The organism is Achromobacter sp. CSND-B12 (assembly GCF_052906545.1).
Map to the genome: position 1 here is coordinate 1,069,853 of NZ_JBREGJ010000001.1, position 57,184 is coordinate 1,127,036.

Annotated in this window: 49 protein-coding genes (2 of these 49 cut by a window edge); 15 read left to right on the forward strand and 34 right to left on the reverse strand. The window is 69.4% G+C overall.

The annotated features are described in order from the left end of the window. Positions 1–160: the 5' portion of an OmpA family protein gene (locus ACUTAG_RS04750; protein ID WP_392388255.1), read on the reverse strand. Its footprint begins 788 nt before the window's first position; 160 of the gene's 948 nt are visible here — the first part of the coding sequence; its start codon is at positions 158–160; the stop codon falls past the left edge of the window. A gap of 167 nt (positions 161–327) precedes the next feature. After that, on the reverse strand, positions 328–1,221 hold the full coding sequence (locus tag ACUTAG_RS04755; protein WP_035182867.1) for a LysR family transcriptional regulator: 894 nt from the start codon (positions 1,219–1,221) through the stop codon (positions 328–330). Positions 1,222–1,318: 97 nt separating this feature from the next. Between ACUTAG_RS04755 and ACUTAG_RS04760 the strand changes: the two genes are divergently transcribed. From ACUTAG_RS04760 to ACUTAG_RS04780, 5 genes are read left to right on the forward strand one after another with little or no spacing between them, the layout of a single operon-like run. Continuing rightward, positions 1,319–2,818: an efflux transporter outer membrane subunit gene (locus tag ACUTAG_RS04760; RefSeq protein ID WP_187378309.1), complete on the forward strand. Its 1,500-nt coding sequence runs from the start codon at positions 1,319–1,321 to the stop codon at positions 2,816–2,818. Further along, positions 2,815–3,951, forward strand: coding sequence for an efflux RND transporter periplasmic adaptor subunit (locus tag ACUTAG_RS04765; RefSeq protein WP_262352263.1), 1,137 nt, complete (start codon positions 2,815–2,817; stop codon positions 3,949–3,951). The genes ACUTAG_RS04760 and ACUTAG_RS04765 overlap by 4 nt, the downstream gene beginning before the upstream one ends. Next, a complete protein-coding gene (locus ACUTAG_RS04770) occupies positions 3,951–5,480 on the forward strand; it encodes a DHA2 family efflux MFS transporter permease subunit (RefSeq protein WP_020928792.1) in 1,530 nt (509 codons plus the stop codon). Before ACUTAG_RS04765 ends, ACUTAG_RS04770 begins: the two co-directional genes overlap by 1 nt. Before the next feature lie 35 nt (positions 5,481–5,515). Beyond that, a complete protein-coding gene (locus ACUTAG_RS04775) occupies positions 5,516–6,220 on the forward strand; it encodes a siderophore-interacting protein (RefSeq protein ID WP_024069797.1) in 705 nt (234 codons plus the stop codon). A 35-nt stretch (positions 6,221–6,255) separates the two neighbouring features. Further along, entirely contained in the window at positions 6,256–7,146 is an 891-nt protein-coding gene (locus tag ACUTAG_RS04780; protein WP_006384576.1) for a LysR family transcriptional regulator, read from the forward strand. Positions 7,147–7,186: 40 nt separating this feature from the next. On the opposite strand, the gene ACUTAG_RS04785 is transcribed toward ACUTAG_RS04780, so the two are convergent. Beyond that, positions 7,187–7,960 carry a DODA-type extradiol aromatic ring-opening family dioxygenase gene (locus ACUTAG_RS04785; protein WP_148318488.1) on the reverse strand — a complete coding sequence of 258 codons (774 nt, stop codon included), beginning with the start codon at positions 7,958–7,960 and terminating at the stop codon, positions 7,187–7,189. A gap of 244 nt (positions 7,961–8,204) precedes the next feature. Between ACUTAG_RS04785 and ACUTAG_RS04790 the strand changes: the two genes are divergently transcribed. From ACUTAG_RS04790 to efp, 3 genes are all read left to right on the forward strand, one after another. Continuing rightward, positions 8,205–9,407 carry a DUF2863 family protein gene (locus ACUTAG_RS04790; RefSeq protein WP_026383342.1) on the forward strand — a complete coding sequence of 401 codons (1,203 nt, stop codon included), beginning with the start codon at positions 8,205–8,207 and terminating at the stop codon, positions 9,405–9,407. 9 nt (positions 9,408–9,416) lie between these two features. Continuing rightward, positions 9,417–10,532: an elongation factor P maturation arginine rhamnosyltransferase EarP gene (gene earP / locus ACUTAG_RS04795; RefSeq protein WP_148318486.1), complete on the forward strand. Its 1,116-nt coding sequence runs from the start codon at positions 9,417–9,419 to the stop codon at positions 10,530–10,532. Positions 10,533–10,739: 207 nt separating this feature from the next. Next, complete coding sequence (gene efp / locus ACUTAG_RS04800; RefSeq protein WP_006220534.1) at positions 10,740–11,300, forward strand: elongation factor P; 561 nt, start codon at positions 10,740–10,742, stop codon at positions 11,298–11,300. Positions 11,301–11,388: 88 nt separating this feature from the next. Here the strand turns inward: efp and ACUTAG_RS04805 are convergent, their stop codons facing one another. The 17 genes from ACUTAG_RS04805 to ACUTAG_RS04885 form a co-directional block, all read right to left on the reverse strand. After that, entirely contained in the window at positions 11,389–11,847 is a 459-nt protein-coding gene (locus ACUTAG_RS04805; RefSeq protein ID WP_054439986.1) for a DUF1178 family protein, read from the reverse strand. Between the two features lie 87 nt (positions 11,848–11,934). Continuing rightward, positions 11,935–12,642 carry a DUF2968 domain-containing protein gene (locus tag ACUTAG_RS04810; RefSeq protein ID WP_006387783.1) on the reverse strand — a complete coding sequence of 236 codons (708 nt, stop codon included), beginning with the start codon at positions 12,640–12,642 and terminating at the stop codon, positions 11,935–11,937. 115 nt (positions 12,643–12,757) lie between these two features. Continuing rightward, entirely contained in the window at positions 12,758–14,164 is a 1,407-nt protein-coding gene (locus ACUTAG_RS04815; protein WP_020928798.1) for a sigma 54-interacting transcriptional regulator, read from the reverse strand. Between the two features lie 49 nt (positions 14,165–14,213). Beyond that, positions 14,214–16,313, reverse strand: a complete 2,100-nt coding sequence (locus tag ACUTAG_RS04820) for a pilus assembly protein TadG-related protein (protein WP_035200038.1) — start codon at positions 16,311–16,313, stop codon at positions 14,214–14,216. 32 nt (positions 16,314–16,345) lie between these two features. Next, positions 16,346–16,795 carry a DUF3613 domain-containing protein gene (locus tag ACUTAG_RS04825; protein WP_020928800.1) on the reverse strand — a complete coding sequence of 150 codons (450 nt, stop codon included), beginning with the start codon at positions 16,793–16,795 and terminating at the stop codon, positions 16,346–16,348. A gap of 22 nt (positions 16,796–16,817) precedes the next feature. Beyond that, the gene (locus ACUTAG_RS04830) at positions 16,818–17,696 is read right to left on the reverse strand and encodes a tetratricopeptide repeat protein (protein ID WP_035183272.1); all 879 of its coding nucleotides are present in this window, start codon (positions 17,694–17,696) and stop codon (positions 16,818–16,820) included. An 11-nt stretch (positions 17,697–17,707) separates the two neighbouring features. Next, the gene (locus ACUTAG_RS04835) at positions 17,708–18,709 is read right to left on the reverse strand and encodes a type II secretion system F family protein (protein ID WP_024069805.1); all 1,002 of its coding nucleotides are present in this window, start codon (positions 18,707–18,709) and stop codon (positions 17,708–17,710) included. A gap of 10 nt (positions 18,710–18,719) precedes the next feature. After that, positions 18,720–19,649, reverse strand: a complete 930-nt coding sequence (locus ACUTAG_RS04840; RefSeq protein ID WP_020928803.1) for a type II secretion system F family protein — start codon at positions 19,647–19,649, stop codon at positions 18,720–18,722. Further along, positions 19,649–21,004 (reverse strand): CpaF family protein, encoded by a 1,356-nt coding sequence (locus ACUTAG_RS04845; protein ID WP_006387776.1) that lies wholly within the window; start codon positions 21,002–21,004, stop codon positions 19,649–19,651. Before ACUTAG_RS04845 ends, ACUTAG_RS04840 begins: the two co-directional genes overlap by 1 nt. Positions 21,005–21,024: 20 nt before the next feature. After that, positions 21,025–22,365 (reverse strand): MinD/ParA family protein, encoded by a 1,341-nt coding sequence (locus tag ACUTAG_RS04850; protein ID WP_045953278.1) that lies wholly within the window; start codon positions 22,363–22,365, stop codon positions 21,025–21,027. Beyond that, positions 22,362–23,738 carry a type II and III secretion system protein family protein gene (locus tag ACUTAG_RS04855; protein ID WP_102949860.1) on the reverse strand — a complete coding sequence of 459 codons (1,377 nt, stop codon included), beginning with the start codon at positions 23,736–23,738 and terminating at the stop codon, positions 22,362–22,364. The genes ACUTAG_RS04850 and ACUTAG_RS04855 overlap by 4 nt, the downstream gene beginning before the upstream one ends. Positions 23,739–23,805: 67 nt before the next feature. Next, entirely contained in the window at positions 23,806–24,759 is a 954-nt protein-coding gene (gene cpaB / locus ACUTAG_RS04860; RefSeq protein ID WP_020928806.1) for a Flp pilus assembly protein CpaB, read from the reverse strand. Continuing rightward, positions 24,756–25,247, reverse strand: a complete 492-nt coding sequence (locus ACUTAG_RS04865; protein WP_006387772.1) for a TadE/TadG family type IV pilus assembly protein — start codon at positions 25,245–25,247, stop codon at positions 24,756–24,758. Before ACUTAG_RS04865 ends, cpaB begins: the two co-directional genes overlap by 4 nt. Position 25,248: 1 nt before the next feature. Beyond that, positions 25,249–25,674: a hypothetical protein gene (locus tag ACUTAG_RS04870; protein ID WP_020928807.1), complete on the reverse strand. Its 426-nt coding sequence runs from the start codon at positions 25,672–25,674 to the stop codon at positions 25,249–25,251. Then, the gene (locus tag ACUTAG_RS04875) at positions 25,656–26,162 is read right to left on the reverse strand and encodes an A24 family peptidase (RefSeq protein ID WP_006387770.1); all 507 of its coding nucleotides are present in this window, start codon (positions 26,160–26,162) and stop codon (positions 25,656–25,658) included. Before ACUTAG_RS04875 ends, ACUTAG_RS04870 begins: the two co-directional genes overlap by 19 nt. A gap of 233 nt (positions 26,163–26,395) precedes the next feature. After that, positions 26,396–26,572: a Flp family type IVb pilin gene (locus ACUTAG_RS04880; RefSeq protein ID WP_006387769.1), complete on the reverse strand. Its 177-nt coding sequence runs from the start codon at positions 26,570–26,572 to the stop codon at positions 26,396–26,398. Between the two features lie 145 nt (positions 26,573–26,717). Then, positions 26,718–27,548, reverse strand: a complete 831-nt coding sequence (locus ACUTAG_RS04885) for an MHYT domain-containing protein (protein ID WP_148318656.1) — start codon at positions 27,546–27,548, stop codon at positions 26,718–26,720. Between the two features lie 493 nt (positions 27,549–28,041). On the opposite strand from ACUTAG_RS04885, the gene ACUTAG_RS04890 reads away from it, so the two are divergent. The 3 genes from ACUTAG_RS04890 (at position 28,042) to ACUTAG_RS04900 (ending at position 32,285) form a co-directional block, all read left to right on the forward strand. Beyond that, positions 28,042–29,751 (forward strand): ShlB/FhaC/HecB family hemolysin secretion/activation protein, encoded by a 1,710-nt coding sequence (locus ACUTAG_RS04890; protein ID WP_035183252.1) that lies wholly within the window; start codon positions 28,042–28,044, stop codon positions 29,749–29,751. Positions 29,752–30,109: 358 nt separating this feature from the next. Then, a complete protein-coding gene (locus tag ACUTAG_RS04895; RefSeq protein WP_148318484.1) occupies positions 30,110–31,717 on the forward strand; it encodes a collagen-like triple helix repeat-containing protein in 1,608 nt (535 codons plus the stop codon). A 28-nt stretch (positions 31,718–31,745) separates the two neighbouring features. After that, entirely contained in the window at positions 31,746–32,285 is a 540-nt protein-coding gene (locus ACUTAG_RS04900; protein WP_006387765.1) for a MarR family winged helix-turn-helix transcriptional regulator, read from the forward strand. A gap of 55 nt (positions 32,286–32,340) precedes the next feature. Here the strand turns inward: ACUTAG_RS04900 and ACUTAG_RS04905 are convergent, their stop codons facing one another. From ACUTAG_RS04905 to ACUTAG_RS04935, 7 genes are all read right to left on the reverse strand, one after another. Then, the gene (locus ACUTAG_RS04905; protein WP_054472775.1) at positions 32,341–34,038 is read right to left on the reverse strand and encodes an ABC transporter ATP-binding protein; all 1,698 of its coding nucleotides are present in this window, start codon (positions 34,036–34,038) and stop codon (positions 32,341–32,343) included. Then, the gene (locus ACUTAG_RS04910; RefSeq protein ID WP_024069812.1) at positions 34,035–35,543 is read right to left on the reverse strand and encodes an ABC transporter permease; all 1,509 of its coding nucleotides are present in this window, start codon (positions 35,541–35,543) and stop codon (positions 34,035–34,037) included. Before ACUTAG_RS04910 ends, ACUTAG_RS04905 begins: the two co-directional genes overlap by 4 nt. Positions 35,544–35,548: 5 nt before the next feature. Then, positions 35,549–36,526, reverse strand: a complete 978-nt coding sequence (locus tag ACUTAG_RS04915) for an ABC transporter permease (protein WP_026384641.1) — start codon at positions 36,524–36,526, stop codon at positions 35,549–35,551. Next, a complete protein-coding gene (locus ACUTAG_RS04920) occupies positions 36,523–38,760 on the reverse strand; it encodes an ABC transporter substrate-binding protein (protein WP_108913903.1) in 2,238 nt (745 codons plus the stop codon). Before ACUTAG_RS04920 ends, ACUTAG_RS04915 begins: the two co-directional genes overlap by 4 nt. A gap of 138 nt (positions 38,761–38,898) precedes the next feature. Continuing rightward, a complete protein-coding gene (locus ACUTAG_RS04925) occupies positions 38,899–39,564 on the reverse strand; it encodes a thermonuclease family protein (protein WP_187378308.1) in 666 nt (221 codons plus the stop codon). Positions 39,565–39,662: 98 nt separating this feature from the next. Then, positions 39,663–40,673, reverse strand: a complete 1,011-nt coding sequence (locus tag ACUTAG_RS04930) for a magnesium and cobalt transport protein CorA (RefSeq protein WP_047991409.1) — start codon at positions 40,671–40,673, stop codon at positions 39,663–39,665. A 125-nt stretch (positions 40,674–40,798) separates the two neighbouring features. Continuing rightward, positions 40,799–42,889, reverse strand: coding sequence for an ATP-dependent helicase (locus ACUTAG_RS04935; RefSeq protein ID WP_148318482.1), 2,091 nt, complete (start codon positions 42,887–42,889; stop codon positions 40,799–40,801). Between the two features lie 110 nt (positions 42,890–42,999). Here ACUTAG_RS04935 and ACUTAG_RS04940 point away from each other — a divergent pair, with 110 nt between their 5' ends. After that, a complete protein-coding gene (locus ACUTAG_RS04940) occupies positions 43,000–43,911 on the forward strand; it encodes a DUF72 domain-containing protein (RefSeq protein ID WP_026384645.1) in 912 nt (303 codons plus the stop codon). Between the two features lie 102 nt (positions 43,912–44,013). Here ACUTAG_RS04940 and pdxR read toward each other — a convergent pair whose 3' ends face one another. Continuing rightward, the gene (pdxR, locus tag ACUTAG_RS04945) at positions 44,014–45,543 is read right to left on the reverse strand and encodes a MocR-like pyridoxine biosynthesis transcription factor PdxR (protein WP_446650008.1); all 1,530 of its coding nucleotides are present in this window, start codon (positions 45,541–45,543) and stop codon (positions 44,014–44,016) included. Between the two features lie 95 nt (positions 45,544–45,638). On the opposite strand from pdxR, the gene ACUTAG_RS04950 reads away from it, so the two are divergent. From ACUTAG_RS04950 to ACUTAG_RS04960, 3 genes are all read left to right on the forward strand, one after another. Next, the gene (locus ACUTAG_RS04950; protein ID WP_148318480.1) at positions 45,639–46,901 is read left to right on the forward strand and encodes a 4-aminobutyrate--2-oxoglutarate transaminase; all 1,263 of its coding nucleotides are present in this window, start codon (positions 45,639–45,641) and stop codon (positions 46,899–46,901) included. A gap of 124 nt (positions 46,902–47,025) precedes the next feature. Continuing rightward, entirely contained in the window at positions 47,026–48,495 is a 1,470-nt protein-coding gene (locus tag ACUTAG_RS04955; RefSeq protein WP_054445627.1) for an NAD-dependent succinate-semialdehyde dehydrogenase, read from the forward strand. Positions 48,496–48,694: 199 nt separating this feature from the next. Further along, positions 48,695–49,549 (forward strand): inositol monophosphatase family protein, encoded by an 855-nt coding sequence (locus ACUTAG_RS04960; protein ID WP_148318478.1) that lies wholly within the window; start codon positions 48,695–48,697, stop codon positions 49,547–49,549. Positions 49,550–49,720: 171 nt separating this feature from the next. Here ACUTAG_RS04960 and ACUTAG_RS04965 read toward each other — a convergent pair whose 3' ends face one another. The 6 genes from ACUTAG_RS04965 to ACUTAG_RS04990 all read right to left on the reverse strand — a co-directional run. Then, on the reverse strand, positions 49,721–50,548 hold the full coding sequence (locus tag ACUTAG_RS04965; protein ID WP_020928824.1) for an NAD-dependent protein deacetylase: 828 nt from the start codon (positions 50,546–50,548) through the stop codon (positions 49,721–49,723). A 91-nt stretch (positions 50,549–50,639) separates the two neighbouring features. After that, positions 50,640–51,587 (reverse strand): serine O-acetyltransferase EpsC, encoded by a 948-nt coding sequence (epsC, locus tag ACUTAG_RS04970; protein WP_006387751.1) that lies wholly within the window; start codon positions 51,585–51,587, stop codon positions 50,640–50,642. Positions 51,588–51,770: 183 nt separating this feature from the next. Continuing rightward, entirely contained in the window at positions 51,771–52,823 is a 1,053-nt protein-coding gene (gene galE / locus ACUTAG_RS04975) for a UDP-glucose 4-epimerase GalE (protein WP_006387750.1), read from the reverse strand. A gap of 12 nt (positions 52,824–52,835) precedes the next feature. Beyond that, a complete protein-coding gene (gene pgi / locus ACUTAG_RS04980) occupies positions 52,836–54,509 on the reverse strand; it encodes a glucose-6-phosphate isomerase (RefSeq protein WP_024069818.1) in 1,674 nt (557 codons plus the stop codon). A gap of 13 nt (positions 54,510–54,522) precedes the next feature. Further along, the gene (locus ACUTAG_RS04985) at positions 54,523–55,926 is read right to left on the reverse strand and encodes a phosphomannomutase/phosphoglucomutase (RefSeq protein WP_006387748.1); all 1,404 of its coding nucleotides are present in this window, start codon (positions 55,924–55,926) and stop codon (positions 54,523–54,525) included. Between the two features lie 18 nt (positions 55,927–55,944). Next, positions 55,945–57,184, reverse strand: the 3' portion of a protein-coding gene (locus ACUTAG_RS04990; RefSeq protein WP_054505768.1) for a GNVR domain-containing protein. It continues 1,022 nt past the right edge of the window; only the last 1,240 of its 2,262 coding nucleotides appear in the window; the start codon falls outside the window, past its right edge; the stop codon is at positions 55,945–55,947.

Consider the following 57,184-nt stretch of genomic DNA (forward strand, 5'->3'; position numbering starts at 1 on the left):
GCATCAAGGCTTCGTCGTAGTCCTTGTGTTCGTAGGCGCGGATCTCGGCGCCCTCGAAGCGGGTCAGGGCGGGATGGTCGCGCGAGCCCTCGACGTCCTCGGCCCAGGCCGGCGATGCCGTCAGCGTGGCGGCGACGATGGCCAGACTCGCGACTTTCACGATATGCGCTTTCACGATCTCTACACTCCCGGCCGGCAGGCGCCGGCATGCGTCCAGAACAAGGAAACGCCCGCGATGCGGGCGGCAGCCATTATGCATAGACGGTCCACCGTTTGGAACCGCATCGGGTAACCAAACGTTGGTCGCGGTGACCAACGCCGACAGCGTCACCGGCCGCTGATCGCCAGGCTGATCCGGTGCACCATCTGCCGGATGGCGCGATGGGCCGGGTCTTCGTTGAAGCGCGGATGCCAGGCCTGCGAGATGGTCACGGCGGGGGTGTCGAAGGGCAAGGCGCGCATCTGCAGATCGTCGCGCAGGTGCAGCGTGAGCAGGTCCGGCACGGTGGCGACCAGATCGGATTTGCGGGTGATCGCCAGCGCCTCGGCAAAGGAATGCGTGACGGCGCTGATATGGCGCGCCAGGCCGACCTTGCCCAGTTCGATGTCCACCGGACCGCTCAGCACGCCGCGGCGCGAGACCGTGGCGTGGCGCGCCCTGGCAAAGCGTTCGGGGGTGAGCTTGCGATGCCGCGCCAGGGGATTGGCCGGCCGGAACACTGCCACGAAACGATCGGGAAACAGGCGTTGCCGCACGATCTCGGGCCCCATGTCCTCGATCACGCCGATGTCCAGGTCGATGGCGCCTTCGCGCAGCGACAGCACGTCCTGCTTGCCCTGCGAGATGAAGCGCACCGTGACCCGCGGCGCCTCTTTGGCCAGCGTGTCGAGCAAGGCCGGCCCGAGCGTGCTGACGGCGCCGTCGTCGGCGCGGATGGTGAACACGCGCCGCAGGGTCTTGAGATCGAAGGCGGCATCCTGCGCCAACAGTTCCCGGGCCTGCGCCACCAGGGCGCGCACCGGTTCGCGCAGGGCTTCGGCGCGCGGCGTCGGCACCAGGCCGCGCCCGGCCCGCACGAACAGCGGGTCGCCCATCATGCGGCGGATGCGCTCCAGCGTGCGGCTCATGGCGGGCACGCTCAATTGCAGGCGTTCGGCGGCGCCGGTGACGCTGCCCTCGGCCAGCAGCGCATCGAGCGCGACCAACAGGTTCAGATCCATCAGTTGCACCAAACGCAAGTATTAGTTATCAGCTTGTCCATATACGCAACTGTAGCGCAGCGGCACCATGGCGGCCAGTTCAACACGGAAGCACGCCATGATTCACTCAACACGGTATCGCCCCGACGCCCGGCCCGCGCGCCGCATGCGTTTGCGGCATGCCCCGCTCGCCGCCGCGCTGGCGGCGCTTGTCGCCGTCGCGGGATGCGCAAGCCACGACGGCCTGCGCCCCGCCGGCAAGCCCCTGGACCTGGCCGCGCTGGATGCCGGCCAGGATATCGCCGCCGCCGTCCGCGACACGGCCGACGACGCCGCGCCCTGGTGGCGCGCGTGGGGCGACGATCAACTCGACCGCCTGATGGCGGATGCGCTGCGGCAGGCGCCGGGCGTGCGGGCCGCCCAGGCCCGCCTGGGCCAGGCCGAAGCCGTCTTCGGCAGCGTCGACGCGAAGCGCCAGCCGACACTGGACGGCAGCGCCACCATCACCGCCGACCGCTACCCCGGCCATTACACCTACGGCGCCCCCTACGCCGACAACACCGGCGGCAGCGGCTCGCTGCTGGCTTCGCTGCGCCTGCGCCTGGACATCTGGGGCAAATGGCGCGCGCTGGCCGATGCCGCGCGGCTCGATGCCGAAGGCGCGGCGCTGGCCCATGCGGATGCGCAACTGGCCTTGCAACAAGGCATCGCCGCCGCCTACCTGCGCCTGGACGCCGCCTTCCGGCTGCACGAGCTGGCGCGGCAACAGCGCGAGCGGCAGCGGCAAGCGCTGGAATTGCACCAGACGCGCCGCCAGGCCGGCCTGGGCAGCGACGCCCCCGTCGCCGACGCCCGCGGCCGCCTGGCCCGGATGGACGCCGAGGTCGAACGGCTGGACCGCGAGATTGCGCGCCAGCGCCATGCGCTGGCCGCGCTGGCGGGCCAGGCCCCCGGCTACGGCGATGCGCTGCGCCGCCCCCGGCTGGCGCTGCGCGCCGACCCCGCCCTGCCCGCGGCCCTGCCCGCCCGCCTGCTGGGCCTGCGGCCCGACGTGCTGGCGCAACGCAAGCGCCTCGACGCGGCCGACCGGCGCATCAAGGCCGCCAAGGCCGAGTTCTATCCGGATATCGACCTGAAGGCCTTTGCCGGCCTGCAAAGCCTGGGGCTGTCGCACCTGCTGCAAGGCAACAGCCTGGCAGCCGGCATCGGCCCCGCCCTGACCCTGCCCATCTTCGACGGCGGCCGCCTGCGCGCCGGACTGCGTGACCGCATCGCCGGCTACGACCTGGCCGTGGCCGACTACGACGCCACCGTCGTGCGCGCCCTGCAGGAAGTCGCCGACGGCCTGGCCGGCATGGCCCAGGCGCGCGCCCGGCGCGACGCCGCCCGCGTCTCGCTGCGCGAGGCCGGCACGCTGGCCAGGCTGCAAGCGGTGCGCGCCAGCCGCGGCCTGTCGGCCCGGCAGGACGAAATCGACACCGACCTGGAACGCCTGCGCGCCGACAGCGAGCTGGCCGCGGCCGACCTGGACCTGGGCCTGGCCCGGACGGCGCTGGCCGGCGCGCTCGGCGGCCGCTGGTCGCCCTCCCAATCCTCTGACAACGAAGCCCTGAAATGACTGCCACGCAAACTCCCGACTCGCGGACCTCGACCCGCAAATCCCGCCTGATGCTCGCCGGCGGCGCCACCCTGCTGGCCGGCGCCGGCTGGGCCGCCTGGACCTTCCTGGCGGGCGCCGCGACCCAGACCACCGACAACGCCTACGTGAATGGCCACGTCGTGGCCATCACGCCGCAGGTCGGCGGCGCCGTCTCGGCCATCTGGGCCGACAATGCCGACCGCATCCGCGCCGGCCAGACGCTGGTGGAGGTGGATCCCGCCGACACCCAGATCGCCCTGGCCGGCGCCCGCGCCGACCTGGCCCGCGCCCGCCGCCGCGTGCAGGCGTTGTTCGCCAGCCGCGACCAGGCCGGCGCCGAAGTCGCGCGCCGCCAGGCCGAACTGGACCGCGCCCAGGCCGACGTCTCGGCCCGGCGCGGCATCGCCGCGCAAGGCGCCATCACGTCCGAAGAAGCCCGCCATGCGGCCGACGCGCTGAACGCCGCCCGCGCCGCGCTGGCGGTGGCGCAAGCCGCCGAGCGCGCCGCCCAGGCCCAGGTGGACGGCGTGACCCCGGACACCCATCCCGACGTGACGCTGGCCCAGGCGCGCCTGCGCGCCGCCGCGCTGGACGTGCAGCGCACCACCATCCGCGCGCCGGTCGGCGGCATGGTTGCCCAGCGCAGCGTGCAGCTGGGCAAGCACGTGGCGATCGGCGACAAGCTGATGGCCGTGGTACCGCTGGACCAGATGTGGATCGACGCCAACTTCAAGGAAATCCAGCTGGCCGGCATCTGCCCCGGCCAGCCGGCCGTCGTCACTGTCGATGCCCACGGCGCCAAGGTGCGCTATCGCGGCCGCGTCGGCGACGTGATGGCGGGCAGCGGCTCGGCCTTCGCGCTGCTGCCGTCGCAGAACGCGACCGGCAACTGGATCAAGGTGGTGCAGCGGGTGCCGGTGCGCATCAACCTCGATCCCAAGGAACTGGCGGACCACCCGCTGCGCATCGGCCTGTCGGCCGAGGTGACGGTGGACACGGCGCGCTGCGATCCGGCGCAGGCCGGCGCGGCCCGGGGCGAGACCACCGACATCTACCGGCAGCAGCGCCAGGCCGCCGACACGCTGGCGCAGGCCGGCCAGGGATTGCAGTGATGTCCGCCGCGCCCCGTCCCATCGAGCCGATGACCGGGCTGCCGCGCGTGGTCGCGGCGGTGGCCATCAGCCTGGCGTCCTTCATGGCGGTGGTGGACATCACCATCGCCAACGTCTCGGTGCCCACCATCTCCGGCAACCTGGGCGTCAGCCCGGAAATCGGCGAATGGGCCATCACCTTTTTCGCCATCGCCAACTCCATCTGCATTCCCCTGACCGGCTGGCTGTCGCGCCGGCTCGGGCAGGTGCGCCTGTTCGTGCTGTCGGTGGCGGCCTTCACGCTGGCCTCGGTGCTGTGCGGCGTGGCGCAGAACTTCGAATCGCTGCTGGCCTTCCGCGTGCTGCAAGGCATGGTGTCCGGCCCCATCGTGCCGCTCAGCCAGGCGCTGCTGGTCGCCATCTTCCCGCCCGACAAGCGCACGCTGGCGCTGTCGATGTGGGCCATGACCAACATGGCCGGCCCCGTGGCCGGGCCGGTGCTGGGCGGCTGGCTGACCGACGATTTCAGCTGGCCCTGGATCTTCCTGGTCAACGCGCCCGTCGGCATCGCCGTGGTCGCCGTGACCGCCACCATGTTCCGCGGCCGCGACACGCCCAGCACCCGCCTGCCGGTGGACCTGCGCGGCCTGATCCTGCTGGCCGTTGCCATCGGCTGCCTGCAATTGACGCTGGACCGCGGCCGCACGCTGGACTGGTTCGCCTCGCCGTTCATCGTCACCACCGCGCTGCTGTCGGCGCTGGGCTTCGTGTTCCTGGTCATCTGGGAACTGGGCGAAGCGCATCCGATCGTCGACCTGAGCCTGTTCCGCCACCGCAACTTCGCCATGGGCACGCTGGCCGTGGCGGTGGGCTTCGGCCTGTACTTCGCGGCGCTGGTGCTGATCCCGCTGTGGCTGCAGACCGACATGCGCTACACGGCCACGTGGGCCGGCCTGGCCACGGCGCCGATGGGCGTGTTCGGCATCCTGCTGGCGCCGCTGCTGGGCCGCTGGGTGCAGCGCGGCGACGCCCGCGTGTTCGCCAGCCTGGCCTTCGTGGCGTGGTCGCTGGTGGCCTGGTGGCGCGCGTCGATGACCACGGACGTCGGCGTCGGCCTGATCTCGCTGGCCTGCCTGCTGCAGGGCATCGGCATCGGCCTGTTCCTGACGCCGCTGGTGTCCTTGTCGCTGGCCGGCCTGCCGCCCGAGCGCATCGCCGCTGCGTCCGGGCTGCAGACCGCCATCCGCATGATGGCCGGCAGCCTGGTCGCCTCGCTCGCGTCGACGTACTGGGACGAGCGCTCGCGCTACTACCAGAACGTGCTGGTCGACAGCGCCACGCCCGCCCGGCCCGCCGTGCAGGACACCCTGAACGCGCTGGCGGGCGCGGGCCTGGACGAGCCGCAGTCGTGGGGCGTGATCTGGAACGGCCTGAAGACCCAGGCCGACATGCTGGCGCTGAACGACTTCTTCCTGTGGTCGAGCCTCGCGTTCGCGCTGTCCATCGCGCTCGTCTGGCTGGCCCGCCACCCCCGCGCCGCCAAGGCCTGACGGCCGCCGCGCTTACCGCCCCAAGGAGATCCGACATGCAACCCTTTTCCCTGCCGCGCCGTGACGTGCCCTGCATCGTGCTGCGGGCGCGCGATGTGGCGCGCGACATGCGCCGGCTGACGCTGGGCGGCCCCGAACTGAGCGCCTGGCTGGCGCGCCCGGGCGTCGACCAGCCCGGCGCCTGGGTCAAGGTGTTCCCGCCCGGCGTGCCGGGCCGGGCCTATACCCTGCGCGGCATCGACTTCGAGGCGTCCAGCGTCGAGATCGACTTCGTGGTCCACGGCGACGCCCCCGGCACCGTCTCCGAATGGGCGCGCCGCGCCCGTCCCGGCGATGCCGTCTCGATCGCCGGGCCGCGCGACGGCGGCTTCTCGCTGCTGGCGGACACGCGCTGGGTCTGGCTCGGCGCCGACGCCTCGGCGTGGCCGGCGGCCTCGCGCATCATCGAATCGCTGCCCGGCGGCATCCAGGTCCTGGGCGTGCGCCACCCGGCCGGCGACGACGACTGGCCCGCCATCGCCAGCGCGCGCGCGCCGCAATGGGCGGCGCGCAGCCTGCCGCCCGGCGGCGATGAACCTTCCGCCCCCGCCCCCGACGGGCCCGGCCAGGTCTGGCTGGCCGGCCAGGCCGCCTGGGTCAAGGCCTGGCGCGCGCACTGGCTGCAGCGCCTGCGTTTCGACCCGGCGCGGCTCTCGGCCAAGGGATACTGGAAGGCGGGCGAGCAGGACTACAAGGAATAGGCGCCGGCCTGGGCCTGTGAACAGGAGGAACGACCATGAAGAAGGAACTGGATCGCATGCGGGACATGGCGTTGTTCGTCCAGGTGGCGGCCCTGGGCTCGCTCACGCGCGCCGCCGAAAGCACCGGCGTGCCGGCCTCGACGCTGTCGCGCCGGATCTCCGAATTCGAAAGCCAGATCGGCGTCAAGCTGCTCCATCGCAGCACCCGCCGCCTGGCGCTCACCGACATCGGCCAGCGCTATCTGGAACGCATCACCGACGTCGTCGACCGCGCCCGCGCCATCAGCGGCGAACTCGAAGAAGAAATGGGCCGCCCCACCGGCCACCTGCGCGTCTGCGCGCCGGTCGACTTCAACGCCTATTTTCCGGAAGCCGCGCTGGCCGACTACTGCGCCAGCCATCCCGGCGTGCGCTTCGAGCTGCATTGCTCCGCGCAGCTGCCGGACCTGGCCACCGAGCCTTATGACATCTGCATCGCTACCACCGAACCGCCGCAGGCCAGCCGCATGGTGCGGCGGCGCATCGGCATGGCGGAGTATCAGCTGTATGCCGCGCCCGCCTATCTGCGCGCCTACGGTGTGCCGGCGCATCCGGCGGAGCTGGCGCGGCACCGTTGTGTCGTCATGCCCGACTCCGAATCGGGCCTGGCGTTGACCGACGGCAACGCCAGCGCGCAAGTGGCGCTGGCGCCGCTGCTGGTGCTGAACAATCAGCTGGCGGTGGAAAACCTGCTGCGCGACGGCCTGGGTATCGGGCCGCTGACGCGGGGACGCGCCGACGCGCTGGTGCGCGAGGGCGCCCTGGCGCCGGTGCTGCCCGGCTGGACACTGCCGCCGCGGCCCATCCTGGCGCTGACGGCATCGCGGGCGCTGCCGGCGCGGGTCCGCGGCTTCATCGACCTGCTCGTGGCCCGGGTGGTGACGTAGGCCGGCGTCGGGATGGTGCGCAGCGGCCGGGAAGAGCCGCTCAGTCGAAGGCGTAGGCGTCCATGGCCAATGTGCCATACGAAATCTCGTCCGTGAGCCGCGTGGCCCGCGCTCCGCCGGCCCCCAGCGCCACGTAGAGCGGCATCAGGTGGTCGTCGTGCGGATGGGCCTGCGCCGCGCCCGGCGCCCGCGCCTGCCAGTCGAGCAGCGCCAGCACGTCGTGGGCCGCAAGGCGATCGGCATACCACGCCTGGAAGGCCGGCACGTACGGCGCGGGCGGCGCATCCTGCGGCATGCGCACGTCGCGCAGGTTGTGCGTCAGCGACCCCGAGCCGATGATCAGCACGTCCTCGTCGCGCAGCGGCGCCAGGGCGCGGCCCAGTTCCAACTGGCCGGCGGCGTCGCGGCCCATGTCCAGCGACAGTTGCACCACCGGCACGTCGACTTCGGGATACAGGTAGCGCAGCGGCACCCAGGCGCCATGGTCCAGCGGCCGGCGCGGATCGCGGTCGGCGGCGATGCCGGCCTCGGCCAGCAGGGCCTGCGTGCGGGCCGCGAGCTCGGGCGAGCCGGGCGCGGCGTATTGCAGCGTGTAGAGCTCGGGCGGAAAGCCGCCGAAGTCGTGCCAGGCCACCTGCCGGTCTCGGGTGGACAGGGCCAGGCCGTGGCCCATCCAGTGCGGCGACACCACCAGAATCGCGCCGGGCTTGCGGCCCAGGGAGCGACTCCAGGCGGCCAGCGCCGGGCCCGTCGCGCCGGGCTCGACGGCCAGCATGGGAGAACCGTGGGAAACGAAAAGCGTGGGCCAGCGCATGGCGGCGCCTCCAGGAAATATCGATGCCTTGATTGTCGGGCGATTCCAATCGGCAATAAACCCTTTCAAAAGGGATGGTCTGTTGCCAGATAAGCACCAATGCAGGCACGCCGCGCAACAGCGGCCCGATGGTGACAGACCGCGCCAGCGGCCGGACCCGCGCACGCCGGCAGGCGACGGCGACCGCAAGCGTGACGGGCGTTAAACTACGTCGTTGCACACTTACTGGACGTCCTCCGAAGTTATGGCCCGATCCCGCAGCCAATCCGCTCCCCGCTTGACCCGCGACGCCACCCGCCTCATCACGCTTGCCCAATCGCTGAACCGCTCGGGCAGCCGCGTCGAAGACGTGTACTGGGAGAATCAGCTTGGCGAAGCGATTCCGAAGCTGCTCAAGGCAGGCCAGGATGCCCCGCTGGAAGCCGCGCTGGACCACCTGGCCCAGGGCGACGTGGGCGCCTATGAAGTCCTGATCGAGCAGGCCGAGACGCTGTCCGAGTCGATGAAGATCGACAAGAACGGCGTGCGCTACGACATCCTGCTGATCGTCGCGCCCGTCGTCGCCTGGACGCGCTACGCCATCCCCACCGGCCCGGTCCCGGCCGGCGCCCAGCAGGCGCTGCTGGCGCAGCTGCATGGCCATGTGCTGTCGAGCCAGGCGCGCAGCGCGCTGATGCCGCACCTGGTCAGCGTCGACCAGATGCCGCGCACGTTCTCCGAAACCTGGCAATGGCTGCAACGGCTGGGCTCGCAGGCGCTGGGCGCCGAGACCACCAAGCCGGCGCTGAACACCGAAGTCGAAACCGCCAACATGCTGGCCGACACGCGCTACATCGTGGCGGCCGTGGCGGTGCCCGAGTTCGCGCCCGTGTTCCGCTGGCAGGAACAGATCGGCGAGGCCGACGCCAGCCGCGACGCCTGCCTGGCGCAATGGGCCGCGCAGGCCCAGCCGACGCTGGCCGGCCTGCTGCCGGGCTGCGGTTTCGAGGCCCTGCTGCCGGACGCCTACTACGTCAGCAACCGCGAGGCCGACCGCCGCGTGCGGCCGCTGTCGCTGCGCGCCGCCATCAGCTGGCTCGAAGGCGCGGTCAGCCTCGATGCCTCGCAGCTGCGCGCCGTGATCGCCGGCTGTGGCGAAAGCCGCGTCGACGAATACCGCGTCAGCTTCACCGCGCGCAACAGCAACGACGTCTATTACGGCTGCGTCTGGCCGTTGTACGGCCGCGAGGAAGACCTGCCGGCCGACGAGGGCCAGCCCGACGTGGTCGATGAAATCGCCGCGCTGCTCAAGGAATACGGCGTGAGCGACGTGCGCCGCATTCCCGGCGTGCTGCCGCCCGAATACTGCGAGGATTGCGGCGCGCCCTACTTCCCCAATCCGCTGGGCGAACTGGTGCACGCCGAGCTGCCCGAGGACGCCGAGGCCGCGCCCGCCAAGTTCCACTGAGCCGCGCCGATGCAAGCGGACATCTTCTGCCGCGTGGTCGACAACTACGGCGACATCGGCGTCTGCTGGCGCCTGGCGCGGCGGCTGGCGCACGGCCATGGCTGGGAGGTGCGCCTGTGGGTCGACGACCTGGCCAGCTTCGCGCGCATCCAGCCCGGCATCGACGCCGGCCTGGCGCGCCAGGCCTTCAATGGCGTGGATATCGTGCGCTGGTCGGACGCGCCCGACCCGGCGCTGGGCGCGCGCGACGTGGTGATCGAAGCCTTCGCCTGCGACCCGCCCGAACCCTTCCTGGATAGCATGCGCCAGCGCCATCCGGCCTGGATCAACCTGGAATACCTGAGCGCCGAAGCCTGGGTGGAAAGCTGCCACGGCCTGCCGTCCCAGCGGCCCGACGGGCTGGTCAAGCACTTCTACTTCCCGGGCTTCACGCCGGCCACCGGCGGCCTGCTGCGCGAGCCGGGCCTGTCGGCCGAACGCGACGCGTTCCAGGCCGACACGGCGGCCCAGGACACGTTCCTGCGCGGCCTGGGCGTGGCCGAGGCGCATCTGTCGCTGCGGCACAACGGCGCCCGTACCATGTCCCTGTTTTGTTATCCGGATGCCCCCGTCGACGGCCTGGCGCGAGCCCTGGCTGCGGACCCTCGGCCGGCATTGCTGCTGGCGCCGGAAGGGGTCGCCCCGGGCCTGGAAACGGCCTGCGCCATGCCCGGCGGCCCGGCCGTGGCGCGCCTGCCGTTCGTGGCCCAGCCGGATTTCGACCGCGTGCTGTGGTGCGCCGACCTGAACTTCGTGCGCGGCGAGGATTCCTTCGTGCGCGCCGCCTGGGCCGCCAGGCCGCTGGTCTGGCAGATCTACCCCCAGGACGAGAACATCCATCTGGAAAAGCTGGACGCCTGGCTGGCTCGCTATCCGGCCCCTGAAACCGCCACCGCGCTCATGCGCGCCTGGAACCAGCCCGGCGCGGGCGCGGCAACCGCCGCGGCGCTGGCCGCCGCGCTGGCGCCGCCGGCCTGGCAGGCCTGGGCCCGCGCCGCGCGCGACTGGGACGCGGCGCAGGCCGCCCGTCCCGACCTGGCGGAAAATCTGGCCGGCTTTTGCGCAGAGTTGGCCAAGAAACGCTAGAATAGAGAGTTTTCTGAGACGCCTGGAATTTTCGGCGCCTCAACTATGACGCCTCCCGGGGTGTGCATGAAGCCGAGTGTGCGGGCCCCTTTGCGGGCCTTCGGGCTCAGGACGGACGGGCCTTGCGGCACCGGCGCCTGGCGCCTTCATTTGCGGCGGCTTCCTGCAAGCACGGCGAGTGCACCCTTTCCCCCCGGAGTTTTATCGATGAAAACCGCTCAGGAATTGCGAGTCGGCAACGTGGTCATGGTCGGCAAGGATCCCCTCGTGGTCCAGAAGGCCGAATACAACAAGTCCGGCCGTAACGCCGCCGTCGTCAAGCTGAAGTTCAAGAACCTCTTGACCGCCTCGGCCAGCGAATCGGTCTACAAGGCCGACGAAAAGTTCGAAGTCGTCCAGCTGGATCGCAAGGAGTGCACGTACTCCTACTTCGGCGACCCGATGTACGTCTTCATGGACGAAGAGTACAACCAGTACGAAATCGAAGCCGAAAGCATGGGCGACGCGCTGAACTACCTGGAAGAAGCGATGCCCGTGGAAGTGGTCTTCTACGACGGCCGCGCCATCTCGGTGGAACTGCCCACGACCATCGTGCGCGAAATCACCTACACCGAACCGGCCGTGCGCGGCGACACGTCGGGCAAGGTGACCAAGCCCGCCAAGATCAACACCGGCTACGAACTGAACGTGCCGCTGTTCTGCGCCATCGGCGACAAGATCGAAATCGACACGCGCACCAACGAATACCGCAGCCGCGTCAACAACTGATCCGGCAGCAGGTACGAAAAAGCGCCAGCCCTTCGGGGTCTGGCGCTTTTTTTTTGGCCGTCGCGCGCGAGCGCCCGGGGCGGCTGGCTTACTGCAGGCGCTCGTCGTCCAGGAAGTCGGGCACGGCCATCACGTCGATGCCGTCCTCGGCCAGGGCCTCGCGCTCTTCGCGCGTGGCGGTGCCGCGGATGGGGCGGTCGTCGGCATCGCCGTCATGGATACGGCGCGCTTCCTCGGCGAAACGCGCGCCGACGTTTTCGGTATTGCGCAACAGCGCCCGCACCTGGCGCATGACCACCGCCTGCAGCGCGGCCATCTTCTCGGCCTCGGAGGCGCCGGCCGCCGGCGCCGGCTGCGTGGCCGGCGCATGCAGGTGCGCCACGTTCAGGCGCGGGGCGGACAGGCGCTTGGTGATGCTGGCCGAGCCGCAGACCGGGCACGACACCAGGCCACGCGCCTGCTGCGCGTCATAGTCTTCGTGCGAACCGAACCAGCCCTCGAAGATGTGGCCGTGGTCGCACTGGAGGTCGAAAACTTTGAGAGCCATGATGGAAATATGGGGGCTAGCGACCAGAATACAAGAAAGCCAAAGAAAAAGCGGGCCCTGGGGCCCGCTTCCTGGCGCGCGAGGCGCTTACTTGCCGCGCTTGGGCGTGGCCGGCGCCTGGCCGATCTGCGCCTGTTGCGCCTGCAAGGCGTCGATCTGGCGTTGCAGGTCGCGCAGTTGCTGGCGCACGTCCTTCTGCTGGTCGGCCAGCGCGGTGGCTTCCTGGCGCGACTGCTCCTGGCGCGCGGCGACCTGTTCTTCCTGCTGCATGCGCAGGCTGCGGTCGGCCTGCAGCGTGCTCAGTTCGGCGCTGCGGGCGGCCAGCAGCTTCTCGGCATGGGTGTACTCGGCCTGCAGCTTGATGCGCTTGATGTCCACCTCGGCCAGGTCGGCCGACTGGGCGGCGAAAGCGCGGTAGGTGGCTTCGGCCTGCTTGTCCGACTTGGTCTTGAGCACCCGCCAGAAATCCTTCTGCTGGAACAGGGCCACGTAATAGGTCAGGTCGTCCGGCTTGAACAGCAGGCTGGCGCCGTACGTGCCGTTGTAGCTGGTGCGCAGCTCGGAGACCTGGCGGTTCTGGATCAGCCCCTGCAGCTCGGACACGGTGGAGGCCGGGCGCGCGGCGGGCGCCGGCGCGGGCGGGGTCACCGGCGTGGACGCGGCCTGCTTGTCCTCGACCTGCTGCACCGTGGGACGCGGGGGCTCGGATTGCGCGCTGGCGCAGGCCGCCAGGCCGGACAGGGCCGTACCCAACAGCGCCATGCGCGCAGCGGCACGGATAAAGTGGACGTTCATGCCTTCCCCAAAAAAATCGTTGCGGAACTATAGCAATTTATTTCGTTCGCGGCTGACGCGCTTACATGTGCCACGCCCCCGCTGTCGCGCCCTAAGGGCCATTCCCTATTGCGCCTCATGAGGCCTCCACGATGCCGTCCGCGGTTTCGCCCTGGCCGCCGCCCAGATGCAGTTTGCGCATCTTTTCCCACAGCACCTTGCGGCTGATGCCCAGGGTATTGGCGGTGTCCTGGCGGCGCCAGCCGTTGACGTCCAGCGCCGCCAGGATGCGGGCCCGTTCGGCGCGTTCGGCATCGGTGAAGACGGGCGGTTCGCACTGCGTGCTGGCGCTGGCGGCGGCCAGCGCGCCCGGCCCGCGCAGCGGCTCGGCGAGCTGATCGAAGATGCGTTCGATGCGCGGCCGGTCCCAGGCCTGGAACTGGCGCCGCACGATGGCCACGCGCTCGGCCACGTTGGACAGCTCGCGCACGTTGCCGGCGTAGCGAGTGCGCGCCACGCGCTCGATCAGCCAGTCCGGCGGTTCGCCCTCGGCGCCCAGCCGTTCGAGCAAGGCGCGGAAGATCGCCGCCTTCTCATCGGGGCCGCGCTGCTCCAGGTTGGGAATGCGCAGCTCGATCACCGCCAGCCGGTAATAGAGGTCGGCGCGGAACTCATCCTGTCCCACCAGGACGCGCAGGTCCTTGTTGGTGGCCGCCACCAGGCGGAAATCGACGGGCACTTCCACCGTCGAGCCCAGCCGCGTCACCGCGCTCTGCTCCAGCACGCGCAGCAGCTTGACCTGCTGGTACAGCGGCAGGTCGCCGATTTCGTCCAGGAACAGGGTGCCGCCGTTGGCCTGCTCGAAGTAGCCCTTGTGCGCGCCCACCGCGCCGGTGAATGCGCCCTTGGCATGGCCGAAGAAATGCGCCTCGAACAGGCCTTCGGGGATGGCGCCGCAATTGACCGCCACGAACGGCCCGTCCGACCAGGCGGCGCGATCGTGCAGCAGGCGCGCGACGCGTTCCTTGCCCACGCCGGTCTCGCCGTGGATCAGCACGTTGCTGCGGCAGTCGGCGAACATGTCGGCCTCGGCCAGCAGCGCCCGCATCGGTTCGGACACCGCGATCAGCGGCTGCTCGCGGCGCGGCGCGCTGCGGCTGAACTGGTCCAGCGTGCCGAGCAGCTCGAACAGCAGCTTGCGCAGGTCCGAGGTGGTGAAGGCCAGCGGCAGCGTGTAGGAGTATTCGGGCGGGTAATAACGCGGATCGCGGCCGCGGGCCTCGGCCGCCACCCAGATCACCGGCATCGCCTGGCCCGACAGCCAGTCGTAGCCGCTGAAGCGGTTGTCGCCCATGACCGAGACCGATACCAGCGCCACCGCAGGCCGCGACGGATCGCGCGGCGGCGGGAAGGCGGTGCCGGCGTCGGCCCGCACCAGCGAGACATCCATGCCGGCCAGGCAACGTTCAGCGCGGCTGGCGATGTCGGAGGTGCCTTCCCAGACGTAGACGTCGAACTCTTCGCGCGCGAATTTCTGGGTCATGGCGACCCTCGCGCCGGCCGGGGTTGGGCGGAAATCATGGGCTTCATCATCAGTACACCAGACGGGGCTTGCCGCAGTCCACCGACAGCAGCGATACATCGGTTTGGCCGACGCTCAGGCCAAGCAGGTCCAACAGCTGCTGCAACAGGCTCGACAGCATGCCCAGCAGCGGCTGCAGCAACGTCACCACGATCGACAGCACGCCGCCCACCTGGTTGCTGCCGCTCAGCGCCAGCGTGGAGACGCCGTTGATGCGGCATTGGCGCAGGGCGTCCGGCGTGAAGGTCAGCGCGCAGCTCAGGTCGCCCAGCGGTGCAAACAGCAAGGAATTGAGCAGGTTGCCGACCACCTGCAACGTCCCGCCCAGCAAGCCGGTCAGGCCGCCGGTGGACATGCGCTGGCCCAGCTGGTTGAGCGCGGTCGAGGACCACTGCATATCGTTGACCACCTGCGAGATGGATTTGCCGGCATTGTTGCCACCGCCGCCCACCAGAGTGGTGGCCAGCCCCGTACGCTGCGCCGGCGTGAGCGGCGTGCCAGTACCGATCAGGTCGCCCAGGATGCCGCCGACCACGGCGTCGGCCAGGTTCGAGGCCAGCGCCCCCAGGTTGACTGAAGTGGCCGTGACCGTGGCCGTGGAATTGGGCGACGGAGGCTCCGTCAGCGTGACCGAGACCGGCGCGGTCGAATTGAAGATCGGCAGCGTGACCTTGCTCGTGAGCGGCAGCAGATTCAGCACGTTCAGCACCCGGTAGGGCTGGATCGCCGCGAACGAGCTAGGCTGGCAACTGTTGGTGAGAGACAGGAAATTGTTTTTCAGGTCGTCGGTGTCCGAGGCCATGCCCGGGAAGCGCCCCAGGCAGATATTGGCCACCGAGGACGTTACGTCGATGGTGGCCTGCGACTCGGTCAGCGGCGCCTGGCACAGCTTGGAGACGGTGCCGGTGGACTGCGCCACGTCGATGATGATGGGCAGGTCGATCCTGGTGCCGAGCGTGTTGGCCAGCAAGGGTCCGACCAGCGGAATGTTGCTGGTGTTGGCGCGCAGATAGACCCGGATGCCGGCGCTGGTGGCCTGCGCGCCGACGCCGCCCACGCCGATGGAAGGCGGCTCGACGATGCGCGCTTGCGCCTGCACTCCCAGCAACGGCACGTTCAGGCCCAGGTTCACCAGGTTCTGCCCATTGGCGATCACCAGCGCCGTCTCCAGCACGTTGAGCGCATTGACGTTGGCCTGAAGGGCGGAATTGATGTCGCCGCTCGCGAGGTTCAGATCGAGCACGCCGCCATCGCCGAACAGTTTCACCGGAATGTTGACCGGCATCACCTTCAGCACCTCGTCGATGGCGCTGCCCAGCAGGCCGATGCCGACGTTGGCGGTGTCGCCGGCCTTGTTCATCACCGTCACCGTGGCCCGCAGCAGCTGGCCCAGCGTCAGGTTGTTGAGCGCGGCCAGTTGCGCCGGCGTGCCGACGCCGGTGGCCACCGACACCGGCAGGCCCAGCGCTTCCAGCAGGCCGGACGGCGTGATGTTGACGCTCGCCAGGCCGGCGGCGTCAAGAATGTCCAGCTGCGCCGGCGTGGCGCCGACGGTGGCCAGCAGCTGCGACAGCAGGCCGCCCTTCTGCAGGCGCACCAGGCGCGAGCCGACCGTGAACACGGCCACCGGCCGCGTGCTGACCGCCACCGAGACCACCCGGACCGGCGCGCCGTCGACGACGATGTCCGGCAGCAGGCTGCTCAGAGTCTTGTTGACCGTGATGCGCAGCGCGTTCGGCGTCTGCCCGGCGGCCGGGTCGAACACGTACATGCCGCTGGCGTCGGCGCGCGTGCTGTCCCACACCTTGCATTCGACGGTGACGTCGTCCGCGGAAAACGTGTCGAGGATTGCGGGCACGTTGGCCAGCACCGCCGTCCTGCCGGCCTGCTGGGCCCGCGCGCAATCGGCCGGCGCGCCCAGGCCCAGCACCTGCACCGCCGACAGCGCGGCCAGGTCCGAGGCCTTTTGTATCTCGCGCTTCATGTAATAGGCATAGCCCAGCTGGGCCACGCCCAGCAGCACCAGGCCGACGATGACGGCGAAAACGATGGCCACGGTCATGCTGCCACGCTGTCGCACGGGAAACGCAGGACGTGAATGGGCTGGCATGATCGCGGCTCCGGGATTCGGTGGGACCGGCCTCAGTTGGTGTTTTCCGTTTCCACCCGCTTGGTGAACCACTCGGGAATCGGCCGGGTGAAGCTGTTCACGTAGCGGTTCCAGGCGGCGGTGGAGACCGCGCCCAGCACCGGCAGCGCCGCGCCCGCGCGGCGGCCATCGGCCTGGGCGGCCAGCAGGCCGCGCGTGATGTCGCCAAAGGCCTCGGGCGCCGGTTCGGCGGGGGCAGCCTGGGGAGCCGCCTGCGGCATCGGCGTCTGCACCTGCTGCACCACCGGCCGCGCCGGCATCTGCGCGGCCGCGGCCGGCGCGGCCGTGGGCGCCGTGGCGGGCACCGGGGTGGCCTGGGCCACGCCGCCGCCGCTCATGGCGCCGGTCAGGGGAGCGTTCGATTGCGCGCGGCCGGTCGCGGGCATGGCCGCCGCCAGGGCCAGCGCGAGGGAGAACGGAGCGAGGAAAAGGGTTCGGGACATGGTTGTGGTTCCTGAGAGCGCGCTAGCGCATGATCGGGCCGTTGCCCAGCCTGTCCATCAAGGGGCTCATGACGGGCATCACGAAACTGTCGCCGCGCGATACGCGGGTGGACGCGGCATCGGCCGCCGGCGCGGCCGCCACCGGCGCCGCCGCCTGGCTGCGGATCTCGGATGCCAGGCGCAGCACCTGGCTGCGCGCCTCGTCGCCGAGCTTGGCCCGGTCCATGACTTGCTGCGCCCGCGCCGGTTCGCCTTCCACCAGCAACAGCAAGGCCAGGTTGGCCAGCACCTTGCCGCTGTCCGGCGCCAGTTCGGCGGCCTGGCCGAGCGGCACGCGGGCGCCGGCCGGATCGCCGGCCCGCAGGCGCGCATAGCCCAGGTCGCCCAGGATGCGCGGGTCCATCGGCGACAGCTTGGCGGCGCGCGCGAAATAATCGGCCGCCTGGTCGAACTGGCCGCGCGAACCGGCGATCAGCCCGAGCCCGTGCCAGCCCTCGGCCGCCTGCGCGGTGCCGATCAAGGCGCGGTACGCCTGTTCGCTCGACGCGGTCTGCCCGGTCTGGCGCAGCGCTTCGGCGCGCAGCACCGCGATGCGCGGATCGTTGCCGAACTTCTGCTGGAACGCGTCGATGTATGCCAGCGAAGCGAAATAACGCTCCTGGCGCTGCGATTCGGCGATCATGGACAGCATCATTTCCGGCTCGGCCGGCTTGCGCCGGTTCTCCGCCTCGTCCTCGCGCTGGCGCATCAGCGCCTGCTCCTGCTGCTGTTGCTGGATCAGCTGCCAGGCGGTCTCGGCGTTGTTGGTCTGGCAACCCGCCAACGTCCCCGTTCCCGCGGCCAGCGCCGCCACCAGCATCCAACGCCCCGCGCGCCGCGCGCTGCCACGCGCCCTTCCCATGCCGCCCGCCATCACATGCCCCCCATGCGCGACAAGCCGCGCAACACCGCCACGAAGCCCGCGCCGCCGGTCACGATCAACAATGCCGGCAGCAGGGTCACGATCATCACCGCCGTCATCTTGACGGTGGTCTTGCCCACCTTTTCCTTCAATTCGAGGCGGCGCTTCTCGCGCAGCCGTTCGCCGAAACGGTTCAACGGTTCCTGCACCGCGCCGCCGTGCTGGTCGACCTGGGCGATCAGGCGGCAGATGGCCGACAGGTCGTCGTTGTCGAACCCCGCCGCCAGCCGCGCCAGCGACTGCTCGCGGGTGCGGCCGCGCACATACAGTTCGGACGCCAGCCGCAGCTCGTAGGCCAGCACCGGCAGCACCTGGGCGAATTCCTTGATCAACACCTGCAGGCTCTGGTCGATCGACAGGCCCACCCCCTGCAGCAGCCGCAGCAGGTCGATCAGCAGCGGCAGTTCGTTGGCCGCCTGCCGCCGGCGCCGCGACACGCGCCTGCGCACGAACCACTTGGGCAGCATGTAGCCGATGGCGAAACCGAAGAACGCCGCCACGAACAGGCCCAGCGACGAGCCGCCGATGCCGCGCCCCAGGTCCAGCGCCACCGCCGCCGCCGGCAGCAGCAGCGCCAGCGTGAAGCGCGCCACGATGAAGCGCAGCCGCGCCGTGCCCGGGTTCTCGTAGCCCGCCAGGTCCACCAGCTTGCGGTCCTCGCCAGCCAGCAGGGCCTCGGCGAAACGGCCTTCGCTCAGGCGCTTGCCGAACGAGTCGGCGGCGCGCGTGGCCGCCGCCAGGCGCCCGCCCTGCGCGCCGTCGGCCGGCGCGGCGGCCAAGGCCGGGACGCGGCCCTCGCGCGTGGCCAGGGCCTGGTCCACCACCTGGCGGCTGCGGTCCTGCCCGCGCAGGCGCCGCGCCAGGCTCAGGCCCAGGATCAGCATGGCGGCGGCGACCAGCATCAGCGCCACCGCCAGCACGGTCGAGACATTCCAGGATTGGATCGCTTGCATGGGAGCGCCCTCAGATGGCCTTGGCCATGCGATACAGGATGTACGAGCCGGCCACCTGCAGGCAGACCGCCGTCAGCAGCATCTTGAAGCCCAGCGGGTCGACCCACAGGCCCATGAAGAGGTCATTGTTGGCCACCATGATGAAGCCGGCGATGCCCAGCGGCAGCAGCGCCAGGATCCAGGCCGACAGCCGGATCTCGGCCGAGCTGGCCGACAGTTCGGCGCGCGCCTGGCCGATATCGCGCATGAACGCCGCCATGCGTTCGAGCACCTGGTCGCTGCGGCCGCCAAAGCGCAGCGCCACCGAGACCACCGCCGCCACCATGTAGAGCTCCTTCATGTCGTACTGGCGCGAAACCTGCACCAGCGCGGCGTCCAGTTCCTTGGCCGAGCGGCTCAGCGCGGCCGCGGTCTCGACCACTTCGCGCAGCGGCTCGTCGGTGCTGGCCGCCGCGGTCTGGAAGGCCGCCGCCATGCTGTTGCCGATGGTGACCAGGCGCACGATGTTGTCCAGGAAAGCCGGCAGTTGCGACACCCGCCGGCGTTGGCGCCGGTCGGCGCGCAGCCATAGCAGGAAATAGGCGAACACCGCCAACAGCACCAGCGTCACCAGCCCGGACAGCCAGCCCAGCAACGTCCAGGCCAGCAGCGCGCCGGCCAGGATCGGCAGCGCCAGCCTGGCGTAGAAGGCCGGGCTCTGGCGCACGCCGCCCTGCAGCAGCAGCATGTCCCAGCGCGAAAAGCCGCTGCGCAGGGCGCGCGAACCCTGCGCGAAAGGCATCTTGTCGCTCACCGGCGCGCCGCGGCTGCGCCGCAACTGGTCTTCCAGGAACGCGGAACTGGCGGCCCGCCGCTGGCCGCTGTTGGCGTGGCGCCACAGCAGCACCGCCGCCAAGGCCAGCACCAGCGCCAGACCCGCGACCACCCCGGCTTGCAGCATCAGCGTCTCCTGCTCCAGAAGCCGCCGCCGTCGGGTTCGGGCGGCGCGTTGTCGACAGGCCGCTGTTCATTGCGCAGCCTGGCCAGCTTGGGGGTGTGCGGATGGATGCCGAGCCAGTTCCAGCGGTCCTTCTCCTCTCCCTCGGGCGTGGCGAAGGCTTCGTGGCGGTACAGTTCCTGGGTCGAGATCACGTTGTCGCCCATGCCGGTGACCTCGGTCACCGACAGCACCCGGCGCTTGCCGTTGGACAGGCGGCCGATCTGCACGATGAAGTCGAGCGCGCTGGCGATCTGGCGCCGCAGGCTGTCCTCGCTGCCCTGGAAGCCGGCGAAGCCCGCCAGCATCTCGATCCGGTACAGGCATTCGCGCGGCGAGTTGGCGTGGATCGTGGCCATGGAGCCTTCGTGGCCGGTGTTCATGGCCTGCAGCATGTCCATGACCTCGGCGCCGCGCACCTCGCCCACCACCACGCGGTCGGGACGCATCCGCAGGCTGTTGCGGATCAGCTCGCGGATGCTGACCGCGCCGCTGCCGTCGAAGCCGCCCTGGCGCGATTCCAGCCGCACCACATGCGGGTGGTTCAGCGACAGTTCGGCGGTGTCCTCCACCGTCACCACGCGCTCGGTCTCGGGGATGAAGAAGGCCAGCGCGTTCAAGAGCGAAGTCTTGCCCGAGCTGGTGCCGCCGGACACCAGGATGTTGCAGCGGTTCTTCACCGCTTCGTTCAGCAGGCGGTAGATTTCCTCGTCGAAGGTGCCCAGCGTCAGCAGGTCGGCCGGCTTGAGCGGGTCCTGGCGGAATTTCCGGATCGACACCATCGGGCCGTCCACGGCCAGCGGTTCGATCACCACGTTCAGGCGGCCGCCGTCGGGCAGGCGCGCGTCCACCATGGGACTGGACTCGTCCAGCCGGCGGCCGATCGGCGCCAGGATGCGGCGCACGATGCGCAGCACGTGCTGGTTGTCGGTGAAGCGCAGCGTCTCGCGCGCCAGCACGCCGCGGCGCGACACGAACACGTTGTCGTAGCCGTTGATCAGGATGTCCTCGACCGCGGGGTCGGCCAGCAGGTCCTCCAGCGGCCCCAGGCCGGCCAATTCCTTGGTCAGGGCCTCGGCGATCTGCCGCATCTCGCCTTCGTTGATCGGCACGCGGCGCAGGCGCACGAAGCTGGCCACCTCGATGTCGACGAATTCCTGGATCGCCGAACGCGCCCAGCGGCCGAACTCCGCGCCCAGCTCCTCGATGCGCGAGAGCAGGTGCTCGTAGGCCGCCGTCTTCACTTCCTGGAAGCGGTTGGACGACGTGAAGCCCTTGTCGCCATCGCCGCCGAATTCTATGGTCGCTGTCATGATCATGTCGGTTCCGCCGCCGTCCGTTACTCGACCACCATGCGGCGATGCACGCCGGGCAGCCAGGTGGCCAGCCAGCTCGCGCGGCCGCCGGGGGTGTTTTCTTCCGCGCTCAGCTTCTCGGCCAGCGCCTGCACCGCACGCACGTAGATGTCGCGCTCGGCCTCCTCGTGCAGCAAGTGCCCCTGGTTGGTACACACCATCAGCGCCAGCGTGCGATCCGGCAGCGTGCCGACCAGCTCCAGCTGGAAGCGCTCGGCGATCTGCTGCGCCGTCATGCCGTAGCGCTCGTCGTAGCGGTTGACGATCAGGCCCAGGCTGCGCCGCTCCACGTGCAGTTGCTCCAGCTCCTGCAACAGTCCGGCCAGCGACACCAGCGCGCCCACGCTCTGGTCGGTGACGATCCAGTTCTGCTGCGAGGCGCGCGCCAGCCCGGCCACGAATTCGGGATTGGTGAAGCCGCCCGAATCGGCCACCACCACGCCGAAATGCTGGCGCATGCGCTCGAACACCAGCAGCGAATCCGATTGCGACACGTCGCGCATCTGGCCCAGGTCGCGCGGCAGCGCCAGCACGCTCAGGCCGTTGGGGGTATGCGACATGGCCGAACCCAGCAAGGTCGAGTCGAGCCGCCGCAGGTTGCGCGCGGCCTCGGCGAAGTCGAAGTCGCCGCCGATGTTCAGGTACAGCTGGCAGTCGCCCACCGGCCAGCCCAGGTCCATCAGGGCCACCCGGCTGCTCAGCGGCAGATGGCTGCCGGCGTCGGCCGCGGGCTTGGCGGCCTTGGCGCCCGCCGCCGCTGCGCGCGACAGGTGCTGCTGCTTGAGCCGGTCCTGCACCATGCCGGCCAGGTGCACCGCCAGGGTACTGGTGCCCACGCCCGGACGCGCGCCCAGCAGCAGCACGCTGCGGCGCGAGCCATCCATGCGGCCGCCGCTGACCGGCACGTCCAGCAGCCGCTGCACCACGTCCTTGACCTCCTGCGGCGCCACGGTCGGGTCGACGAAATCGCTGACGCCGGCACGCAGGGCCGCGATGGCGCCTTCCGGCTGGCTCAGCAGGCCGACCGCGACCCGCGGAATCGCCGGCGCGATGCGGGCCAGCAGGCGCGCCAGTTCGGCCGACTTGAACAGCTTGCCCGGCTCGTCCTCGCTCAAGGTGAAATCCAGGAACACCACCTGCGGTTCGATCTCGGCCAGGCGCCTGCCCAGTTCTTCGACGCCGGGCACTTCCTGGGTCAGCAGGCCCATGTCGCCCAGCGCCTGCCCGAGCTGCGCGGCGACGCCGTCGCCCTTGGAACAAAATAGAAACCGGTTGCCGTTCTGCAAGCCAACCCACTCCCTGGCATGTGTCTTCATATCGCTCACCGTGAGAAACCCGGCATTTGCTGCCCGCCGACAGGGCCCATCAGGTAATAGCCCCAAGCGTTGAACGCGGTATCGGCCGCTTCCTGTTTGGCCCCCGGCAACGGCAACGTCACGCCGCGCGCAATGGGCCGCACCAGGCGCGGCGTCACCACGATGACCAGCTCGGTATCCTCCTGGGTGTAGTCGACACTGCGGAAAAACGAGCCGATGATGGGCAGGTCGCCCAGCATCGGCACTTTGTTGACCAGCGCCCTGGTCTGGCGCGACACCAGGCCGCTGACCACGAAGCTTTCGCCATCGCCCAACTCGACCGTGGTGTCGGCGCGACGCGTGCGCAGGGCCGGGATCAGCGTGGTCGAATTGGTGCCGTTGGACACCGCGATGGCGTTGCTGTAGTCCAGCTCGCTGGCTTCCGGCGCCACCTTCAACGCAATCCGCTCGCGCGACAGCACCGTGGGCGTCACCGTCAGGCCGATGCCGAACGGCTTGAACGTCACCGTGGTGGTGCCCAGGCCGCCGGCCTCGGGAATCGGCAGTTCGCCGCCCGCCAGGAAGCTGGCGCTCTGGCCTGTCAAGGCGACCAGCGTCGGCTCGGCCAGCACGCGCGCCATGCCATTGTTCTGCAGCAGGCGCAGGCGGGCGCTGAAGTCATTGGAGTCGTAGAACAGCGAAAAGCCCGAGGCCAGGGCCGCTCCCTTGTTGAATCCGAGCGGCGCCGGGAAGCCGTCCGGGGTGATCGAATTGGTACTGCCCCACGGGCCGCTGCGGCCGGCGAAACTGATGCCGGCCTGCTTCATCACCGAACGCGACACCTCGACCACCTTGACTTCCACCTGCACCACGCCGCCGGTGCCGGCGGTCGATACGTCGACCACGTTCTTGTCGCCCACCGCCGCGCCGGCCGCCGCCACCGAGGCCTGGTGCGTCAACGGCGATTCGGCCTGGCCCGACACCACCGCGCGCTCGCCCGCCACGTCGACGTTGGCGCCGCCGGCCACACCCCGTCCGGCCATGACCTGCTGCACGTTGCCCGCCACCCGCACGGTCCAGACCTGCGGCGCGGCGTTGGCGCCGGTCCAGATCTGCAATTGGGTGGTGCCGGCCTTCTTGCCATACAGCAGCACCGACGCCTGCCGCTTGCCCGAGGCCGCCAGCACCTTGACGTCGGCGACATCCGGATCGCCGATGGCGATGCGGACCGGCGCGCCGTCCAGCATGAGCGCCTGTTGGCCCTTGACGGCAACCGCGATGTCGCGGGCCGGCGCGCTGGCGCCCGCCGCCGGGGAGGTCTGCGCCAGGCTGGCCGCGCCGCAGGTCATTGCCGCTGCGGCCGACAGGACGCAGATCAGGGTGGTGCGCTGAAATCTCATCATTGTGCTGGATCTGGTTTGACAGGTTAGGTCCAGCCGCGGGCGGCACCTGGCCACGCGCAGCCACGTTTCAATAGCGCACGCGCTCGGATTTGTCTCCTCGCAATATTTCGACGCTGCGCCCGCCGCCACCGCCGGTGGCGCGGACCGCCGCGGGCCTGGCCGCCGGCGTCGTGCCCTCGAGCTGCGCCAGGCTTTCGCCGGCGTAGGCGCGGTTCGGACCGCTCTGCAGCAAGGCGCGCTGCTCGGGCGTCAGGTCCGGCCGCGGCGGCAGCACGGCGCCGCGCTGCGCGAACAACTGCGTATCGGGCCCGCCGTCATCGCCGACCGGGCGCAAGGCCAGTTGCAGGCGGCCGGAGCGGCCCGCCAACAGCAACTCGCTGACCTGCTCGACCGGCACCGCCAGCACCGCGGTCCTGGCCGGCTGGCCCGGCGGGCCCGGCAGCGTGCCTTTGTCCTCGGGGCCGTCCACCGACGCCGTGCCATAGGCCAGCACGCGCACCCGCGACTGCAGCAGTCGGGCCTGTCCGGCCTGGATCTCGACGCCCTTCTCCAGCAGGAAGAACACGTCCACCAGGTCCCCCGGCGCGATGCGGTTGCCGCCGCCCACCACTTCGTCCACCGCGATCGCCACCGCGCGTTCGCCCGGCTTGAGCTGGCGGCCCAGGCCCTGCGCCAGCATGCTGGGCAACAGCGGATCGCCCGCGGCGATATCGACGCGGGCATAGGCGCCCTGCAGCGGCGCGGGCGAGCTGTAGCTGCCCGACAGCGCCACCTGCCATTGGTCCACCTTGAGCATCCTGGCGCCGTCGATGCGGGTGCCGGCCGGGATCGCGGCGGCAGCCACCACCACTGGATAGCGCTTGGCCGGCGGCTCGGCCGGCGCGCTCGCCTGGGTGGCGACCGGGCTGGCCGGGGCCGGTGGCGGGGGGGAAGGCTGCGAGGCCAGGCGCCACGCCACGAACGCCAGCACCAGGCCCGCCGCCAGCAACACACCCGCGATGATCTTGCTCAGGCTGCTCATGGTGTCCCTTGCGAAATTTGCACGATGGCCTTCGATGACAGGCGGGTCGGAATCCAGTTCTTGTCCGTCCCGGGCAACATGGCAATCAGGGCCTGGAAGGTCGACAGCACCGGCCAGTCGTCCACCTTGAAAGCCATGGTGACCGTGGCGCACGTCGCCGTCTTGCCCTCCGCCCCCTCCCAGGAACATTGCGCATTGGTGGTCGAGCATGCCACCGCCGATCCGGCGCCGAACACGCTCATCGCCGCCGCACAGGCCACGGTCGGCACGTCCGCCTGGCCGGCAAAGCGCGCATGGACCGCCGCGCGCGCGCCTTCGGACGCGGCAGATGCCAATTGCTGCTGCATCCAGAACAGCACGCCATAGCCGACCACGGCGCAGACGAACATCAGCAGCATGGTCACCGTCAGCGAAAACTCGAGCGTGGCGATGCCGCGTTGGACACGCCGGCGGCCGCGGGGCTCATCGGGATCGCGGTGCCTGTCCATGTCAATTGCTCCCGTCCAGCGCATTGCCCAGGTGGACCGTGGCGCGGGCCGTCAACACACTCGAAGGCGGCATCAGGGCCTGGGCCAGCAACGGCAGATTGGGGATCAGCGGGTTGGCGCCATAGGGGTAGCTGACCGTGACTTCGATCTGGTCGGCGCTCAACGGCAAGCCGCTGCAGGTGCCCCCGCCGGTGCTGCTGAGCGTGCCGCCGGGGCCGCACACCGCCACCGCCACCGCGGCCGAGGACATGGCGGTGATCCAGCCCGAACGATCCAGCGCCGTATCGCGGCCGGCATTGGCGCGCACTGCAAGGGACGCGGCGCCCGGCTGCCACTGCAGGACCTTGCGGGCGCCGTCCTGCGCCGCCAGGGTGACTGAATGCTGGGCGGTGAAGACCAGTGCGTACGTCAGGATCGCGTAGAACACCAGGAAAAACACCACGAATACCAGGCCGAATTCAAGGGAATAAGCGCCACGCTGAGCGCGGCAACGCCCAGATAGGCGCCGTACGGCGTCTGGCGGGCCCGAAGCGGCAGCGCCCGGCTTCGGGAAAGAAACAGGTACGACAAGGCATGCAGGCCGGCCAGCAGGCTGGCGGCCACCAACGTCATCACCAGCGGCGCGAAGCCCGCCAGCAATCCGAGGATGGCGATCGCCTTGACGTCGCCCGCGCCCATCAGGCGCCGGCTCCAGAGCGGAAAGAACGGCAAGGCCAGCGCGAATCCGGCCAATGCCATGGGCCAGCCGGCCCAGCGCGGCGGATACCCCCATGCCGGCGCCAGCCATGCCGCCAGCAGCCACAGCGCCTGTCCCGCGAAGCCCGCGACGATAAGCGTGTTGGGTACGCGGCGATAGCGCAGATCGGTGTATATCAACACCAGATTCCAGCATGCGAACAACAGCCACCACAGCACTTCCCCTGGATACAAGGCAGGACCTTCCGACGGTTTCGGTTTCAATGCGGCAATACATGGTCGCGCGGCCCCCCGGGAGCCGATGCGCGCAACGCCGTCAATCCACAACCGCCCGAAATCGCCGCGCGGGAAGTGTTGCCAACATCAGCTCCGCGCCAGGCGGGGCGGGGACCCGGCCTTCCGCGCATGCCTGGCTGGGACCAGGCCCGTCGGATCGGCCGGGGCCTTCGGCCTCACGTGGACGCGGCGGCCAGCTTTGCTTGCAGCGACGTGAACAGGTCGCCGAGCGCGCCCGTGAATGTCGCCAAAGCCGCTACCAGCGCCACCGCGATGGTGCCCGCGATCAGGCCGTATTCCAGGGCGGTGATGCCTTCTTCTTCGTTCCAGAACTGCGCAAGTTTCGCTTTCATGTCGAGCTCCTGAGGTCTCGCTTGATAATCGAGCCATGCCGCGGGGCGGCAGTGGCCCCCTAAACCCGGTGCAAGCGGCGCGCTGGCATGTTCCACGCCCGCGCGCTTCCGGGGTACTCAGGCCGCAAAGGCCCTTGACTCACCCTCAACCCGGCCCCAGCGTGGAGCCGGGCGCCCTGCCCCCCTCCGCCGCCGGCGCCGATTCAATGATCGAATCGATACGTTGCGCAAGGCGCGCGCGGAAACGGCGCGAGGCCCGCTGCAAATGCCAACGCATCACCAGCAGCATGACCACCGACAGCGCGAACGCGATATACGGCAGCATCACCCCGCCGATCTGCATGCTGGAGAATTCGCGCGGCGTGGTGCAGACCACCGTGCCGGCCGCCACGCCCGTGTAATGCATGCCGCACACCGCCACCGCCATCAAAATGGCCGCGGCGGCGCGCTGAAACTCATTCTGCGTGTTGAAGGCCAGCCACAATGCGGCTGACGCGGCAATAACGGCTATGAGCACCGATAAAACCACCATCGGCAGATTCCACATGAATACCGCCGGCATGCGCATGGCGCTGATGCCCACATAATGCATGGCCGCCACGCCGAGACCGGCGGCCAGGCCGCCCACCAGGCAGCGCATAAATGTGAAACGGTCGCGGCCGACATACCAGAAGGCCCAGCCGGAAAAACCGGCGGCCACCAGGAAACTGAGCGCCGTCAATCCCGTCTGGTAACCCACCTCGAACGGCAGCTGCTGCGCCTGCATGCCGATGAAATGCATGCTCCAGATACCCACCCCGCCCATCGCCAGCGCGCCGATGATGATGTAACCGATGCGGATCTCGCCGTCCCGCGTTTCCGCCCGGATGCCCACCGCGGCAAGCAAGGCGACGTAGGAGCCGAGGACCGCGATCAGGAACGACAACGCCACCAGCCCGGCATGGAACGACAGCGGAACGATATCGCCCGGGTTCATGCGCGGCCCCTGCGAGCCGGCCGCCGGCAGACGCATCTCGCGGGCCGGCATACGACGATTCTGTTGCGGTCATCCTGGTCCATCTTGCGGACTCCCGAAAGCCTGTAAACCCGATGTGTTTTGAAACGTTTATATAGTCTTATCTATTAACAATTAATACACATCAGGGTTTATACCAGTATTCGCAATGCTGCGACAGCTTACTTGTAACGAATACCCGGAAATTAGCCAGCTTCATTTTCAAATACCCCGGAAAACCCGCGATCAGGCGCCGTCCGGATTGCCTTTCATTGCGCGCTGTTGTTATATCCACGTTTCCGGCCAGTCACAATGAAATAAATTGTCATTGGCTTGCCGCGCTGGCAACATACCGCCTGAACGACGCGCACGGTTTAACTCCTTATAAAGCGGCCCCATTCAGTCACGCCCTTATTCAGGTATTTATCTTCGGCCTGTTTAAACGGCGTCAGCGGCAAACGAGAGACCACCAGGCATGAGACGTACGCTTCCCGCAAGTCCGCTTTCCCTTGCCCTTTTCTGCATGCTGGCCGCCGTCGGCGCGGCGCGGGCCGACGGCCCCTTGCGCGGCAATCCGGTCGATGCCATGCCGCAGATCGAACGGCCGCCCGGCGCCACCCAGCCTCCCCCGGTGGTACAGGCCGCCACGCCGGAACAACTGGCGCTGCAGGCGCGGCTGGCGCAACGCATCGTGCCCCGGCATTTCGATGTCACGGGCGTGCACGAAATGCCGTTCGAAGAGGTATCCGCCCTGCTCGCGCCGCTCTCGGGCAAGGAGATCAGCCTGGGCGAACTGGTGCAGCAGGTCGACAAGATCACGCAGTTGTACCGCGACCGCGGCTATCCGCTGTCGTTCGCGCTGGTCCAGAACCAGAGCTTCGCCAACGGGCTGGTGGTCGTCACCGTGGTCGAAGGCTATATCGGCACGGTGCGCATCGAAGGCGATATCGGCAACGCCCAGGACCGGCTGGAATCGTTGGCCGAGCCGCTCAAGCAGGAGAAACCGCTGAAGCAGGCCACGCTGGAGCGCGTGCTGAACCTGATGCGGACCGTGCCGGGCGTGAAGTTCACGCCTTCGCTGGACCTGCCGCGGCGCGCCGACGGCGCCACCGAACTGGTGCTGGCCGCCTCGCGTCAGCCGGTCAGCCTGACCGGCGGCGTGGCCGACCTGGGCACCGGCATGCAACCCCTGGTGAACGCCGCCACCAACAGCCTCACGCCACTGGGCGAGCAGGTCAAGCTGACGGCGTCGATCCCGTTCAATACCGACGACGTCAAATACGTGTCCGGCGAGATCCGCGTGCCGCTGGGCAACGACGGCCTGGCCGTCAAGGTGGACGGCTATCACTATGACGCGCGGCCCGAGGACGAGGCGATCGAGTACCTGGGCTTCAATCGTCGGGTCAAGAACGACCGCATCGGCATCGGCGTCAGCTATCCGTTCCTGTTGAACAACACCCGTTCGCTGACCGGCACGCTGGGCGTCTACGCCGCCAACTCCAAGGATCGCTACGAAGCCAAGAATTCCGATCGCTGGCTGCAGCAGGATTCGCAGGTGCGCGCCGCCAACCTCGAAATGCGCTATATCCAGGTGTCGGAATCCATGACGACCGACGTGACGCTGGGCGTGGCCAAGGGCTTCGACGCGGCCGGCGCGAAGAAGGAGATCAGCACCAACTATGGCTATTCCGCCGTTCCCGTCCTCGACCTGGATTTCACGCGCTACAACCTGAACGCCAAGCAGACCTTCGCCCTGCCAGCCCAGTTCGGCCTGACCCTGTCTGGCGCGGCCCAGTATTCCAGCAACATCCTGCCGTCGTCGGAGCAAGTGTCGTACGGCAGCTGGCGCTACGCGATGGGCTATCCGCAAGGCGAGCAAAGTGGCGACAAGGGCGTGGGGGTTTCCGCCGAAGTCAATCGCCGCTTCGGCATCGGCTGGGAATATCTGACGAATGTGCAGCCTTATGCGCTGATCGACTATGCGCGCACCTGGTACAACAATTCAGGCTTGCAGCAATTGAATCAGCGTCACCTCTCCTCGGTGGCGCTGGGGCTGCGCTTTACCGACGACAAGTACTACCTGTTCGATTTCAATGTGGCCAAGCCTATCGGTTCGGCGACGGTGAACAACGACCGCGACCTGCGCTTCAACGCCAATTACTCGCTGTATTACGACGCATTCTGATTGGGCATCCATGCCTGGGTGTCCATATACCCGTCCGCCACCACGCCTGTTTCGACAGGCGTTTTTTTTGGCCTGTTCCATACACCGCGTTACGTAACGTGGCCCGTAACGTAACGGCTGTTACCCCCTTCGGCGTAACATTCGCAGGTCAGGCGTGATCGTAAAAATGGGGGATTCAAAACATTGGTACAAACCCTCTAATAGACAAATAACATATTGATTTAAAAGGATTTTTTAAGGAAAGAAAAATACCCCGCCGCGTTGCCGGACGGCATTCGAAAAATATTGGCACGGTTTATGCATGTAGGGATGTATCGGGCAGTTTCGACGCCTGACACTTCCCCCACAGGAGCTCGCCATGAATGCCAAGATTGAAACGCAGCGCGTACAACGTATTCTGACCTCCACCGTCATGGCGGCCGCTCTGATGAGCGCGCTGGCCGCATGCGGCGGCGGTGGTGGTGGCCACAAGAGTTCGGCTTCCCTGCCCGGCACGAATATTCCCACCAATCCCGGCGGTCCGAATAACCCGAACAACCCGAACAACCCGAATAATCCGAACAACCCGACCGATCCGGTCACGACCGGCTTGCTGCAGACCACGCTCGGCAATACCGGCGGCGCCGTCGACAATACGCTGCCGTTGAATCTGGGCACCACGCTGGGCGGCGTCGGCAAGGCGCTGGATCCCACCGTCAAGCCGGTGGTCGATACGGTGGTCGGCCTGACTCAGGAGATCGGCGCCACCACCGGCCTGGGCCAACCGGTCGACGGCACCGTCAAGCAGGTCGGCGGACTGGTGCAGGACCTGGGCACCACGGTCAAGGGCACCGGGCTGCCCGGCGGCCTGAGCAGCGGCGTCGGCGGCCTGGTCGAAGGCCTGGGCAAGACGGTCGCCAGCACCGGCGGCCTGCTCAATGCCGATCCCAAGAATCCGCAACCGCTGACCACGGTGCTGGGCAATGCCACCAACGCGGTGGGCGCCCTGACCGCCGGCCTGTCCGGCCAGGGCGGCCTGCTGAACCCCGTGACCCAATTGGTCGGCGGCGTGACCGGCGGCGTGCTGGGCGGACCGTCCAAGCCTTTGCTCGAACCGGCCCTCGGCAACGTCGGCAAGACCGTCGACAACGTGTTGCCGCTGGGCCTGCAACCGACCCTCGGGGGCATCGGCGCGGCGCTCGACCCGACGGCCAGCCCCCTGGCCGGCACGGTGGTCGGCCTGACCCAGCAAGTGGGCGCCACCACCAAGCTGGGCGCGCCGGTCGCCGGCCTGCTCAACACCCTGGGCGGCACCGTCAGCAACCTGGGCACGCAATTGCCCGGCGGCAACGTGGCCGGTTTGAATGGCGTGCTGCAAGGCCTGGGCGGCGCGGTCAGCAGTGCCGGCGGCCTGTTGAATGCCACGCCCGGCAACACCAACCCGCTCGGCAACACGCTGGCCAATGCCACCGGCGCGGTCGCCTCCCTGACAAGTGGCCTGGGCCTGGGCGGCGCGGTGGGCGGCAACAACGGCGGCCTGCTCAGCCCGATCACCGGCATCCTGGGTGGCGTGACCGGCGGCGCGGCGGGCGGTAACGGCGGCCTGCTGGCTCCGGTGACCGGCCTGCTCGGCGGCGTGACCGGCAACCTGGGCGGGGCCACGGGCGGCGCGGCCAACGGCGGCCTGCTGGGCGGCTTGCTGGGCGGCGTGACCGGCGCCACCGGCGGCACGGCCGGCGGCGCCACGGGCGCCAACGGGGGCCTGCTGGGCGGCTTGCTGGGCGGCCTGACGGGCGGCGCGACGGCCAGCGCGGGCGCGGGCGCCAGCGCCGGTGGCGGCGCCACGGGCACGGCCAGCAACGGCGGCCTGCTCGGCGGCCTGCTGGGCGGCGTGACGGCCGGCGTCAGCGGCGGCGCCAGCACCGGAGGCACCACCAACGGCGGCTTGCTGGGCGGCCTGCTCGGCGGCCTGACCGCCAAGAAGTAATCGACGGGATCCGTGAGGGAGCGACGCCATGCTGCAACAAGAAACCATCGTCCACCACGAGCATGTGACCGTGATGCCTGAATCCCGCAATAGTGACCTGCGTCCCGGAATGCTTGACGATATCGCCCTGATGCTGGGCCGGCAGTTCGCCGTGTACAACGCGGCGTGCCAGTCGGCCCTGGCGGAGAAACTGGGTATCCCCCTGGCGGATCTGAAAGCGCTGGAACTGGTGATGGAGTTCGATGCCCTGCCCACCGGGCAACTGGCCCAGCTGATGGGCATCAGCTCCGGCGGCGCCACCGCCTTGATCAACCGCCTGGAGGCGGCCGGCTATGTGCAACGCGGCCGCCATCCGCTGGATCGCCGCATGATCGTGATCCGGCCGGTCGAGGAGCAATGCCAGCAACTGGCCCAGGAACGCCAGTGGGTGGCCGAGGCGGTGGTGTTGATGGCCCGGCGCTACGACGCCGGCGAGCTGGAAGTGGTGCATGCCTTCCTGGCGCAATGTGTCCGCGCCCTGCGGCACGACACGCTGGTCTGGCTCGAAACCCGCAACGCCCACGACTGAGCCGCCCAGGCGCGCGCATGCCGCGCCCCGATCCGCCAGGATCGGGGCGCGGTTTTCATTCGGGCGCGCCGAATTGCAGCCGCGGCACCGCGTCGAGCAGCCGGCGCGTCATGTCCTGGCGCGGCGCGTGCAGCACCGCGTCGGCCTCGCCCAGCTCGACGATGCGGCCGCCGTCCATGACCGCGATGCGGTCGGCCAGGTACTCGACCACGCCGAAATTGTGGGTGATGAACAGGTAGGCGATGCCCAACTCGTCCTGCAGCTCGCGCAGCAGGTCGAGGATCTGCGCCTGCACCGAGACGTCCAGCGCCGAGGTCGGCTCGTCGCAGATCAGCACCTTGGGTTCGACCGCCAGGGCCCGGGCGATGGCGATGCGCTGGCGCTGGCCGCCGGAGAACTCGTGCGGATAGCGCGCCAGCGTGTTGGCCGGCAGGCCGACGCGCTCGACCAGGCGGACGGCGCGGTCGCGTCGCTCGCGCGCGCCCATGCCGCGGCGCAGCGACTCCAGGCCTTCGTCGAGGATGTCGCCGACCCGCATGCGCGGATCGAGCGATGCGTACGGGTCCTGGAACACGATCTGGATGTCCTGGCGCAGCCGCTGCAAGCGGGCGCGGTCGGCGGTCAGCAGGTCCTGCCCCTGCAGCATGGCGCGGCCCGAGATACGGGCGCCGTCGATCAGGCGCAGCAGCGCCTTGCCGGTGGTGGTCTTGCCGCAACCGGACTCGCCCAGCAGCGCCAGGGTTTCGCCGGCACGCAGCGTGAACGTCACGCCGTCGACCGCCTTGACCCACGAGGCCACGCGCCGCAGCGGGCCCTTGCGCACCGGGTAATGGACCTTCAGGTCCTGCACGTCCAGCACCACGCCCGGCTCGCGCGGCCGCTTGCGGGCCGCGTCCTGCGCCTGGGCCGCGCGGCCGGCCTGGCTGAGAGGCACGCCGCGCTTTTCAAAGGTGGGAATGGCGTCGAACAACTGGCGCGCGTAGGGATGCTTGGGCGCGCGGAAGAATTCCTCGGCGCTGGCGCTTTCGACGATTTCGCCGCCGCGCATCAGGGCCACGTGATGAGCCACGTTACGCACCACCGCCAGGTCATGGGTGATGAGCAGCACCGCCATGCCGATCTCGCGCTGGATGCCCGCCAGCAGGTCCAGCACCTGCGCCTGCACGGTGACGTCCAGCGCGGTGGTGGGCTCGTCGGCGATCAGCAGCAGGGGTTCCGCCGCCAGCGCGATGGCGATCATGACGCGCTGCTTCTGGCCGCCGGAGAACTGAAATGGATAATCGTCCACGCGCCGCTCGGGCTCCGGGATGCCGACCCGCCGCAGCCAGTCGATGGCGCGGGCGCGCGCCGCGGCGCCGCGCAGCGGCGTGTGCGCCGCCAGCGTCTCGATGATCTGGTCGCCGACCCGCATGACGGGGTTCAGGCTGGTGGACGGTTCCTGGAAGATGATGCCGATGCGGCCGCCGCGCACGCCGCGCATGGCGCTCTCGGGCAGGCGGTTGAGGTCTTCGCCATCCAGGTCGATCTGGCCGCCGACGATGCGCCCGGCGTCCGGCAGCAGGCGCAACAGCGCCAGCGCCGTCATGCTCTTGCCGCAGCCGGACTCGCCCACCAGGGCGAAGGTCTCGCGCTGCGAGATGGCCAGCTGCAGGCGCTTGACCGCGTGCGTCATGCCGCTGTCGCCGGCGATGTCGACGTCCAGCCCGCGCACGGCCAGCAGGGGCGTGTCCTGGCGGTTATCCTGCTGGCTCATGGCGCGTCTCCCGATTTGGTGGCGCGGGCATCGGCCGCCAGCGCGGCGCCCGGACGGCGGCCGAACCAGCCCATGCCCGGCAGGCGGCCCGGCTTGTAGCGGCGGGTGCGCGGATCGAAGGCGTCGCGCACCGCGTCGGCGAACAGGTTGGCGGCCAGCACCAGGGCCAGCATGAAAAGAAACGCGGTCATCAGGTTCCACCAGATCATCGGGTCGCGCGACATTTCCAGGCGGGCGCCGTCGATCATCGAGCCGAACGAATTCATGCTGGGATCGACGCCGATGCCCAGATAGGACAGCACCGCCTCGTACAGCACCAGGCCGGAGAATTCCAGCACCACGGTGATCAGCACCAGGTGCGCGACATTGGGCAGCAGGTGGCGCGTCATGATGCGCCAGTGCGATACGCCGAAGGCGCGCGCGGCCTGCACGTATTCCAGCTCGCGCAGCTTGAGCGTTTCGGCGCGCAGCAAGCGGCACAGCCCGGCCCAGCCGGTGAAGCCGAGGATCATGCACAACAGGAACAGGCGCAGGTCGGCGCGCGCCGCGGAGGTGTCGAACAGCTCGGCGTGGTTGTCGATGTACACCTGCATCATCAGCGCGCAGGCCGCCACCAGCAGCACGCCCGGGATCGAGGTGATGGTGGTGTAGAGATACTGGATGGCGTCGTCGATCCTGCCCTTGAAGTAGCCCGCCGCGATGCCGAAGACGATGGCCGGCGGCAGCATCGCGAGCGTGGTCAGGCTGCCGATGACGAGCGCGGTGCGGATGCTCTTGAGCGCCTGCCACAGCACGTCGTTGCCGATGCGGTCGGTGCCCAGGGCGTGGTAGCCGCTGGACAGCCCGGCCAGCGCCCCCGCCACCAGGCACAGCAGGGTGAAGGTGATGGCCATGGCGCGCCACGGCACCTCGGCGCGCCCGCCCAATAGGGCCTCGGCCGCCGCCGACGCGCCGCCGCGCCGCGCCAGGCAGGCGAACAGCAGGCCGGCGCCGATCAGCGCCACCGCCAGCCCCGCCGCCAGGCCCAGGCCCAGCCGGTAGTAGACGTCGCCCAGGTGGTCGCGGTCGGGGTCGGCCAGGTGCGTGCCGGCCGCCCGCAGGCGCGGAAAATCGCGCACCGGCTTGTCGTCGACCAGCAGGGTTTCCTTGGTGAACTGGCGCACCGCCAGCGGACTGGAATAGGTCTTCTCGGGCTGGGTCAGCACGCTGCCGCGCAACAGGCCGTCCAGCGCCGACTTGACCGCCGGCGCGTAGACCGGCGCGGCGTCGGCGGCCGCGCCCGGCGCGGGCGGCAGCTGCGGCCGGTAATGGACGGAATCGAGCAGGCCGACCAGCGCGAACGCCGCCAGCACCACCGCCGAACACATGGCCGGCGTGTCGCGCGCCACCCGCGCCCAGGTCGAACGCAGGTTCGGGCTGCGCCGCACCCGCCAGGCGTAGGCCAGCGCGCCCAGCACCATGAGCCACAGCGCAATGTCGGTCCAGAGGAATACGAACTTGGGCATGGCGGCTACTCGAATCGTACGCGGGGGTCAGCCAGCGTGTAGGAAATGTCGGCCAGGATCAGCCCGACGATGTACAGCGACGCCCCCAGGAACACCATGGCGCGCACGATGGAGAAGTCCTGCGCGTTGATGGCGTCGATGGTGTAGCTGCCCAGGCCCGGGATGCCGAAGAAGGACTCGGCGATCAGGCTGCCCATGAACAGCAGCGGCAAGGCGGCCACGGTGCTGGTCAGGATCGGCAGCATGGCGTTGCGCAGCACGTGGCGAAACAGCACCACGCGCTCGGCCAGCCCCTTGGCGCGCGCGGTGCGCACGTAGTCCTTGCCGATTTCCTCAAGGAACAGGGTGCGGTAGAAGCGCGCCTCGGGGCCCAGGCGCGAGACGATCGCCACCAACACCGGCAGCGCCAGGAACTTGACCATGTCCAGGCCGCCCTCGAAGCCCGAGAACGGCACCAGCCGCAGCAGCTTGGCGAACATCCACTGCCCGGCGATGATATAGAACAGGCTGGAGATCGACAGCAGGATGACGCACACCACCACGCCCCAGAAGTCCAGCCGGGTGGCGCGGAAGTACACCAGCGTCAGTGAAAACACGATGCTGGCGAACAGCCCCAGGAAGAAGGTCGGCACCGCCAGCGCCAGGCTCGGCCCCATGCGCGTCTGGATCTCGCGGCCGATGTCGCGGCCGCCGTCGGAGGCGCCGAAGTCCATCGCCAGCAGCGGCACCGAGCGCTGGTAGAACACGGTATCGGTCAGTTGCGCCGAACCCTTGGCCTGGGCGTTGTAGAACAGCGGCTTGTCGTAGCCGTGCTCGACCTTCCATTTCTCGACCGCGTCCTGGCTGACGCGCTGGCCGCCGATGGCCAGGCGCGCCATGTCGTCGGGCGTGTTGACCGCGAAGAACAGGATGAAGGTGAAGAGGTTCACGCCGATCAGAATCAGCACGCCGTACAGCAGCCGGCGGATGACGTAGCCGATCATGATTGATGCTCCTTGCGGGAAGCCTGGGCGAAGGCGGTCTGCCGTTCGCGCCGCTTGAGCGCCACGTAGGACGGCCAGATCGCCAGCGCGATCAGCAGCACGAACAGGCCCACCGGCCACCAGATGGGGGAATTCCATTCATCGATCTTGCGCTCGCGCAGGGCGGGATCGATCTTCATGTACTGCAGCGTGTTGCGCACCATCTGGGTGGGCTTGGCGTTGCCGACCCATTGCTGGTAGGCGCCGCCCGACATCGGGAAGTAACCGAACATCCAGGGCGCGTCGCGCTGCACGATGGCGACCATGCGCTGGATCAGCGCTTCCTTTTCGGGGCCATCGTCCAGGAACTTCATCTGCTCGAACAGCCTGTCGTATTCGGGGCTGTCGTAGTTGGCGGCGTTCTCGCCGCCGCCCTTGGCCTTGGCGTTGGGGCCGTAGAGCAGGAACAGGAAGTTCTCGGCGTCGGGATAGTCGGCGTTCCAGCCCCACAGGAAGATCTGCGCCGACCCGCGCCGCATCTTGTCCTGGAAGCGGTTGTAGTCGGTCGAGCGCACGTCCATCTGCACGCCGATCTTGGCCATCTGCCGCCGCATCCAGTCGAACTGCGGGTTGGAGCCGCCGCCCGTCATGGAGTCGTAGTACAGCACCAGCGGCGCGCCGGTGACGGCATTGCGGCCGTCGGGGTAGCCGGCCTCGGCCAGCAGCTTGCGCGCGGTCTCGATGGATTTGCGCACCGGCTTGCCGTCGACCAGGTCGTAGACCACCGGGTTCACACCCTCGGGCGGTTCCCGGTAGCCCAGCACGCCGGGCGGCACCGGGCCGTAGGCCACCGAGGCCTGGCTGTTCTCGAACACCGCCACGTATTCTTCCCAGTCGAAGGCGATGCTGATGGCCTGGCGCAGCTTGCGGTTCTTCTCGGCCTGCTCGGGCGTGTCGCCCTTGCCCACCACCGGGTCGAGCCAGTTGAAGCCCATGTACCAGTTGGCGGTCTCGACCGTGGTGGGCAGGCGGATGCCGTGCTCGGCGTACTTGCGCGCCTTGTCCTGGCTGTCGCCAGCGGCCACCAGCATGGCCACGCCGTACTCGCCGCGCTCGATCTGCGGCACGTCGTAGTAGCCCTGCATGAACTTGCCGGTCAGCGGAATGGCTTCCTTCTCGACGCTGAACACGGCGCGGTCGATGAACGGCGTGGGCTTGCCGCAATCGTCCAGCAGGCCGGCGGCGCGATCGCCCGGCTCGCCTTCGCAGGGATAGGGTTCGCCGTGGAAGTTGGGGTTGCGCGCCAGCACGTGGCGGCGGTTCTGCAGCGACTCGGCCAGCATGTAGGGGCCGGTGCCGACCGGCCAGGTGTTGAGCGACAGGTCGTGCTCGGCCATGCCGGGCTGGTTGTAGAAGCGGTCGGCCTCCCAGGGCACGGGCGCCGTGAAGGTCATGGCCAGCCAGTACTTGAATTGCGGGTACTTGCCGTTGACGCGGATGCGCAGCGTGTGCGGATCGAGCGCCTGCACGCCGGTGAAGCCGTCCGGTTCGCGCAGGTCCAGCCACGACGCGCCACCGCCGCCGGGAAGGTCGCGGCGCAGCGCCTTGTCACGCTCGCGCAGGCGGTCGCCATATTCCTTCAGGCCGCTCACGTATTCGGCCATCAGCGAATAGATCGGCGACACCACGCGCGGGCTGGCCAGGCGGCGGAAGGCGTAGACATAGTCGTCGGCGGTGAGTTCCCGGGTGCCGGTGCGCGGGAAGTCGGGAATGGCGAACTTGTCTGCCAGGTCCTCGGGCGCGATCGGGAAGTAGTCGTAGCTGCCGTCGGTCTTGCGGGCGAAGGCCGGATGCGGCGCGAAACGCATGCCGGGCTTGATCCTGATGTCGTAGATGCTCTGGGCGATCTGCTCGCCCGGCGCGTCGGCCGGCAGCACCTTGCCCTGCGCGTCCAGGTAGACCGGCGGGTCGATCGAGGCCGCGGCGCGCGGGATCAGTTCGTAGGGCCGCTTGAGGTAGTGGTAGCCGTACAGCGTCTCATAGATGCTGTAGGTATAAGGGGTTTCATCGCCGGAATAAGAGCTGGCCGGGTCCAGGTACTTGGGCGAGCGCTTGACGAAGGCGGAATACAGGGTGTTCCGGCCTTCGGCGCCGGACGGATAGGGGCTGTTGATGGGACTGCCGTCCCGGGAGCAGCCCGCCAACGTCAGCAACAGCATCATGGCCGCCGCCCAGAGCCGCATCAAAGCACGCATGGAAACCTTTCCTTCTATTCAGTGCGACAGAGGATAGCAAAGGTATATCCGCCCCAGTACCCTGGCATCCCCCTAGGGAACTTGCGCAGGCGGCTCTCCACACACACCAGGACGGATTACCCCGCCGGCCAGCGCCAATCAGCCGCACTGGCGCTGGCGCCAGCAGTCGTAGCGCCACTTCCAGGGCTGCATCGGATCCTTGCCGGCCCACAGGCCGCGGCCGGCCGCCCTGGCCTGGCGCTGCAGCTCGGGCATGGCCTTGTCGTTGAGGTAGTCGCCCTGGCGCGCGGTGTAGGCCCAGGCGTAGCCGGCCTCGACCTGCAGCCGGTTGGCCGAGCGGCCGTCGTCCAGGATCAGCGCGCAGACGTCGCGGCCGTACTGGTCCTTCTGGTAGCACTGGGCGGTCAGGGTCTTGCCGGCCACCAGGCCGGCCAGGTGCTGGCGCGCGGCCTCGGCGTAGGGCTGGCCGGGCTGCTCGTTGCCATGGCCCTCTTCCGGCGCGTCGATGCTGTCCATGCGGATGCGGCGCTGGCCGTCGGGCGCGCGCAGCGTCACGGTGTCGCCGTCGGCGACGTTGACGATCATGCCGGTCAGGGTATAGCTGCCGGCGGGAACGTCGCCGGCCAGGGCCGCGCCGGGCTTGCCGCGCGGCGCGGGCGCGCTGGCCGCGGGTCGTTCGGCCGGCCGCTCGCCCCCCTGCCGGGCAGGCTGCAGCCAGTTGACGAGGGCGCCGGCCGCGGCCAGGATCAGGGCGACGACGAGGGCGGTCAGCTTGCTGCCGCCGAAGGGGGATTTGCCGCGCACGAGCCGGGCTCCGGAATCAGAAACGCAGGCAGTTTGCCACAGCCGGGCCGGCGCCGCGCGCACCGGTGTGTCGCCGCACGGCGCCGCCGTCCGCCGCGCTACAGCCAGCCCGACTTGCGAAAGCGCCAGTACAGCAGCGAACAGACCGACACGATCACGCCCAGCGTGACCGGATAGCCGAACGGCGAATCCAGTTCGGGCATGAACTTGAAGTTCATGCCATAGATGCCGGCGATGGCGGTGGGCACGGCCAGGATGGCGGCCCATGACGCCAGCTTGCGGGTGGTGTCGTTCTGCGCGGCCTGGCCGATCATCAGGCTGGCTTCGAAGGCGAAGGCCAGCGACTCGCGCAGCGAATTGAACAGTTCATCGACCCGCAGCACGCGGTCGGCCACCTCGCCGAAATACGGCCGGGCGTGCTCGTCCACGGCCGACATCTCGACCCGCGCCAGGCGGCGGCAGATCTCGGCCAGCGGCGACACCACGGTGTGGATGCGCAAGAGGTCGCGGCGCTGGCGGTACAGCCTGCGGATGTCGGCGTCCTTGGCGCCGCGGATCAGCAGCTTCTGCTCGGCGCCCTCGACCACCGACTCGATCTTGCCAGCCGCCGCCACGTAGCGGTCCACCAGCCAGTCCAGCAGTTCGGAGGCGACGTAGTCGCTGCCGCGCTTGAGCAGGTCGGGCGAGGCCTCCAGCCGTTCGCGCAAGGGGCTGTGGCCGGCGGTGGCGCCGCGCCGCACGGTGACCAGGAAGCCTTCGCCGATCAGGAACTGGGTTTCACCGAAGATGGGGCGCTCGGCCTCGACCTCGACGGTGATGGCGACGATCAGCACCATGTTGCCGTAGTCGATGATCTTGGGCCGGCGGTGCGACTCCAGCATTTCTTCCATGTTCTTGTCGCAGGCGCCCAGTTGGTTGACGACGTCGGCAAGCCGTTCGGGGCTGGGATTGCGCAGGCCGATCCACACCATGCCGTGCTTGGGATCGACGTGCCTGCCCACCTCCTCGATGGGCACCTCGTGGTCGCGCCGGCCATTCACATAGGCGATGGAGGCCACGACTTCGCCCTGGGGCGGCGCGGCGACGGCGGCGGTTGCTTCGGTAGACATAGACATCCTTTGGCGATGCGAGCCCTGCGGGTGCAGCGTATATCCAGCGTATCGGCCGATGATAGCCCACCGGCGCCGCCGCGCGGCGGCGTCCGCGCGGGGTCCGCGCCCCCGGCGAACGCGCCCTACGCGAACAGGTTGCGCACGCGCCTGGCCACGTCCACGCTCGGCGCCTGCGGCGCCTTGGCCTCGCGCGCGGGCAGGTCGGGCGGCTTGGGCAGGTGGTCGAACAGCGGCAGCATGGCGTTGGTGATGTAGCGGGTGCGCGAGCCGTAGACGTGGCGGTCGCCCATGCCGGTCTGCTGGTGCACGTAGAAGCGCTGCGGCACGATCAGCTGCAGGCGTTCCTTGGCGCGCGTCATGGCCACGTACAAGAGGCGCCGCTCTTCCTCGATCTCTTCGGCGCTGCCGGTGCTCATGTCGGACGGGATACAGCCGTCGACCACGTTCAGCACATAGACCGCCTTCCATTCCTGGCCCTTGGCCGAGTGGATGGTGGACAGGATCATGTAGTCCTCGTCGCGCGATGGCGCGCCGGATTCGTCGCTGGTGGCGTCGGGCGGGTCCAGCGTCAGCTCGGTCAGGAAGCGCTCGCGCGACGGGTAACCGGCGGCGATGCGCGCCAGCTGGTCCAGGTCGGTCTTGCGCACCCGCGCATCGTCGTACAGCCGTTCAAGCTGGCCGGCGTACCAGCGCAGCGCCAGGTCGACGTCGGCCGGCCAGCGCAGGCTTGGGTCGGCCAGCGCCGCGTAGGTGTCGGCGAACGCGCCCCACTCGGCCTGCGCCGCCGCCCCCGGCTTGAATTCGCGCAGCGCGCGCAGCGGCTCGGCCGATTGCGTCATGGCGTCCATCAGCTTGCCAGCGGTGGCCGGGCCGATGCCGGGCAGCAGTTGCGCCACGCGGAACCCCGCCATGCGCCCGCGCGGGTTTTCGGCCCAGCGCAGCAGCGACAGCAGGTCCTTGACGTGCGCCGCCTCCAGGAAGCGCAGGCCGCCGAACTTGACGAAGGGGATGTTGCGGCGGGTCAGTTCCAGTTCGAGCGCGGCGCTGTGGCTGGAGGTGCGGAACAGCGCCGCCTGCGACTTGAGCGTGGCGCCGCCCTCGCGCTGAGCCAGCACCTGGTCGGCCACCCAGCGGGCCTGGCCGGCCTCGTCGCTGACGGTGACCAGCTCGGGCAACTGCGACGACTGCCGGTCGCTCCAGAGATCCTTGGCGTAGCGTTCGGCGGCCAGGCCGATGACGGCGTTGGAGGCGTTCAGGATGGGCTGGGTCGAGCGGTAGTTGCGGTCCAGCGTGATGACGCGGGCCGGCTGCGGGAACTGGGCCGGGAAATCGAGGATGTTGCGCACCGTGGCGGCGCGGAACGAATAGATCGACTGGGCGTCGTCGCCCACCACGGTCAGGCCGCGGCCGTCGGGTTTCATGGCAAGCAGGATGGCGGCCTGCAGGCGGTTGGTGTCCTGGTATTCGTCCACCAGCATGTGGTCGAAGCGCGCGCCGACGTCGGCGGCGATGGCCGCGTCGCCCATCATCTCGGCCCAGTACAGCAGCAGGTCGTCGTAGTCGAGCACCTGCTGGTCCTGCTTGGCCGCGACGTAGGCGCGGAACAGGTTCTTGAGCTCGTCCTCCCATTGCGCGCACCACGGGAAGGTGCCGTGCAGCACGTCGGCCACCGGCGTCTGGCTGTTGACCACGCGCGAGTAGATCGCCAGGCAGGTGCCCTTGAGCGGAAAGCGCGACTTGGTGGCGGACAGGCCGAGCTCGTGCCGCACCATGCCCATCAGGTCCTCGGCGTCGCCGCGGTCGTGGATGGTGAAGGCCTCGGACAGGCCGATGCGCTGGGCGCAGTCGCGCAGCAGGCGCGCGCCGATGGCGTGGAAGGTGCCGGCCCACGGCAGCGACGGCGCCTGCTGGGTGCCGCGCAGGTTCATGACCCGCTGCAGCACGCTGCCGACGCGGCGCTCCATTTCCTGGGCGGCGCGGCGCGAGAAGGTCAGCAGCAGCATGCGCTGCGGATCGGCGCCGTTCAGGATCAGGTGGGCGACGCGGTGCGCCAGGGTGTTGGTCTTGCCCGAGCCGGCGCCGGCGATCACCAGCAGCGGGCCGTCGTCGCCCGCGCCGCCGACGCCGAATTCGGCGGCCTCGCGCTGGGCGGGGTTGAGGTCGGCCAGGGGATCGGGACGGCTGGACGGGTGGGCGGAATTCTGGTCGGACATGGGGCGTGGAATGGTCGGCGGCGGGCGCGGTCGGCGCGGCCCGATACCTGGGGATATATCCAGGTATCATAACCGCATCGCCCCCCGCTCCCGCTACCGCCGTTTTCCCCATGCGCCTGCTTGCCGGCACCGCTTCCTGGACCGACCCCACGCTGCTGGCGTGCGGCCGCTTCTACCCGCGCGAGGCGCACGACGCCCAATCGCGGCTGCGCTTCTACGCCACCCGCTTCGGGCTGGCCGAGGTCGATTCCAGCTACTACGCCCTGCCCAGCGCCGAGAACGCCTACCTGTGGGCGCAGCGCACGCCCGACGATTTCGTCTTCAACATCAAGGCCTACCGCCTTTTCACCGGCCACCAGACGCCGCTGGCGGCCCTGCCCGCCGACATCCGCCGCGAGCTGGCCGACTGGCCCGAGCCGGTCATCTACCACCACGCCATGCCAGACGACCTGCGCGATGAACTCTGGCGCCGCTACACGCTGGCGCTGGAACCCTTGCGCATGGCCGGCAAGCTGGGCGCGGTGCACTTCCAGTTCCCGCCCTGGTTGCGGCGCGGGGCGCGCGGCGAGGCGCTGGTGGCCGAATGCGCGCGGCGCCTGCCGGAGCACCTGCTGTCGGTCGAATTCCGCCACCGCAGCTGGTTCGACTCCTCCGAGGCCACGGCTGCAACGCTGGCGCTAGAGCGCGAGCTGGGCCTGGTGCACACCGTGGTGGACGCGCCGCAGGGCTTCGACAACAGCGTGCCGGCCGTCTGGGAATGCACCCACCCCGAGCTGACGCTGCTGCGGCTGCATGGCCGCAACGCCGCCACCTGGAACGCCGGCGGCGCGGCCTCGTCAGGGCGCTTCCAATATGAGTATTCGGAGGCCGAGCTGGCCGAACTGGCGCGCCGCTTCCAGGAACTGGCGCAACGGAGCGCGCAGGCGCATGCGGTGTTCAACACCAACTTCGAGGACCAGGGCATGCGCAACGCCGCGGCCTTCGCGGCGGCGCTGGGCGGCGGACAGGACCGCCTGGGCTGAAGCCCTCGCGCCGTGTGGCCGCGGCGCACAGGCTGCAAGCGCCGGCAGCCCGCCACCGGCTTTCAAGGGCCGTGCGGCGGCGCCGGCCTTCAACGCCGGCAGTCAGGCCGGCTGCGCCACCAGCGCGGGCGCCGCGGGCGTCATGCGCGCCACTTCGGCCAGGCTTTCCAGCAGCACCTCGAACTTGCGCGCGATGTCGTGCTCCGGCACGCAGGCATAGCCCAGCAGCAGGCCGGGCCGGCGGCCTTCGGCGCCGACGTAGTAGCGCGACAGCGCGCGCGTCAGCACGCCCTTGCGCCGCGCCACCTCGACCACCCGCAGGTCGTCCAGGTGCGGCGGCAGCGTCAGCACCAGGTGCAGGCCGGCCAGGCTGGCGTCGCGGTGCAGCCAGTCGGGCCCCAGGCGCCGTTCGATCAGGTTGACCAGCATGGCGCGGCGCCGGCCATACAACATGCGCATGCGGCGGATGTGGGCGGCGTAGTGGCCCTCGGCGATGAAGGTGGCCAGCGCCGCGTGCGTCATCAGGTGGCCTTCGCGGTAGAGCTCGGCGTGGGCCGCCTGGAACGCCGCGGTCAAGGTCTTGGGCAGCACCAGGTAGCCGACCCGCAGCCCCGGGTACAGCGTCTTGCTGAAGGTGCCCATGTAGATCACGGGCGCGTCCGGCTCCAGCCCCAGCAGCGAGGCGATCGGCCGGCCCGAGAAGCGGAATTCGCTGTCGTAGTCGTCCTCGATGATCCAGCTGCCATGGCGCCGCGCCACCGCCAGCAACTGCCGACGCCGCGCCAGCGACATCACCGGCCCCAGCGGATACTGGTGCGACGGGGTCACGAAGATGAAGCGCGGCGGCGCCATGCCGGGCGTCAGGTCGGCGTCCGGCAGCCGCATGCCTTCCTCGTCCACCGGCAGGTGCACCGTGTGCAGGCCGTTGGCCTGCAGCACCGTGCGCGCGCCCCAGTAGCCCGGGTCCTCGACCCAGGCGGTCTCGCCCGCCTCGCCCAGGATGCGGGTGGCCAGGTCGATGGCCTGGTGCGAGCCTTCGGTGATGAGGATCTGGTCGGGATCGCAGTCGATCGAGCGCGTCAGCGCCAGGTGCTGCGCCAGCGCCTCGCGCAGGGCCGGCAGGCCGCCGCCATAGGCGTAGGTGAGCAGGTCGGGGGTGGGGTTGCGCCACAGCGCGGAAAAGATGCGGCCGAACTTCTTGTGCGGAAATTCGGTCAGGTCGGGCACGCCCGGCATGAAGGCGCCCCACTGGTAGGGCGAGGCCGACACGCCGTCGACGATGGCGGCGCCGCGCGCCGACAGTGCCGGACGCGGTTGCGGCACCGGCGCGCGGCGCGACTGGCGGCCGCTGGCCAGATAGGAGTCGGGCTGCGAGGCATTGACGAAGGTGCCGTTGCCCTGCAGGCTGCGGGTGTAGCCTTCGGCCAGCAACTGGCCATAGACGTGCACCACGGTATTGCGGGCGATGCCGAGTTCGGCGGCCAGGTCGCGCGAGGCGGGCAGGCGCGAATCGGCGGCGATGGAACCATCCAGGATGGCTTCGCGGATGCCGTGGTACAGGCGCTTGTTCATCGGCCCGCCGGCGGCATCGGCCAGGCGCAGTTGCAGCAAGTCTCCAACGATGGACCGCAATTGGTTCTACCTGATTTATAAAAGTGGTTCCCACCAATGGGGCCATAGTAGCATTAAAGTAAGGCTTTACCGCCCACTTGCCATCCGAGGCTGAGATGAAGAATCAGGACCTGAATACCCGCCGTTCCCTGGCCACGCCGCGCGGCGTCGGCGTCATGTGTGATTTCTACGCCGTGCGCGCCGAGAACGCCACGCTGTGGGATGCCGACGGCAAGGAATACATCGATTTCGCGGGCGGCATCGCGGTGCTGAACACCGGCCACCTGCATCCCAAGATCAAGGCCGCCGTCAGCGCCCAGCTCGACAACTTCACCCACACGGCCTACCAGATCGTGCCGTACGAAGGCTATGTGTCGCTGGCCGAGCGCATCAACCGCCTGGCCCCGATCGACGGCCTGAAGAAGTCCGCCTTCTTCACCACCGGCGTCGAAGCCGTTGAAAACGCCATCAAGATCGCGCGCTCGGCCACCGGCCGCTCGGGCGTCATCGCCTTCTCGGGCTCGTTCCACGGCCGCACCATGCTGGGCATGGCGCTGACCGGCAAGGTCGCCCCATACAAGCTGTCGTTCGGCCCGATGCCGGGCGACATCTACCACGTGCCGTTCCCCAACGGCACCCAGTCGATCACCGTGGCCGATTCGCTCAAGGCGCTGGACCTGCTGTTCAAGGTCGACATCGATCCCAAGCGCGTGGCCGCGATCATCATCGAGCCGGTGCAGGGAGAAGGCGGCTTCAACATCACCCCGCCCGAACTGATGACGGCGCTGCGCAAGATCTGCGACGAGCACGGCATCCTGCTGATCGCCGACGAAGTGCAGACCGGCTTCGGCCGCACCGGCAAGCTGTTCGCCATGGAGCACCATTCGGTGCAGGCCGACCTGATCACCATGGCCAAGAGCCTGGGCGGCGGCTTCCCGATCTCGGGCGTGGTCGGCCGCGCCGACGTCATGGACGGCCCGGCCGCCGGCGGCCTGGGCGGCACCTACGCCGGCAACCCGCTGGCGGTGGCCGCGGCCCACGCCGTGCTGGACGTGATCGCCGAGGAAAAGCTGTGCGAGCGCGCCGTGCAACTGGGCGACAAGCTGCGCGCCCGCCTCGAGGGCCTGCGCGCCAAGGTGCCGGGCATCGCCGACGTGCGCGGCCTGGGTTCGATGGTGGCGCTGGAACTGAACGACGCCAACGGCAAGCCCGACGCCGAGGCGGTCAAGAAGGTGCAGGCCCGCGCCATCGAGCAAGGCCTGATCTTGCTAAGCTGCGGCGTGTACGGCAACGTTCTGCGCTTCCTGTACCCCTTGACCATTCCCGACGCCCAGTTCGACCGCGCGCTGGACATTCTGGCCGAGTCGCTGGCCGCCTAAGCGCCAATCCGATCATCCGGTTTTCCGGCCGTCGGGCACGGCGATTGCGGGCGTAGCGGATTTCCGCTGCGCCCGCGTCAGTTCCGCCCCGGCGGCCGCGTTCCTATATAGGAGACTATTGCAAATGACGTCATTGACCCATCCCCTGTCGCGCCCGGAATTGCTGCGCGACGCCTGCTACATCGACGGCAAGTGGGTATCCGCCGGCAACGGTCCGTCCATCCCCGTGGACAACCCCTCCACCGGCAAGACCATCGTGTCGGTGCCCAAGCTGGGCCGCAAGGAGACCGAGCAGGCCATCGCCAGCGCCCAGGCCGCCCTGCCCGCCTGGAGCGCCAGGACCGGCAAGGAACGCGCCGCGATCCTGCTGAAGTGGGCCCAGTTGATGATGCAGAACCAGCAGGACCTGGCCGCCATCATGACCTCGGAACAGGGCAAGCCCGTGACCGAGGCCGCCGGCGAAATCGCCTACGCCGCCTCGTTCCTGGAATGGTTCGCCGAGGAAGCCAAGCGCATCGACGGCGACGTGCTGCAAAGCCCCAAGGCCGGCCAGCGCCTGCTGGCCCTGAAGCAGCCGATCGGCGTCACCGCCGCCATCACGCCGTGGAACTTCCCCGCCGCCATGATCACCCGCAAGGTCGGCCCGGCCCTGGCCGCCGGCTGCACCATGGTGGTCAAGCCGGCCCAGCAGACGCCGCTGACCGCGCTGGCGCTGGCGGTGCTGGCCGAAGAGGCCGGCGTGCCGGCCGGCGTGTTCCACGTCATCACCGGCAGCTCGCGCGAGATCGGCGCGGCGCTGTGCGAAAGCGACGTGGTGCGCAAGCTGAGCTTCACCGGTTCGACCGAAGTCGGCCGCACGCTGATGGAGCAATGCGCCCCCACCATCAAGAAGCTGTCACTGGAACTGGGCGGCAACGCGCCCTTCATCGTGTTCGACGACGCCGACCTGGACCGCGCGGTCGACGGCATCCTGGCCTCCAAGTACCGCAACGCCGGCCAGACCTGCGTTTGCGCCAACCGCATCTACGTGCAGGCCGGCGTGTACGAGGAAATCGCCAAGCGCCTGGTGGCCAAGGTCAACGCCATGAAGGTCGGCGACGGCTTCGAGGACGGCGTGACGCAAGGTCCGCTGATCGATACCAACGCCATCGAGAAGGTGCAGGAACACATCGCCGACGCCACCGCGCACGGCGCCAAGGTCATCGCCGGCGGCAAGCCGCATGCGCTGGGCGGCACGTTCTTCGAGCCCACCGTGGTGCGCGACGTGACCCAGTCGATGCGCTTCGCGACCGAGGAAACCTTCGGCCCGGTGGCGCCGCTGTTCCGCTTCGAGTCCGAGGAAGAAGTCATCGGCATGGCCAACGACACCATCTTCGGCCTGGCCGCCTACTTCTTCACCCGCGACTACGCCCGCATCTGGCGCGTGTCCGAGGCGCTGGAATACGGCATCGTCGGCATCAACACCGGCCTGATCTCCAACGAAGTCGGCCCCTTCGGCGGCGTCAAGCAGTCCGGCCTGGGCCGCGAAGGCTCCAAGTACGGCATCGAGGAATACCTCGAGATCAAGTACCTCTGCGTCGACCTGGGCGCCTGAGCGCGTCCTGCCTCCCCCGGGCGCCCGCCCGGGGGGAAGATAAACGGGGCTCCGGTCCCGTTTATCCCCAGGAATTGTGGACAACCTGGCAGATAACTCCTGCACAGGTGGAAAATTCCCTTTGAGTTCATGCGGTTATAAATCGCGATCAAATGCCGCCCAGGCGTGATAGATTTGCGCGTTCCCTGGACGAGCGACCATGAGCAGAACTTTTACCCGTGAGGACACCCGCAAGCTGGCCGGCATTTTGGCCGAGGCCGCGCAGGCGGAGGTCATGCCGCGTTTTCGCAACCTGCCCGAGGGCAGCGTGCGCGACAAGAGCTCGCCGCGCGACCTGGTCACCGATGCCGACGAAGCCGCCGAACGCCTGATCGCCGCGCGCCTGGCCAGGCTGCACCCGGGCGCGGTGCTGATCGGCGAGGAAGCCTCGACCCGCAACCCGGCCCTGCTGAACATGCTGGTCGACGCCGACCTGGCGTTCCTGATCGATCCCATCGACGGCACCCGCAACTACGTTGCCGGCCTGCCGCTGTTCGGCATGATGATCGCGGCCTGTCATCGCGGCGACGTGATCGCCGGCGTGATCTACGACCCGGTCAACCGCGACAGCGCGCTGGCCGTGCGTGGCGAAGGCGCCTGGATGGAATACGAGAACGGCAAGCAGGCGCCGCTGGCCGTGGCCAGCCCCGCGCCGCCCGAGGACATGGACGGCCTGATCTCGACCGGCGCCCTGCCCGAGCCGCTGCGCACCACCGTCAACGGCAACCTGTCGCGCCTGGGCAGCACCGCCAGCCTGCGCTGCGCCGCCCACGAATACCGCATGCTGGCGGCCGGCCACAGCCACGTCGCCCTGTACAACCAGCTGACCGCCTGGGACCACGCGGCCGGCTGGCTGCTGCACCGCGAGGCCGGCGGCTACGCGGCGCGCTTCGACGGCTCGCCCTACAAGCCCACCCACCGCAGCGGCGGGCTGCTGTACGCCCCCGACGCGGGCAGCTGGCATGCCGCGCGCAAGGCGCTGCTGGGCGATGCGATTGCCGACGCCGAGGCTTGACAATCCCCGCCAACACACCGGGAAATCCTTGCAAAATGGGGGTAATCCCTAGGAATTATCCACAGTATCTGTGGACAACCCTATGGAAAGGTCTGTAACGGCACAAAAAAATCCTTACAGGGCGGGTACTTGGTTAAACCGGTCAAAAACCGGCCGCCGCCCCGTCCCCTTCTAGGGGGCTGTCAGCGCCTCCAGGGCCATGGCGCTGGGCAGCTCGACCTTCAGCGTCAGCAGGTTGTCGGCCCGCGTGCGGCCCAGGTTGATGGCGGCGATCGGCATGCCGTTGCGCGAGGCCGCCGTGACGAAGCGGTAGCCCGAATAGACCATCAGCGACGAGCCCACCACCAGCACCGCGTCGGCCGCCATCAGGCCGGCGTTGGCGCGGTCGACCCGCTCGCGCGGCACGGTTTCGCCGAAGAACACCACGTCGGGCTTGACGATGCCGCCGCAGACCGGACAGGGCGGCACCTGGAACGAAGCGAAGTCCACGCCATCCAGGTCGGCATCGCCATCGGGCGCGTCGTCGGCCTCGAAGGCGATCCAGCCGGGGTTGCGCTGGTGCAGCGTTTGCTGCCAGCCATCGCGATGGCCGCGCCAGTCGCAGTTCATGCAGCGCACCTGGTCGAGCCGGCCATGCAGGTCGACCACGTCGCGGCTGCCCGCGGCTTCATGCAGCCCGTCGACATTCTGCGTCACCAGGATCGACACCCGGCCGCGCTGCTGCAATTGCGCCAGCGCGCGGTGCGAAGCGTTGGGCTGCACCTGGCCGAAGCGGCGCCAACCGACCATGCTGCGGGCCCAGTAGCGGGCGCGCGCGTATTCGCCGCCCATGAAGGTCTGCAGCGTCATCGGCGGCGAACGCTTCCATTCGCCGTCGGTGTCACGGTAGTCGGGGATGCCGGAATCGGTGCTGACGCCCGCCCCGGTCAGCACGAACAGCCGCGGGTGGCGGTCGACGAAGCCGCGCAGCGCGGCCAGATCCGAAACACGTGTGTCCATCCAGGCTCCCGTAGCGAATCCCGGACGCCAGCGCCGCCCGGGCGAGAAGCGGGCGGCGCCAGGGCCGCCCAGCCGAAACGCGGACGCCGTCTCAGCCGCCCAGGCCGCAGTCCGGCATGTCGCTGACCAGGCTGGCCTGGGTGACGTTGCTGCCCGGCGGCACGCTGCGCGTAAGCCAGACGTTGCCGCCGATGGTCGAACCCTTGCCGATGGTGACGCGCCCCAGGATGGTGGCGCCCGCGTAGATGACGACATCATCTTCGATCAGCGGGTGGCGCGCCAGGCCTTTCTTGAGTTCGCCGTTCTCGCCCGGCGGGAAGCGCTTGGCGCCCAGCGTGACCATCTGGTAGAGCCGCACGCGGTCGCCGATGATGGCGGTTTCGCCGATCACCACGCCGGTGCCGTGGTCGATGAAGAAGCTGCGGCCGATGGTGGCGCCCGGGTGGATGTCGATCCCGGTGTCGGCGTGGGCGATCTCGGCCACGATGCGGGCCAGCATCGGCACGCCCAGGCGGTACAACACGTTGGCCAGGCGGTGGTGGATCATGGCCGCCACGCCCGGATAGCACAGCAGCACCTCGTCGACGCTGTGCGCGGCCGGGTCGCCCTGGTAGGCGGCGGTCACGTCCAGGTCGAGCGCGGCGCGCACCCGCGGCAATTCGGCGCCGAACTGGCGCACGATGTCGATGGCGCGCTGCTGCGAAACGGCCTGCTGCGCCGGATCGTCGCGGCCGACGTATTGCAGTTCCAGGTTGACCTGGTGCAGCAGCGCATCGAGCGCCGCGCCGATGGTGTGGCCGACGTAGAAGTCCTCGACCTCCTCGCGCAGGTCGATGGGCCCCAGCCGCATGGGGAACAAGGCGCCACAGAGGTCCTTGATGATCTGGCGCAGGGCTTCCTGCGACGGGAACTCGCGCAGGCCGGCGTCTTCGCGCAGGCGGCCGCGCGGGCCGCGCCAGGCCACCCGCGCCTGGCGCAGGCCCGAGACGATGCTGTCCAGGTTCCAGTGGGCGGTGGGAAGGTAGGCCGGGCCGCTCATTGGAACAGCCCCGGCAGGATGCCGGCCGGGCCGGCGGACGGAAGGGAATCGAGCATGACAGTGCCTCGGTGACGGTGCATCGCCCGTGACGGCGGGGCCGCGCGGCGATGCTGCTTCGCAATATTTCCGTCAACTGTAACCGCTCGGCCCGCTTCGCGGAACCCATCCGACACGCCGTTGGGGTTATGGCGCGGGCGGCTCGCCCTCGTAGCCGTGCGGATTGCCCTGCTGCCAGCGCCAGCCATCGGCGCACATGGCCTCGACCCCGCGGGTGCTGCGCCAGCCCAGCAGCGACGCCGCCAGCGCGGGATCCGCCCACATCCGCTCGATGTCGCCGGCCCGGCGCGGCGCCTTGCGCAACGGGATGCGGCGCTGGCTGACCCGCTCGAAGGCGCGCACCAGTTCCAGCACGCTGGTGCCCTGCCCCGTGCCCAGGTTCACCGCCACGAAGCCCGCGTGATCGGCGGCATAGGCCAGCGCCTGCACGTGGCCCTGCGCCAGGTCCATGACGTGCAGGTAATCGCGCACGCCGGTGCCGTCCTCGGTGGCGTAGTCATCGCCGAACACGTTCAGGAACGGCTGGCGCCCCACCGCCACCTGGGTGATGTAGGGAAACAGGTTGTTGGGCACGTCGCGCGGGCTTTCGCCGATCTGGCCGCTGGGATGGGCGCCGATCGGGTTGAAGTAGCGCAGCGTCACCGCGCCGAACGCCGGCTCGGCGGCGCACAGGTCGCGCAGCATCTGTTCGACCATCAGCTTGCTGCGGCCGTAGGGGTTGGCCGGCGCCAGCGGATGCGCCTCGGTGAACGGCAGCGCGCGCGGCTCGCCATAGACGGTGGCCGACGAGCTGAACACCAGCCGCGTCACGCCCTCCTCGCGCATGGCGCGCAACAGCGCCACCGAGCCGGACACGTTGTTGTCGTAGTACTTGAGCGGATCGGCCACCGATTCGCCGACCGCCTTGCAGCCGGCCAGGTGCAGCACCGCCCGCACCGGATCGCCGCGCCGCGCCTCGCGCGCCAGCAGCGCCTGCACCAGCCCGGTCTGGCGGATATCGCCCTCGACCAGCGGGATCGACGCGCCGCACAGGCGCTCGACCCGCCGCACCGCCTCCGGGCTGCCGTTGCTGAAGTTGTCCAGCACCAGCGGCCGCTGGCCCGCCGCCAGCATCGCCACCAGGGTGTGGGCGCCGATGTAGCCGGCGCCGCCGGTGACCAGCACGCGCATGTCCGTCATGCCGCTCTCCGTTCAAAGATGCGCCGCCACGCCCGGCACCCAGGCATGGCGCGGGCGCGGCGCCTGGGCGTGGCCGCGGTAGCGGTCGATCCAGTACGAGGTCGACGCGTCGTGGCCCCAGTCGACCACGCCGGCCGACACCGGCACCGCCAGCTCGCGCTCGATGCCGGTGGCCAGCCGCTTGCCCAGTTCCACGCCCCACTGGTCGAAGGGGTTGACGCCCCATACCACGCTCTGCACGAACACTTTGTGCTCATACAGCGCCAACAACGCGCCCAAGCCGCGCGGATCGAGCTGGCGCAGCACGATCAGGGTCGAGGGCCGCCCGCCCGGATGCACCATGTGGTGCGCCAGGCTCAAGGCCTTGTCGGGATCATCGACCTGGGCCACGTCCAGCAGCGCCTGTTCCAGGCTCTTGCCGCGCAGCAGCGCCTGGCGCTGCGCCAGGCAGTTGGCCAGCAGCATGCGATGGGCGTCCGGACTGTCCGGATGGCCCTGCAGGCTGGCGATGAAATCGACCGGCGCGCCCTGCGCGCTCTGGTGCAGCCACTGGAAGAAGGTGTGCTGGCCGTCGGTGCCTGGCATGCCCCAGATGATCGGCGCGGTGGGCACGTCGACCTCGGCGCCATCGCCGCCGACGCGCTTGCCCAGCGATTCCATTTCCAGCTGCTGCAGATAGGTCACCAGGTGCAGCAAGCGCGCGCTGTAGGCGGCGATATTGAGCGAACCGTGGCCCAGCACGCTGCAATTGACCAGTCCGGCCAGCGCCAGCTGCACCGGCGCATTGGCCGCCAGGGGCGCCTGCTGGAAATGCTGGTCCATGGCTTCGGCGCCGGCGCGCATGCCGATCAGCACGTCGACCCCCACGGTCAGGGCGATCGACAGGCCCGCCACCGACCACACGGAATAGCGCCCGCCGACCCAATCGCACATGTGGAACACCTGGCTCGACGGCACGCCCAGGGCGCGCGCGGCCGGCACGTTGGCGGTGACCGCCGCCAGGTGCGTGGATGGGTCGGCCACCCCGCCCTGCTTGAGCCAGGCAATGGCGGCGCGGGCGTTGTGCAGCGTTTCGGCGGTGGTGAAGGACTTGGACGACACCACCACCAGGCAGCGGCGCGGGTCCAGCCCGGCCACCGCGTCATGAAAGGCGTGGCCGTCGATGTTGGAGACGAAACGGATCTGGCGCCGCTGCCCCGGGCCGCCGAAGGCCTGGATCGCCAGGCGCGGCCCCCAGTCGCTGCCGCCGATGCCCACGTGCAATACCGAGGAAAAATCGGCGGTCTGGTCGATGCGCCGCACGAAATCCGCCATGCGCGAGTACTCGCACACCGAATCCTGGTCCTGCCCGTCCGGCTGTTCGCGCGTGCGGCCGGCCCGCAGCGCGGTGTGCCAGGCCGGCTTGCCTTCGGTCCAGTTGACCGGCCCGCCGGCGAACAATGCCTGCCGCGCCGCGTCCAGTCCGCGGGCGCGCAGCAGGGCCGCGGCAGCCGTGTCCAGCGCGGCGGACTGCCGCTGCATGGTCAGGTCCACGCACAGGCCGGCCGCCTCGATCACCTTCAGCGCCGCCGCGTCGAGCGCGGCGCCGCGCGCCGCCTGCGCGAACGCCTGCCATTCGGGGCTGGCGGCCAGGCTGTCCACCTCGGTCCCGGCCCGGGCCTCTCTCGCAAAATTCGCCTTTCCCATCGCGTGATGCTCCTTAGAACGGTAAACGGATATGAGGCGCAACGCGCCGGAACGCATTGCGGAAATCCTCCTCGATACGGGCCAGGGCGGCCACGGAGTCTCCTTCGAAACGCAGCACCACCGTCGGCGTGGTGTTGGACGGCCGCGCCAGGCCGAAGCCGTCGGCGTAGTCGACACGCACCCCGTCCAGGTCGTTGATGGACAGCGCGCCGGGAAACGTCCCGCCTTCGCGCAGGGCCGTCACCAGTTCGAACTGTTCGCCTTCGGTGGTTTCCAGCTTGATTTCCGGGGTGGCGCAGGATTGCGGCAGGCTCTCCAGCAGCGCCGAGGGATTGGGCGCGGCCGACAGGATCTCCAGCAGCCGCGCGGCGGCGTAGATGCCGTCGTCAAAGCCGTACCAGCGTTCCTTGAAAAACACGTGGCCGCTCATTTCGCCGGCCAGCAGCGCGCCGGTCTCGCGCATCTTGGCCTTGATCAGCGAGTGTCCCGTCTTCCACATGGTGGCCTTGCCGCCGGCCTCGACGATGGCGCGCGCCACATGGCGGCTGCACTTGACGTCGTAGAGGATCTCCGCGCCCGGATTGCGCGCCAGCACGTCGCGCGCGAACAGGATCAGTTGCCGGTCGGGCCAGATGATCTGGCCCGACTTGGTGACCACGCCCAGCCGGTCGCCGTCGCCGTCGAACGCCAGCCCCACTTCGCAATCCGAGTAGCGCAGGCAATAGATCAGGTCCTGCAGGTTCTGCGGATCGGCCGGGTCCGGATGATGTCCGGGAAAGGACCCGTCCACCTCGCAGAACAATTCCGTGACCTCGCAGCCCAGCGCGCGGAACAACGCGGGCGCCACCGCGCCGGCCACGCCGCTGCCGCAATCGATGGCGATCTTCATCGGCCGCGCCATGCGGATGTCGCCGACCAGCCGCGCCGCGTAGCATGGCTGGATCTGCATCTGCGTGCGGCCGCCGGCGACGCTGGCCGATTCGATCGGCAGGCGCATCGCGTCGCGCAGCGCGGTGATGCCCTCGCCATACAGCGAGGCGCCGTCCAGCACGATCTTGAAGCCGTTGTGGGTCGGCGGGTTGTGGCTGCCGGTGACCGCGATGCCCGCGCCGGTATCCATCAGGCGGGTGGCGAAGTACACCATGGGCGTGGTCGCCATGCCGATGTCGATGACGTGCAGCCCGGCCGAGCGCAGCCCGGCCTGCAGCGCCGCCGCCAGCTCCACGCTGCTCAGGCGACCGTCGCGTCCGACCACCATGGCGCGCGCGCCCAGCTCCAGCGCCCGCGCGCCCGCCGCCATGCCCAGGCTGTGGGCGAAGCGCGCGTCGATTTCATCGGGCACGGTGCCGCGTATGTCGTATGCCTTGAAGACCGCATCCAGGATCTGCGGGGTTTCCCAGCCAAACGTTCCATGCATGCCAGTTCTCCGCGGAGGTTACTTGGGGCCGTTCTGCTTGAAATCACCGTAGTAGGCGGCCCGCGAGTAGCGATAGCCGCCGTATTTGGAGCGGAAGCCGAAACGCTCGGGCATCAGCTTCAGGCCGTTGAACAGCACCCCGTCGACCGGCGCGCCCGCCTGGATCAGGCGCTTGGCGGTCTCGCGGATCTCGCCCACGGTGTTCATGCCGGAACGCACCACCACCATGACCGCGGCCGCGTGGGTGCCGACCACCGCCGCGTCGGGCGAGGACAGCACCGGCGCGGTGTCCAGGATGACCATGTCGTACTGGCTGGCCAGTTCACGCAGGGTCTGGCCGAAGATCGGCGAGGCCAGCAGTTCCGACGGATCGAAACTGACCGCGCCGGTGGCGATGAAGTCCACGCCCTCGGAAACGCTGTGCTTGCGCACCCGCTCCAGCGGCAGCGTGCCGGACAGCACCTCGAACAGGCCGTCTTCCTTGGGCACGCCGAAATAGCGGTTCAACTGGCCCTTGCGGAAATCGGCGTCGATCAGCAGCACCCGCTTGCCGACCCCGCCCTGGATGAAGGCGAAGTTGGCCGACAGGAACGATTTGCCGACGCCGGCCACCGGCCCGGTGAACATGACCATGTTGTTGGTGGACTGCTGCAGCGAGGCCTGCAACACATTGCGGAACGACCGCAGGCTCTCGATCGGCGGCGCGGTGCTCTGGCTCTGCGCCAGCAGCGCCGGCACCGTCGCGTTCTTGCGCCGGCTGCGGCGCCACAGCTTGTCCTGCAGGTCGCTGTGCGGAATCGCGGCCAGCACCGGCAGGCCGGTGTAGCGCTCGACGTCGTCGGGCTCGGACAGGCCGCCGAACAGCGCATTGCGCACGAACGCGCACAGCAGGCCGAAGATGAGGCCGATGGCCGTGGCCACGGCGATGATGATGGCGGCCTTGGGGCGCACCGGCTTGTCCGGCTGCACCGCCGCATCGAGGATGCGCACGTTGCCGACCTTGCCCGCGCGGATCAGGCGCAGCTGCTGCGCGTTGTTGAGCAGCCCGGTGTACAGCTCGGTGTTGACGCGCACGTCGCGCACCAGCCGCACCACGTCCTGCTCCAGATCGGGCAATTGCTTGATGTTGTTGCCGATGCGGTTGACGTCGCCGGTCAGCGAGGCGATCTGCCGATCGATCGCGATGATGCTGGGATGGGTCGGCGCGAACCGCGTGATCATGTCCTGGCGCCGCGCGCGCAGCTCCATCACCTTGGTC

Coding starts and splice junctions, on each gene's coding strand:
- ACUTAG_RS04825 (WP_020928800.1), bottom strand. CDS start 16,795: ATGTCCCGAACCCTTTTCCTCGCTCCGTTCTCCCTCGCGCTGGCCCTG.
- ACUTAG_RS04895 (WP_148318484.1), top strand. CDS start 30,110: ATGAATGCCAAGATTGAAACGCAGCGCGTACAACGTATTCTGACCTCC.
- ACUTAG_RS04935 (WP_148318482.1), bottom strand. CDS start 42,889: ATGTCCGACCAGAATTCCGCCCACCCGTCCAGCCGTCCCGATCCCCTG.
- galE (WP_006387750.1), bottom strand. CDS start 52,823: ATGACGGACATGCGCGTGCTGGTCACCGGCGGCGCCGGCTACATCGGC.
- pgi (WP_024069818.1), bottom strand. CDS start 54,509: ATGGGAAAGGCGAATTTTGCGAGAGAGGCCCGGGCCGGGACCGAGGTG.
- ACUTAG_RS04805 (WP_054439986.1), bottom strand. CDS start 11,847: ATGGCTCTCAAAGTTTTCGACCTCCAGTGCGACCACGGCCACATCTTC.
- ACUTAG_RS04940 (WP_026384645.1), top strand. CDS start 43,000: ATGCGCCTGCTTGCCGGCACCGCTTCCTGGACCGACCCCACGCTGCTG.
- ACUTAG_RS04760 (WP_187378309.1), top strand. CDS start 1,319: ATGATTCACTCAACACGGTATCGCCCCGACGCCCGGCCCGCGCGCCGC.
- ACUTAG_RS04775 (WP_024069797.1), top strand. CDS start 5,516: ATGCAACCCTTTTCCCTGCCGCGCCGTGACGTGCCCTGCATCGTGCTG.
- efp (WP_006220534.1), top strand. CDS start 10,740: ATGAAAACCGCTCAGGAATTGCGAGTCGGCAACGTGGTCATGGTCGGC.
- ACUTAG_RS04840 (WP_020928803.1), bottom strand. CDS start 19,649: ATGCTGCAAGCCGGGGTGGTCGCGGGTCTGGCGCTGGTGCTGGCCTTG.
- ACUTAG_RS04930 (WP_047991409.1), bottom strand. CDS start 40,673: ATGTCTACCGAAGCAACCGCCGCCGTCGCCGCGCCGCCCCAGGGCGAA.
- ACUTAG_RS04815 (WP_020928798.1), bottom strand. CDS start 14,164: ATGACCCAGAAATTCGCGCGCGAAGAGTTCGACGTCTACGTCTGGGAA.
- ACUTAG_RS04900 (WP_006387765.1), top strand. CDS start 31,746: ATGCTGCAACAAGAAACCATCGTCCACCACGAGCATGTGACCGTGATG.
- ACUTAG_RS04770 (WP_020928792.1), top strand. CDS start 3,951: ATGTCCGCCGCGCCCCGTCCCATCGAGCCGATGACCGGGCTGCCGCGC.
- ACUTAG_RS04950 (WP_148318480.1), top strand. CDS start 45,639: ATGAAGAATCAGGACCTGAATACCCGCCGTTCCCTGGCCACGCCGCGC.
- ACUTAG_RS04810 (WP_006387783.1), bottom strand. CDS start 12,642: ATGAACGTCCACTTTATCCGTGCCGCTGCGCGCATGGCGCTGTTGGGT.
- ACUTAG_RS04780 (WP_006384576.1), top strand. CDS start 6,256: ATGAAGAAGGAACTGGATCGCATGCGGGACATGGCGTTGTTCGTCCAG.
- ACUTAG_RS04785 (WP_148318488.1), bottom strand. CDS start 7,960: ATGCGCTGGCCCACGCTTTTCGTTTCCCACGGTTCTCCCATGCTGGCC.
- cpaB (WP_020928806.1), bottom strand. CDS start 24,759: ATGAGCAGCCTGAGCAAGATCATCGCGGGTGTGTTGCTGGCGGCGGGC.
- ACUTAG_RS04865 (WP_006387772.1), bottom strand. CDS start 25,247: ATGGACAGGCACCGCGATCCCGATGAGCCCCGCGGCCGCCGGCGTGTC.
- ACUTAG_RS04790 (WP_026383342.1), top strand. CDS start 8,205: ATGGCCCGATCCCGCAGCCAATCCGCTCCCCGCTTGACCCGCGACGCC.
- ACUTAG_RS04835 (WP_024069805.1), bottom strand. CDS start 18,709: ATGCAAGCGATCCAATCCTGGAATGTCTCGACCGTGCTGGCGGTGGCG.
- ACUTAG_RS04965 (WP_020928824.1), bottom strand. CDS start 50,548: ATGGACACACGTGTTTCGGATCTGGCCGCGCTGCGCGGCTTCGTCGAC.
- ACUTAG_RS04855 (WP_102949860.1), bottom strand. CDS start 23,738: ATGATGAGATTTCAGCGCACCACCCTGATCTGCGTCCTGTCGGCCGCA.
- earP (WP_148318486.1), top strand. CDS start 9,417: ATGCAAGCGGACATCTTCTGCCGCGTGGTCGACAACTACGGCGACATC.
- ACUTAG_RS04880 (WP_006387769.1), bottom strand. CDS start 26,572: ATGAAAGCGAAACTTGCGCAGTTCTGGAACGAAGAAGAAGGCATCACC.
- ACUTAG_RS04910 (WP_024069812.1), bottom strand. CDS start 35,543: ATGCCCAAGTTCGTATTCCTCTGGACCGACATTGCGCTGTGGCTCATG.
- ACUTAG_RS04765 (WP_262352263.1), top strand. CDS start 2,815: ATGACTGCCACGCAAACTCCCGACTCGCGGACCTCGACCCGCAAATCC.
- ACUTAG_RS04755 (WP_035182867.1), bottom strand. CDS start 1,221: ATGGATCTGAACCTGTTGGTCGCGCTCGATGCGCTGCTGGCCGAGGGC.
- ACUTAG_RS04820 (WP_035200038.1), bottom strand. CDS start 16,313: ATGCCAGCCCATTCACGTCCTGCGTTTCCCGTGCGACAGCGTGGCAGC.
- ACUTAG_RS04915 (WP_026384641.1), bottom strand. CDS start 36,526: ATGATCGGCTACGTCATCCGCCGGCTGCTGTACGGCGTGCTGATTCTG.
- ACUTAG_RS04845 (WP_006387776.1), bottom strand. CDS start 21,004: ATGATCATGACAGCGACCATAGAATTCGGCGGCGATGGCGACAAGGGC.
- ACUTAG_RS04960 (WP_148318478.1), top strand. CDS start 48,695: ATGAGCAGAACTTTTACCCGTGAGGACACCCGCAAGCTGGCCGGCATT.
- ACUTAG_RS04830 (WP_035183272.1), bottom strand. CDS start 17,696: ATGGGAAGGGCGCGTGGCAGCGCGCGGCGCGCGGGGCGTTGGATGCTG.
- ACUTAG_RS04955 (WP_054445627.1), top strand. CDS start 47,026: ATGACGTCATTGACCCATCCCCTGTCGCGCCCGGAATTGCTGCGCGAC.
- epsC (WP_006387751.1), bottom strand. CDS start 51,587: ATGAGCGGCCCGGCCTACCTTCCCACCGCCCACTGGAACCTGGACAGC.
- ACUTAG_RS04905 (WP_054472775.1), bottom strand. CDS start 34,038: ATGAGCCAGCAGGATAACCGCCAGGACACGCCCCTGCTGGCCGTGCGC.
- ACUTAG_RS04985 (WP_006387748.1), bottom strand. CDS start 55,926: ATGCATGGAACGTTTGGCTGGGAAACCCCGCAGATCCTGGATGCGGTC.
- ACUTAG_RS04920 (WP_108913903.1), bottom strand. CDS start 38,760: ATGCGTGCTTTGATGCGGCTCTGGGCGGCGGCCATGATGCTGTTGCTG.
- ACUTAG_RS04885 (WP_148318656.1), bottom strand. CDS start 27,548: ATGAACCCGGGCGATATCGTTCCGCTGTCGTTCCATGCCGGGCTGGTG.
- ACUTAG_RS04890 (WP_035183252.1), top strand. CDS start 28,042: ATGAGACGTACGCTTCCCGCAAGTCCGCTTTCCCTTGCCCTTTTCTGC.